We start from the raw sequence: 57,671 nt of genomic DNA, 5'->3' as shown, positions 1-57,671 counted from the left end.
TCACAAAGTGCTGCAACGTTTGCTGGTACTGGTGATCACCCTGGTGCTGTACGCCTGGGGATTTGAGTGGCTCGGCTTCCCGCTGGCAACGGCCCTGCTGACGTTCAGCATCGGCCTGTTGTTCCAGGCCAGTATCAAAGCCGCGTTGATCTCAGGCGTGGTAATGGGCGTGACGCTGTTCTACGCCTTTGATTATTTACTCGATGTCACACTGCCACTTGGCGTTTGGCTGAGCTAACGGGAGCGATAATGGAAACCTGGATGTATTTATCACAAGGGTTCGAAGTGGCACTGCTGCCCCAGAACCTGATGATTGCCCTGATCGGCTGCTTTGTGGGTACCATCGTCGGGCTGCTGCCGGGCCTTGGCCCAATCAACGGCGTGGCAATCCTGTTACCACTGGCTTTTGCCCTGAAATTACCCCCAGAGTCGGCCCTGATCCTGCTGGCCACGGTGTATATCGGCTGTGAATACGGCGGAAGGATCTCCTCGATCCTGCTCAACGTACCGGGAGATGCGGCCGCGATCATGACCGCACTAGATGGCTACCCTATGGCCCAACAGGGTCGCGCAGGTGTTGCATTGTCGATCTCCGCAGTCAGTTCCTTTATTGGTTCACTGATTGCCATTGTCGGTATTATCCTGTTTGCTCCGATACTGGCCCACTGGTCATTGGCATTTGGTCCAGCAGAATATTTTGCCCTGATGGTGTTTGCCATTGCCTGCCTTGGCAGCATGATGAGCCAGAACCCGCTGAAATCCCTGCTGGCAGCCCTGATCGGCCTGGGGCTGGCCACAGTAGGAGTGGACGCGAATACCGGCGTTTATCGCTTCACCTTTGACAGCGTGCACCTCTCCGACGGCATTCAGTTTATCGTGGTGGTGATCGGGCTGTTCTCGGTCAGTGAGATCCTGCTGATGCTGGAGAGTACCAGCACGGGCCAGAAACTGATCCGCAAAACCGGTCGTATGCTGTTTAACCACAAAGAAGCTGCCGAGTGCGTAGGCCCCACCCTGCGTTCCTCCTTTGTCGGTTTCTTCGTCGGTATTCTGCCCGGTGCCGGGGCGACCATTGCCAGTGCGCTCACCTATATGACGGAGAAGCGTATCAGTGGCAACAGCGAATCATTCGGCAAGGGAGACATCCGTGGCGTCGCCGCGCCGGAGGCCGCCAATAACGCTTCCGCCTGCGGTTCATTTATCCCGATGCTGACCCTTGGTGTACCAGGTTCAGGGACCACTGCGGTGATGATGGGCGCATTGACGCTATATAACATCACCCCTGGCCCGGCAATGTTCACCGAACAGCCGGATATCGTTTGGGGATTGATCGCCGCACTGCTGATCGCCAACGTCATGCTGTTGATCATGAACATTCCACTGATCGGCCTGTTCACCCGTATGCTGACTGTACCGCTGTGGTTCCTGGTACCGGCGATTGCCGCCGTTTCCGCCGTTGGGGTCTATGCGGTGCACAGCACCACCTTCGATCTGCTGTTAATGGTGGGGCTTGGGGTGTTTGGCTACATCCTGCGCAAGATGCACTTTCCGATGTCGCCGTTGATCCTGGGGTTTGTGCTGGGAGAAATGCTGGAACAGAACCTGCGTCGGGCGTTGTCTATCAGTAACGGGGAATATGGCATCCTGTGGAGCAGCACCATTGCCCAATGCCTGTTGGTGCTGGCCGTTGCCGTACTGGTGCTACCACCGTTGCTGCGCAAACTCCGCAAGCAGCGCCGTATCAGCGGTGAAGCAACGGAGATCGAGTAACTAAATCGGGCGGGGTTAACCCGCCCGGCTTATTATTTATTTACCCCCTCAAGCGCCCGCTCCAGGGCCGTAATATCATCGCTGGCCAACCGTGGCTGGATGCTGGCGAACGCCTCAGCGGGCAAATCGTATAGATGCAACGCGAGTAAACGCGCGATGGTCTCCGGGGAGAATCGCCGCTTAATCATCCGGGCAGGATTGCCGCCCACGATCGTATAGGGTTCGACATCCGCAGTTACCACACTACCGGCGGCAACCACAGCACCTTCACCAATCGTGACTCCCGGCATCAGCATGGCGCGCATCCCGATCCAACAGCCATCGCCAAGGCGAGTATCACCTTTCGGCAAGTAAGCAGCCTGAATGGTTTCCATAAAGGGATAGAGGCTCAACCAGTCGATACGATGGGTATGATTGCCGCCCATCAGGATCACCGCCTCGGCAGCAATGCAGACATAATCGCCAATATGCAATTGATCTAGCGGCCCCAGCGGTTCCCACTGTTGACTGACCGCATCGCCATGCAAATAACGCACAACAGAACGTTCAAAACCGTTATCCCAGCAATGGCTGTAATAACTGTGGGTTCCTTTAACCAGAATATTGGGGTTGGTTACCGTCTGGTGGAGTAATTCGATTTGTGACCAGTGTTTTTCAGACATGGCATCTTCTCTTGATAAGTAATAAGAGCCACGGAACATGATGTCGGTGGCAGTGTCTTCTGTTCAAAAAACACTGCCTGATTAAGCGATAAGCGCTCGTTTTAACCTGGGATTGAGAGTCATTTTCTGCACCTTTCTGTTGCGCTGCCAATGATAGCAAACCGGTGCAGAAAACCAAGCTTAAGCCGACTTTCTCAGCATCAATACCCCGCCCATCACCAGTGCGCTGCCCAACAGCTGCAATTGGTTCATGTTTTCCCCCAACAGGAAATAGGCAATCACTGCGGTGAACACCAACTCCAGCGACAGGATCAGGTTGGCCACCGCCAACGGCATGGTTTTCAGGCTGATATTGTACAGGCCAAAGCCCAGCAGCGTTGGCCCGGCGGCCAGCGTAACCAACAGCAGCCAACCACTCCACTGAATGCCCTGTGCCCCCTGCGAAAGGAACCACAAATCGCCGGCCATCCCCTGAAAAGCGGCCATTGGGAACAACGTCAGTAAAGTGTTGAACAACCACTGATAGGCGGCGGAAAAGCCAAACACGTAGAGGATCGTGTTCCACACCGGGTAACGCCGCTCGCTGGCGATGCGTCCGCCGAGGGTATACAAGGTGTAGCCGATACCGGACAACATACCGACCATCAGCCCCAACAGATCAAAACGCGTGTTGCCCATGCTGTCGCCATTACTGACCAGGAAGCAGCCACCCAGGCTGACTAGGATCACCAGCAGCTCACGCAGGCTGAGGCGTTCGTTGTACAGCATCCACCCCAGAAATACGGTAAAACCGACCGAGCAGTAGGTCAGAATGGTGGCCACTGAGGCACCATTGAGCGCCACCGAGAGCGTCCATAAGCTGTTAAACAGCGCCAATAGCAAACCATAGCCCGCGTAGAACGGCACTTGCTCAAGCCGTAGCTGTGCCCATTGCGGTTTGAACAACAGTAACAGCGGCAATAGCACCAGAGCTACCAAGGCTGCACGCCAAAAGGCCAATACAAAAGTTGGCAGATGGTAATACTCGGTCAACGCACGGATGATGATGGCGGTGAAAGCCAGCAGCATGGCGCTGATAATGGCGATGACATAACCCTGGTTTGCTCCCCGTAGGAGCCCACCACTGACCACAACCGGTTCTGCTACAACACCCGACGGTAACGACATAACACCCTCTAAAATTCCAGCGCTTGATTATCTGGCGAAGAGTTTAACGCGGCCAGATTTTGCCACCATAGCCACTTCACTGCGATGTTATGCAGGCCACTTTTCTCTTTGTTAAGCCTTGTTACACTGGGATATAGTGAAAATTAAGCTTACCGACCGGGCCAATTTATGCACATTCCACTGGATCGTCAGCAGGACATCCCACTGTATCTACAAATCGAAGAAGCGCTGCGCCGCGCCATTCTTGGCGGCACCTTTGCCGATGGCGATAAATTGCCATCAACGCGCAGTCTGGCTGCCGAGCTTTCGGTCAGCCGCCTGACGGTGGAAAGTGCCTACGCCGAGCTGACGGCCAAGGGGTTGTTGCAACAGCGGCGTGGCAGCGGTGCTTATGTCCGACACCTGCAACCTGCCCCACTGCGGCAGCGGCCAGCATCCAGCGAGCTATTTCCAGCCGATCGCTTCACCACCACCACTTCCCGGCTGGACGGCTATCCCGATATTCCCTTGCCGGAGCACATCATCAACTTTGCCGCGGGCGTCGGCAGCCCCAAAGTGTTCCCACTGGAGGCATTTCGCAAGATCCTGCTGTCCATCCTCAGTCGTCATGCGGAAGAGGCCTTCAGCTACGGCGACTACTGTGGTTACTATCCGCTGCGCGACACGCTGGGCCGGATCCTGACGGCACAAGGTATTCCCACCCGTGCCGAGCAGGTGCTGATCACCAACGGTTCACAGCATGCCATCAGCCTGATTTTCCAGACGTTATTACGTCCGGGGGATACGGTGATTGTCGAAGAGCCTACCTATGCCGAAGCTCTAGGGTTGCTGCGCCTGCACCAGATCAACATTGTTGCGGTACCCAGCGATCGCCACGGCATGTGCGTTGAGCAACTGCCGGAGCTGATCGCCCGGCACCAGCCGAAAATGATCTATACCATCCCCAATTTCAATAACCCTACCGGGCGCTGTATGAGCGAAGCCCGCCGTCGCCGTTTGCTGGCGTTGGCTCAGCAGGCCGGGATCGTGATCCTGGAAGACGATTTTGTCGGCGATCTGCGTTACAACGGCAAAAGCCTGCCGTCACTGCGCTCCATGGCCCCCGCGGGCACGGTGATCTACGTCAGTACCTTTTCCAAAATGCTGCTGCCCAGCATGCGCATTGGTTATCTGGTGGCGGACAGTGAGCACTATCTGCAATTTTCCCGGCTCAAGCACGTCGACAGCTTTACCAGCTCCAACCTGATCCAGCGCGCACTGGACGCGTTTGTTACCGTCGGGAGCTACGACAAGCAGCTGCGCCGAGCGGGAAGAATGTACCGCCAGCATCGTGATGCCATGGTGACGGCGTTAAACGAGCATCTGCCACCGGGCTGTCGGTTTGAAATCCCTGAGGGGGGATTGTTCATCTGGCTGCAATTACCGCCAACCGTTAGCACCGCCCAGTTGATGCCAATCTCCTGGCAACAGGGCGTCACCTTTGCCCGTGGCGAATGTTTCTATGTCGAGGAACAGCATGGTGCACATGGACTGCGGTTGAATTTTGCCGCCAATACGCCGGAACTGATTACGGAAGGGATCGCCCGGCTGTGCCAGGCGATCGTTGCGGTGACAGAGAATTAAATGCTGGCCAGCCAGCGCCCCTCACCCCAGCCCTCTCCCACGGTAAAACCGAGGATCCCATAAATACCGTGTTGGGGAGAGGGAGCAAGTCCAGAGCTGCGGTCAGATGCGGGAGTTAAACTGTAGCAAATTCGGTCCCCTCTCCCTGTGGGAGAGGGTTAGGGTGAGGGACTTAACTGATATGCCTCACCCACCAGAGCCGCAGTTTCATGCCCCAATAGCTGGTCCAGCCGGTGGTGCTCTGCACCACTTGGCCTTGAGAAATGACGACGATGGTCGGCGTTACGCCAATCTGCCACTGCGCCGACAGCTTACCTTGTTCGTCATTCACCACCGGCAGTTGCAGCTTCTTGGCCGCCAGCCACTGCTCCACCTGCTGGTCATTGCCCGAACGCAGCGCCACGGTCATCACGTTACCGCCGTTCGCCACCAGTTTGGCCACGTAAGGCGTGGTAAAGCGGCAAACCCCGCACCAACTGGCCCAGAAATAAACCAGCAAGGGTTGATCCTGGCTGAGCTGTGCCAACGATACCGGCTCTCCGTCCAGTGTTTCCAGCATTTGCTGGTCAAAGGCTAGCGGTGCCTGTGGGGCTCGCCACCAGTCCATGGCGAACATCACGCCCAGTACCAGCAACAGCAAGATCAGCAGTTCGCGCGTCCAGCGCCGCAACCTAGCCATGGTTGACCCTCGCCAACTGCTCCTTCACTACCGCTTCCAGATCTTCATAAGACACCGCACCAGGCAACATCTGATCGCCAATCAGGGTTGCCGGTGTTCCCTGTACGCCAAACTGTTCCGCCAGTTGCATATTGGTGCGCAGCGTAGTCATGCTCTGCTCGGTGGGCGCAACCTGCTTGACCCCGGCTTTATCCTGGGCAGCAGCGATGCTGGCATTGTCGTGGGTACCTTTTTTAGCCATCAGGCGTTGATGCAACGGCCAGAACTGCTCAGGGTGCTGTTCCCAGGCGGTGAGGGCCACACGGGCCGACGCAATCGAGCTTTCCCCTTTGAACGGCAACAACTTCACTACCAGTGCCACGTCAGGGTATTGCTTGACGATCTTCTCCAACTGCGGATCAAACTGCTTACAGTACGGGCAGTTGTAATCGGTGAATGCCACCAGCGTCAGCTTGGCATTCTTGGCGCCTAACCTTGGGCTGGCCGGATCGTCGAACAGGATCTTGCTGTTTTGTTTAATCGCCTGACCGATTTGCTGCTCGCGGGTTTGTTGCTGCCAGGCGTTGGCCGCCTCCGCCAGAATATCTGGGTTAGAGACTAGGGTTTCACGGATCAGTTGTTTAATCCGCACTTCCTGCTCCGGAGTGAAAGGGGCCGCAGCCCAGGCCGGGGCGATAATCAACAGCAATAACAGCAGTAGTTTGTTCATTTTTATTTTCCTTTGGCGTTAGACAGGGCATGCAGTACGGCTTCGCGAGTGAGTAGCGGTGACAACACTTCGCCGTCTGGCGTGCCAGGGCCATAAATTTGGTTAAAGGGTACGGCAACGCTGCCGCGCTGTTGCAGGAAGGTCGAGATGGTTTCCGACGGGCGGCTCCAGTCGCCGCGCAACGCCACCACATCCTCGGCACTGAGGGCTTTTTGCACCTCATCACGCAGCAATACGTTGTATTTATTGGCCTTGCAGGTCACGCACCAGTCGGCAGTGACATCAACAAAAACGCGTTTGTTGGCGGCCAGCGCCTGCACAATCGCCTGCTCAGAAAGCGGTTGCCAGGCAATATTGTCGTGCAGCGGCTGTCGCCACTGATTGGCCGTCAGCGAGCCCACCAGCAACACCAAACCACCGATCACCAGCACGCTGGCCGTTGCGATCCCCGCTGAACGAGCACCCAACTGCTGCCACACCGCCAGTAACAAGCCAACCAGCAAGACGGCTCCGGCGATCAGCGTCGGCGTCAAGCCGATATGGTTGGTCATCAGGCTAAGCAGCCAGAGTGAAGACACCAGCATCAGCAGGCCCAGTGCCAGCCGCATCCCATTCATCCAACGGCCCGGGCGCGGCAGACGCAACGCCAATGCTGGCCAGGCGGCAATCAGCAGCCAAGGCAAACTCATGCCAATCCCCAGCGCGACAAACATACCCCAAAGCACCGGCAATGGGGCCGCCAACGCAAAGGCCACCGCCGTCCCCAGGAAAGGGGCCGAGCAAGGCGTAGCCAGCAGCGTGGCGAACGCTCCCTGCCAGAAATGGCCACTCAATCCGCGCCCACCTTGGGTAGCCAGTTTGGTATTCAACGAGGAAGAGAGTTGCAGATGGAACAGGCCGAACAGGTTGGCGCTAAACAACAGCGTCACCAGCACCATAAAACCGATAAACCACGGGTTTTGGAATTGGATCCCCCAACCCAGCGCGTGATTGCTCAGACGCAACAACGTCATCAGCAGGGCCAGCGCCATGAAGGACACCACGATCCCGAGGGAAGAAGCCAGGAATTGCCAGCGCACGCTGCGCCGATCGCGCTGTTCGACCTGCAAGATAGAACCCAGCTTCATTCCCAGCACCGGTAGCACACAAGGCATCAGGTTAAGAATGAAACCGCCGGCCAATGCCATCAGCACCGCCTGCCACAAGGGGAAGGCAGCCGTGCAGGACAGCGCAAGCGGCCCGCCAATGGTCGCGGTAACCTCTTGAGCAATACCTCCGTCGCTGGTAACCAGCCGCAGTTGTTTACCGCGCAGATCTGGAGCTGCATCCCCCCAACCATCGCTTACTGGAACTCGCGCTTGCAGGCTCTCTCCATCACTGCTGACCGTTGGCTTGCCAAGATCGGCTCCCGTCAACGTATCAAAGAACAGCTCCGGCTGTTGCCAGCCTGCTTTACGTTGCGCGCTAATCTGCAACTCACCGTTGCGATAACCGGCTTGCAGGCTGTCCACCAGCCCGCTGGCAATCGGCACCTGCCCCATCGCCTGAGCGAAGTCGTGATTGAACTGCGGATCATGCGGCGTGGTGAGATCCAGTTTGAACGGATAGTCGGTCAGGATGCAGACGTTGCTACAGGTGGATAAGGTCAGCGTCCCCGCCAATTGTTGCGGTGCAGTCCCCTTTAACACGATGGGCAGCGTGACCCGCTGCTGATAGCCCTGCGTAGAGATCCCCGCTACGTCAAAGCGCTGCGGCGTTGGCCAAAACCAGGTTGCCGGTGGCGGGTTGCCCTGCCAGGTGATAGCAGGCGCAATGCCCCCTTCCCCTGGTGAGCGCCAGTAGGTTTTCCACCCTTTTTCCAGCTCAACGGCGAGCAGCACCCGGGTTTCATCCCCTTTGCTGGTGTCGGCACGCAGCCTGATTTTCGCATGATCGTTTTGCAGGCTTTGCAGCCAGCCACTATCCGCCGCCTGTGACGCGGGTAGCCATAGCACTAACAGGCAAGTCAACGCCAGCCTGATGAAATTCAACATAGTTGTTCTCCAAAAATAAAGTAGTCACTCGGTTTGACGAGGGATTAACTCATTCTCGGAACACGCATAATCGTAGATGTACCCTGAGGGTGGTGGGAGAAATAACGCGTAAAGGCGGCAGCGGTAAGCGTGGGGCGACGATCGGTGCCAGCAGGATCAGCAACATCCCCAGGCCAAACAGCACGTTTTCGAACATCACCGGCGGAGAGGCCAGCAGCGATTTGGCACTCAGTTCACAGGGGGTAGAAGTCGTCGCTTCTTCATCGACTCCGGCCGAGGATTGGCTAATGCTGACAGCAGGTAAACCAAGAGCCAACTGCAAGGTATGCAGACCCGCCATGCGCTGGGTGAGGCACGTCAGCACCACCAGGCAAGCCAGGTATAGAAACCATTTTGCAATCCGCTGTCGATTAATCATCACACCCTCAATGCCGTATCTGCGCCTATCTTAGCGGCGCAAATAGGATAAGCAACGATTGGCCTGTAAAGAAATGTCTGGCGGGCGGTATTGATGGCACCAAATTACAGGTATCATAAGCGATTAAGCCTGCGCTTTTCGCCGGGTATGCCGACTTTATACACTGCGAAGGACTGGTGATATGCAACCGTTAAGTGGACCTGGCGCTCCTGGCGCAGCCGATCACCCTCCGACTGCAGGTAAACCACCTGCCGACGATCAACCGCTCTCCCCGGCCCAACGTACCCAGTTGGAAAAACTGATCGTCAAGATTATGGCCCTTAGCCCGGCCAAATCCGCCGAGATCTGGGTCACGCTGCGCCATGAATTAGGTGCGGATAACCACAGTGAACTGTTGGCGCGCCATTTCCAACCGGCTGAGCAGTTGCTGCAAAACCGCCTTGGCGTGGCCCAGCAGAGCCATGCCAGCCGCCAACTGTTGCAACAGCTCACCGAACTGCTGCCACAGGGTAATAACCGCCAGGCGGTCAGCGATTTTATCCGTCAGCAATTTGGTCATACGGTGTTGAGCCAGTTGAGCCATCAGCAGTTGCAGCAAGTCTTGAACCTGTTGCAAACCGGCTCACTGACCATCCCTCATCCGCAGCAAACGGCCACCAGTGACCGTCCGCTGCTGCCTGCGGAACACCAGCACTTGCAGTTGCAGGTGACCAAGCTCAGCGCGGCTACCGGCGAGACACCGGCCAAGCTCTGGCAGGCACTGTTCGATCTGGTCGGGGTAAAAATCAACGATCCGCTGCCCGCACGCCACTTCCAACTGCTCAGCCAGTTTATGCAGGTGAAATTGGCGCTCAGCCCGCAAACGGCCCCAACCCTGCAAAACCTGCTGGCGGTATTGAAACAGCCAGCGGATCAGCAGGAACAACAACAGCTCAACGACTACTGCCAGAACCGCTTTAACGGCAGCTTTACTACGCCGTTGACCCATGCGCAGTTGAACGACGTGATCCAGCAGTTGTTTACCCGCCGTCTGGACAAGGCTGGCCACGCTCCTTCGTTGCAAAGCGACGTTCAACAGCCGCAGCCATTGCTTAATCCGCTCATCGCCGCCCTGCCGCAGCCTTTACAATCGATATTCAGCAAGCCTTTGGCGCTGGTCGTCGGCGTTATCGTATTGGCATTGATACTGTGGGCGCTGTTCTAACAGCCGCACTCCGGCGTTTTAGCCTGCCCTTGCATCGTTCCCTGCTCAGCACCGATGGCCACCGGATGGCCATCGCGTAGCCAGAAATCCAGCCCACCGATCAGCTCTTTGACCCGAAAGCCGAGCTTAGCCAACTTGTAGGCTCCCTGCGTGGAACCGTTACAGCCAATCCCATCGCAATAGGTGACATAGACTTTGTCACGATCGAGGGTTGAGGTACTGCTTTCATCCATCAAACGATGGGGGAAACTCACTGCACCGGGAATATGCCCGGCGGCGTATACCGCACTTGCGCGGGTATCGATCACCACAATCTCGCTGACGCCGTTGCGTAAATCCTCTGCCACGTCCGCCGAGTCGGTGTAAAAGCTGAGCTTGGCCGCCAGATAATCCTGGCTCAGTGCCGACGCTGCCGGGGGAAAGGCCAATACCAATGAAGAAACGCTCATAGTTCAATTCCAGTGCATGAAGGATGATGACAATAGTGCCCGATTTTGGTCTTATCATTGATACCCATTTTATCTGGTTGGTAAGACCGATTATGTCTCAGGTACTGTTGACGCTGTTTCAACAAGCGGAGAACGTGACGGGCACGCTGCGTGAGCGAGTGTGCAATACGTTACGTAAGGCGATCCATGGAGGCACCTTAAGCGCGGGCCAACGGCTGCCTTCCTCACGGGTTCTGGCGGCCGATCTGAGCGTTTCGCGGGTTACCGCCGAGGCCGCCTACTCACAACTGGAAGCCGAGGGCTATCTGCAACGCCGAGTGGGCCAAGGCACCTATGTCGCCATTCAGATAAGCAAGCCTGCGGCAATACGCAAATCCAGCGGCCAGCTACGGCTCTCGCAGCGCGGTTTGGCGATTGTACAAACCGGGGGCTGCCGCGATCCACAGCAGCCACTGCCGTTTGCCGCCGGTTCGCCGGATCTGCGCGCCTTCCCGCTGAAGCTCTGGCAACAGCTCACCGCCCAACGGCTGCGGCTACAAGGGGAGAAACTGCTGCGTTATGGCGATCCCCAAGGCTACCTGCCACTGCGTGAAGCCATTGCCGGTTACGTTGGCCAGACCCGTGGCGTGAACTGCGATGCGGAGCAGGTGATCGTACTGACCAGCTCCCAGCAGGCATTACAGCTGATCGCGACCTTGCTGATCGATAATGGGGATGCGGTGTGGGTTGAGGAGCCGGGTTACAATGGGGCCAGGAACGCCTTTACCAGCGCGGGAGCTAAGCTGGTACCTGTGACGGTGGATGAGCACGGGCTGCGGCCAGACGACTCATTGCCGACCCCTCGCCTGGTCTATCTGACACCTTCGCATCAATATCCCACTGGCGTGGCGCTCAGCCTGGAACGACGGTTGGCTCTGTTGGAACAGGCGCGGCGGTCGCACAGCTGGATTATTGAAGATGACTACGACAGCGAGTTTCACTATGACGGCCAACCGATGCCCGCCGTGCAGGGTCTGGATCGCCACGGTACGGTGCTGTATGTCGGCACCTTCTCCAAAGCGTTATTCCCTTCGCTACGGTTGGCCTATCTGATCGTGCCCCCTGCTTTGATCGCGGCGTTTACCACCGCACGTTCGGTGTATGACGGCCATTGCGCTCAGTTGGCACAGGCCGTAACGGCAGAGTTTATGCTGCAAGGGCATTTTGCCGCCCACATCCGCTACATGCGCCAACTCTATCGCAGCCGCCGCAATTGGCTGCTGACGGAGTTAGCACAGCACCTGCAGCATTTGGTTACGCCATTGCACTCGGACGGCGGTCTACAGCTCGGCGTCTGGCTGCCAGTGGGGCAAGAGGCGGAGCTTACCCGACAGGCACAGCAGTTGGGCGTGGTGACTCCTGGGCTCTCTGCTCTATATCAGAACGCCAACGCCAGACGCGACGGCTGGTTATTGGGGTTCTCCGCCTTAACGCCACGGGAGATAACCCTGGCGGTGGAACGGTTGCGCCGAATTAACGCAGTAGCAGCCAGCCGACCAGCGTAGCCCAGGCCAGGAACGGTATCGAATAGTAATGGAACCGCAGCCAGATCTGGCGTTCCCCCGCCATCCGCAGGGCGATCAGGTTCGCCATCGAACCGATTGCCAGACCAAAGCCCCCAGCGTTCACCGCATAGGCCACCAGGGCGCTGGAAGGAACATAGTTCAGCAACAGGATCGTCGCGGGTACGTTACTGATAACCTGAGATAAAGCGATACCCAACACGTACACACTGCCGTCCGCCAGCGAGGCGATCTGGTTAAACAACGGCTGCATCGCGGGCAGTTGGGTCAGCAGGCCGATATCGATAAACATGGCGATAAACACCAAAATCAGGCACCAGTCGATCTGCAACAGCACCTTGCGGGCCAGCAGCAGAAAACCGGCTAATACCAGCAACATGCCGTACAGCGGCACATCAAGATCCAGGCAAATCAGAAAGACCACATACAGCGCCACACAGCCTAGCAACAGACGCATTTGATAAGGATAGGGCTGGGTGTTTGGAGCCTTAAGGATTTTACGCGCCGGGAAGCAGAACCAGGTAACCACCAGCAAGCTCAGCATCATCGCTACGCCAAACGGCGCCATGCGGCCAATAAACTCCATAAAGGTCAGCGAAGACTTGCTCCACAGCAAAATATTTTGTGGGTTGCCGATCGGCGTGAGCAATGACCCAGCGTTCACCGCCAGCGCCTGGAAGATGATCAGGCGGCTTACCGGCAGTGAAGAGAGTTTTTTCAGCGTGATGGTAAGCGGGATAACGATAAACAACGCTACGTCGTTGGTAAGAAACGACGACAGCAAAGCGGCGGAAAAGACCAAAAACAGCGCCAGCGATCGTTCGCTGTGCAAGGTGTTGACGATATGGCGACCAATAAAATCGAAATAGCCGCTGACTTCGACCCCCTTGGTCAGCAGCATTAACCCCAGCAGGGTCATAATGGTGCGCCAATCGATAAAGCCAGATAGCGCCGTTAGCGACTGCGGACCAATGGCATACAGTAGCATCCCCATCAGCAGCAACGCGTGCAGAAAACGATCGTGCAAAAATGGCCGCAACAAACTGGTCACCGCATTTGAACTCATGGTGTTACTCTTATTTTCCAAGCGAGGACTGGAAAGTGACGTTAGCCGAACCTCTTGAATTACGCCAGTAAAAAAGCACGTTGCCCTTTTCATTTGGCCGATTTTGTTTTATACCCGTCGTCTTTCCCTGCTTTTAGGATTTTCTATGGCCAATTCCATTGCCAAAGGGCTGCTGCTGAGCGCGGCAATTATGTTGCTAGCCGCCTGTAACGATGCCAACACCCGCCCCCAGATCGATATCGAAGGCAAAACCATGGGGACGTTCTATAGCGTGAAGGTGAGCGGTACTATCACCGAGAGCAAACAGCAATTACAGCAAGAGATCGATGCGCTGTTGGAGCAGGCCAACGACGACATTTCGACCTACCGCCCAGATTCGGTGTTATCTCGCTTCAACCAGAACCCAAGCGCCGATCCGCAACCTATTCCCCGTGGGATGGCCGATATCATCCTCACCGCCCAGCGCATTGGCCGTGATACCGGGGGCGCGATGGATATTACCGTTGGCCCGTTGGTTAACCTGTGGGGTTTCGGCCCGGATAAACGAGTCGTCAAAGTCCCTAGCCAGCAGCAGATCGAAGCGGCACGCAGCCAGATTGGCTTACAACATCTGAAGCTGCTCAGCGACAACCGGGGTGAATGGTTGCAAAAAGATCTGCCGGGCATGTATGTCGATCTCTCCACGCTGGGTGAAGGCTACGGTGTGGATCAGTTGGTGCAGTTGATGGCGCGTAAAGGCATCACCAACTATCTGGTTTCGGTGGGCGGGGCCGTTTCGTCACGCGGTGTGAATGGCCAAAACCAGCCTTGGCGGGTCGCTATCCAAAAGCCAACCGATCGGGAAAATGCGGTGCAGGCGCTGGTGGATTTGCAAGGCTATGGCATCAGCACCGCGGGGAGTTATCGTAACTACTTCGAGCAGGACGGCCAGCGCTATTCCCATGTCATCGATCCCGTTACCGGGCGGCCAATTACCCATAAGCTGGTTTCCGCCACGGTGATCGCCCCTACGGCGCTGGAAGCCGATGGATGGGATACCGGATTGATGGTGCTGGGTACGGAGAAAGCACTCAAGCTCGCAGAAGAGAAAGGGTTGGCGGTGTATCTGATCACCAAAACCGATGATGGCTTCAGCGCGGTAATGACGCCGCAGTTTAAGGCGTTTTTGGTCAAGTAGGACGTTTTTCCCCCTTACCTTTCCCACAGGGAAAGGTGACCGAACGTGCCACAATTTAACACCCGCATCTGACCTTAACACGGGCGCAGCATGCAGCGCCCCTACGCGGATACCAACGACGCTGTACTAGCTCCCTCTCCCTTTGGGAGAGGGTTGGGATGAGGGGGATTTACTCCGCCTGCACACCTGGCTTTTCATCTTTGCGGTGCAGCAGCGAGTACACAGCCGGGATCACTAACATCGAAAGCAATGGCGCACTGACCATACCGCCAATCATCGGTGCGGCAATCCTCTGCATCACCTCCGAACCGGCACCACCGCCCCACATGATCGGCAGTAAACCGGCCATAATGGTCGCGACCGTCATCACCTTAGGCCTGACACGCAATACCGCCCCTTCGCTTATCGCCGCCATCAGTTGTTGATGGCTCAACGGCTGGCCCGGTTGACGATATTTCGCCAGCGCCTGATTCAGATACAGTACCATAATCACGCCAAACTCGGCCGCCACCCCAGCAAGGGCAATAAAGCCCACCGCCCCCGCCACCGACAGGTTGTAATCGAGCAGATACAGCAGCCAGACCCCGCCTATCAGCGCAAATGGCAGCGTCGCCATAATCAACAACGCATCACTCACGCTGTTGAAGGTGACGAACAGCAGCACGAAGATGATTGCCAACGTCACCGGCAGCACAATCTTCAGCTGGGCGCTGGCGCGTTCCAGATACTCAAACTGCCCTGACCAACTGACCGAAACGCCGGCAGGCAACTTCACCTGCTGTGCCACTACCTGCTGCATCTCCTCCACTGCCGATTTCAAATCGCGCCCGCGCAGATCGACGTAGATCCAGTCGGAGAGACGTGCGTTCTCGCTTTTCAGCATTGGCGGCCCTTCACTGATACGAATATCTGCCAGTTCTGCCAGCGGTACCTGTCCACCCGCGGCGGTCAGCACCGGTAGTTCACGCAGCTTTTGCAGCGAATCACGGAGCTCCCTTGGATAGCGAACGTTGATCGGGTAACGCGCGCGTCCCTCAATGGTTTCGGCAACGTTTTCCCCACCTACCAGCGTCGCAACGATGGATTGCAGCTCTTTCACCGATACGCCATAACGTGCCGCACGCTGGCGATCGATATCGATATCCACATAGCGCCCACCGGCAAGACGTTCCGCCAGCGCAGAAGTCACCCCCGGAACTCGCTTCACCACCTGCTCGATCTGGCTCGCCGCCAGCTCGATATCGGCAATATTGCTACCGTTAACCTTGATGCCCACCGGGCTTTTAATGCCGGTCGCCAGCATATCCAGGCGGTTGCGGATCGGCGGCACCCAGACGTTGGCAATGCCTGGCACTTTGACCACACTGTCCAGTTCCGCCACCAGCTTGTCCATCGTCATGCCGGGCCGCCACTGGTCACGCGGTTTAAAGCGAATGGTGGTTTCCAGCATGGTCAACGGTGCCGGATCGGTGGCCGTTTCCGCTCGCCCGGCCTTGCCAAATACCGTGTCCACTTCCGGCACGGTTTTTATCAATCGATCGGTCAACTGTAGCAGCCGTGCCGCTTCACGGGCCGAAATCCCCGGCAGGGTCGAAGGCATATACAGCAGATCCCCTTCGTCCAACGGCGGCATGAACTCGCTGCCCAAACGGCTGAGTGGGAACAGAGTCAGCACCAACAACAGGGCAGAAATCCCCAGGGTCGTTTTTGGGCGTGCCAGCACTGCGGCCAACAGCGGCTGATACATACGGATCAACCAGCGATTGATCGGGTTGGCATGCTCATCCGGAATACGGCCACGGATAAAGTAGCCCATCAACACCGGCACCAGCGTGATGCCCAGCCCGGCGGAGACCGCCATGGCATAGGTTTTGGTAAACGCCAGCGGCGCAAACATCCGCCCTTCCTGCGCCTGTAGCGAAAACACCGGGATAAACGACAAGGTAATGATTAATAGGCTACAGAACAGCGCCGGCCCAACCTCAACCGCCGCCTGCTCCGAAATATGCCAGTAATCTTTCGAGGTCGGCTGCTGGCCGGGATGACGTTGTCGCCACTGCTCTAACACCTTGTGCATGTTTTCGATCATTACGATCGCGGCATCCACCATCGCACCGATGGCAATGGCAATGCCCCCCAGCGACATGATATTGGCGTTAACCCCCTGGTAGTGCATTACCACAAAGGCACCGAGGATCCCCAGCGGCAGGGTTACCATCGCCACCAGCGCCGAACGGAAGTGGGACAGGAACAAGGCGCACACCACCGCGACCACCAGGAACTCTTCCTGCAGCTTGAATGACAGCGTATCGATCGCGTGTTCGATCAACTGCGATCGGTCGTAAACCGGCACGATCTCCACGCCCGGCGGCAGGGTGTGCTGGAGCTGTTGCAGTTTGGCCTTCAGCGCATTGATGGTTTCCAAGGCATTCTTGCCGTAGCGCATCACCACAATGCCCCCGGCTACTTCGCCTTCACCGTTGAGTTCCGCCACACCACGGCGGATTTCCGGTCCTTCACGCAGTTCTGCCACCTGTGAAAGCAGGATAGGCACCCCGTCACGCGCGGTGATCACCACGTTATTAAAGTCGGCGAGCTTTTTCAGGTAGCCGGAGGTGCGCACCATATACTCGGCCTCCCCCATCTCCAGCAGCGCACCGCCGCCTTCCTGGTTGGCATCCTGAATGGCGCTCACCACCTGCTGGTGGGTAATATTCAACGCTCGCATACTTTGCGGGTTTAATATCACCTGATATTGCCGCACCATGCCGCCAACGCTGGCCACCTCCGCCACGTTGGGGACGGTTTTCAGCTCAAACTTCAGCGTCCAGTCCTGCAAGGCGCGCAGATCGGCCAGGCTGTGTTTGCCGGTGCGATCCACCAACGCGTACTCATACACCCAGCCAAGGCCTGTCGCGTCCGGCCCCAGCGCCACCTTCACCTGAGGCGGTAGCGAGGACTGCACCTGACTGAGTGATTCCAGCACCCGCGAGCGAGCCCAGTAAGGATCGGTACCGTCTTCAAACAGAATGTAGACGTAGGCATCGCCGAACATCGAGAAGCCCCGTACCGTGCTGGCCCCTGGTACCGTCAGCATGGTGGTGGTCAGCGGGTAAGTAACCTGATCTTCGATCACCTGCGGTGCTTTGCCCGGATAGGTCGCCCGGACGATCACCTGAACGTCGGAGAGATCGGGCAGCGCATCCAGCGGCGCCTTCTGCAACGCCCAGACGCCCCACCCGGCCAGCAAGACCGAAGCCAGTAATACCAACAGGCGATTGCGTATCGACCAGCGGATCACGGAGGCGATCATTGGTGGCCCCCTTGCGGCATGATCTGGCTGATGTGCGAGCCATTTTCATCCACGCTAAAGTGGAACATCACCTTGCTGCCGATACCAATCCCGGCAGGCAACCCACCCGCTGGCAGAGTAAAGTCCATGGTCATCGCTGGCCATTGCAACTCTGCGACCGGCTCATGCGACAGCGTGACGGTTGCGCCATCCACCGCCTCGACCACGCCCATCGTCTGGTATTGCTTGACTCCCTCCTGTGCGGCCATCTGTGGCAAGGCGCTGCGCATGCTGGCTTCGGAATCAATCAGGAACTGGCCTGAAGTCACTACCTGTTGCCCGGCTTGCAGACCCTGTTTAATTTCTACCCAGCCGTCCTGTGCCAGACCGGCGACCACCTCAACTGGGGCAAAATGGCCGTTGCCTTCTGCCACCAGCACCCGGTTGCGATCGCCGTTGCCGATCAAGGCTTCCTGCGGGATAGCCAGCACCGGCTTGGCCCCGGCGTTTTGCGCCAGTTGTACCTGTAAATACATGCCTGGTTTCAGACGTTGTCGGGGATTCTTCAGCACGATACGCGCTTTAAAAGTGCGGGTCAGCGGATCGACGTTAGGCAACAGTTCACTGACCTCGCCGGTAAAACGTTCTCCTGGCCAACTGGCGGAGCTAGCGGCCACGGCATCGCCTACCTGCAATAGCCCGGCCTGTGCTTGTGGATAGTCAATGACCATCCACACCGGGTCAAGGCTGGCCAATTCAAACAGGCCCTGGGTTGCGGTGACCTGCATCCCCTCCCGCGCATCCAGCTTGTTGATAAAGCCGCTCTCCGGTGCACTAACGCTAATGCGGGTCTGTGGTTGACCGCTGCGTTCAACCTGCCGAATGATGGCTTCCGGCATAAACTGCAACGCCAGACGCTGGCGGGCTGCCGAAGTCAGTGCGCTATCCCCCAACTTGCGGATCGCCAGATATTCCTGCTGCGCAGCGCTCCAGTCCGGGATCCACAGCTGAGCCAGTGCCTCGCCTTTTTTTACCTGCTGCTGGCTGGCCCGTACATAGAGCTTCTCCACCAGCCCATTGGCCCGTGCGGCAATCACCTGCACGCTACGTTCATCGGTAGCGACGCTGCCATAAGCCTCCAACTGCAAATTCAACTCACGCAGTTGTGCTGCCGTTGTACGAACGCCCAGATTCTGCTGCTGGCGGGCGCTGATGGTGACTCCGCCATCTTCCTGCTGCTCATCGGCATAGCGTGGCACCAGTTCCATATCCATAAACGGGGATTTCCCCGGCTTATCAAAGCGCTGGCCGGGTACCATCGGATCGTACCAATACAGCACCTGCCGTTCAGCGCCGCCGCTGGCAGGCTGTGTTGCGGCCCTCTCCCCGGCAAACCAATAACCGCCCATGGCTCCGCCCAATAAGGCGGCTAACAACGTCAGGCTAAAACGCATTTTCATTACAGAGCCTCCTGCACGGTGAGATAACGGATGGCAGCCCACAGCTGCGCCAGTTCACGCGCAGCCTTACCGGCACTAAGACGGCTATCGAGCAAGGCCCGACGTGCTTCCAATACTGAGGAGAGATCGCTTTTGCCACTGCGGTATTGCGCTAGCTGCAAGGCCACACGTTGCTGCTGCAACGGGATCGCTTGTTGCTCCTGACGCTGCCATTGCGCCTGCGCGGCCTGATATTGCGCCAGCAGGGTATCCAACTGAGCCTGGTGATCGCGGATCAATAACGTCAGTTGATCGTTGGCTTCCATAGAGCGGGAAACGTCGGCGGCATAGTCTTTGTCCTGTCGCTGGGAGCGGAACAGGGGCAAATCGACGGTAAACATCACGCCCGCCATATCCTCATAGCCATCGGCCCGTTTGCCATACGACACTTCTATACCCACGTCTGGAATGGCTGCCACCTCTGACTGCGCCGATCGCGCCTTGGCCACATCGGCTTCACGGCTTGCCTGCACCACTTCCGGGTGCTGTTTGATCGCTTGCCGCAGCAGATCGCTCTCGGCAGGCAGGCGTTCGAAACGCGGCAACGGGCCACCGATCCCTTCGACCTGCTGCCCGGTCAACTGAGTCAAACGTGCCTGAGCGATGGTGACGTCCCGCTGCGCCTCGCTGAGCCGATCCTGCATCGCCAGCAGCGTTAAACGAGCATCGATGACGTTAGCGGCGGGCGAACTACCGCTGGCAACTCCAGCATGTTGGGCAGCGATTTGCCGCTCACTTTCTTTCAGTAACGCCGTGGCGTCTTTCAGCGTCTGCTGGCTAAGCGCCAGTTCCAACCAGGCCTGTGCCGTCTGCTGCTGCAAACGGGCGCGGATAGTTGCACTGCTGGCTTCGGTTTTATTGGCTTCGGCACGCAGAGTGTCCGCCTTGCGTTGGCGTTTGGTGCTGCTGACATAATCCTGCATGATGCCAACCCGCTCCATGGTCATCCCCTCACGGGTCAGACGACGGGCGTTACCGCCCTGTACCGGCACGTTTTCAATACCGAATTTCAGCTTGGGATCGGGTAATTCCATCGCCGAATCCGCCATGTTTTGCAATGCGTTGACCTGGTGTTGATTGGCCGAGAGTTCGGCTGAATAGCGCTCTGCCGCTAGCAACGACTGTTCCAACGTCAGGTCCGCCGCCTGCGCACTCGCCGTCCAACAGGCGAGCAGCAGCCAGCTCACCCGCAATGGGTGAGAAAGTAATCTGGACATGGTGCCCCCGTTAGTCTTGGCTGGCGCGGATGGCGGTCAGTTGATAACCACCGTCAACCTGACGGAAGCTGAACTCCACCGCCGTTCCGACAACCAAGGCAGGCAGTGGCGGCTGGGGCTGCAGGAAATTCATGGTCATTGGCGGCCAGTTCAAAGCCGGAATAGCGGGATGAGCGAGCGAAACTTTCTGTTCACCCCAGGCCTTAACGATTCCCTTGGAGTGATAGACGGCTGCGTCTTGGCTGGCATGTTGGTGATGCTGCATCTCCTCGGCGGAGACGAAAGAAGAGAACAACAGGGAAATGAAAATAGCAGTAATCAGGTTACGCATAACGATAGCTCCATAAATTAGACAAACAACAATTCAAGTCGCCGTGCTAGACGGCAAAGCGATGGGTTTGGCTATTCACGGAAGCGGCAGAAGACGATCTCTGCCGGTGGGCCTGCTATCGGAGGGGTTTGCCAATCGAGGCGTGAGAACTGTGCCTGGGGCTGAGGAGCGGCAACCAACAACTCACTGCTGGCAGGTAATACCGCCGCCAAGGCCAGGTTGCCGTGATCTTGCTGTGCCGAATCTGGCACGCAGTGTTTTTCACACAGGGGCCCTTCGGCCTGCATCATCTTATCGGCTTGCGGATCGGCGGCCTGCATATGCATCGTATGCTGCGTGGCAGGCGCGGCGCTGGTAAGTTGCAGATTGCAGTTATGGCTGGCGATCGCCAATTGGCTGTTGAGCAGTAACCAGCAGAAGGCCAATAGCCATACGCCGGCCCGCTTCTTGGCGAAGCGCAGACGATGCATAGATATTGAGATGGACGCCAAAGCCGACATGCAAAAAATCCACAGTGAGAAACTGCGTCGAGTATATCGGCAGAAAATCGCCACAGGAATAGAATTTACATCCGCTGACAAAGCGGACCAAGAACGATCCTGCAAACAGAAAATACTTTGATTTCAGTCAACTACTCACGCGAGAATTAACGAATTTGGGGCAATCGTTTTGATGGCAACGCAATGTCGGTTGCGGCTGGTTAGTCATCTCATCTAGGCAATATCCATTGCGCACTCGCCTACTTAATCGCATTTAGAGCTTCGAGACAATCCTCCCCAAAATCGGGATCATCTCGGCAGGCTTTAGGCATGGGGAAGGCCTTAATCACTATGGTTTCACCATTTCGTTGGCAATCGGCACGCATAGGATCTACATCTTCCTTAGCATATAGCGCCATTTGTGTAGTGATTTCTGCCAAAGGGACAATATTCTTATAGGATATGGAAGGTGATATCAGCATAGAACTAGCATCTGTTAAAATGTTATCCAATTCTAGGTCCTCCAACCACCAACTGATTAACAGTTTGCCCTCCTGCCAAAATATCGCCCCCTCACGATGTTTATTGGCCATTTGATAACCAATCGCACAAAAGTGATTATCGGTACTATTGGTTTTCAATAACATCATAAAATATCTCATTGGTAATACATAATGTTCTTTATAAGGGCTAGTTTGAGTGATCTTAAAACGCTCGGTGATTTTCTGATCATAGATATAATCTCTATCCCCCATACCAGCAGAACAAGAGAATGCCAATAACCAGCAGACCAATAAATATATACTTTTCATATCCCTAACGCCCTATTTTCGTTGATTCGGATCACGGATGAAATCAGGAGTTAACGAAAAGAATGTCTGGTTCTGTATGCTCAGCTCTGTTTGGAAATTAGAACCTGGAGAGCCTTTCCCTTCAGTGCGCCAGCTATAGAGAAGCGGTGTATGCTGGACACCAGGATTTTTCCCTGTGGCAACATCGAGTGCACTTTGATAAAGTTGGCGATAGAGTCGAATTTTTTTCCCTAGCCCAGTACTATTACAAGCCAGAATAAATTTATTGATCCGTCCAGTACTTTTCGCATCAATATTAGGGTAATCGCTAAACCCATCGATTTGCCCCTTAGCACCAATAACGCCAAACACGGTTAGATTACCACGAGCGATATTGAAATAGTGAGGATGTGTAAACGCCATACGGTTATAGACCACCTGGCGCATATACTGCATAGTCTTTACCGCATCATCCAACTTAAAGGCCTTGTTTTCAGGAGTGATGGTTTCAGACAGGAACATACGCAGCAGAGCCAACTCATCGGCAGAGATATTGGGGGGGAAATTGAGCTTGCGGTAGGCGACGATCTTTAGCGGATGGATACACCCCGTAGGCGAAGACATTCCAGCACTGCAAAAGAAATCTTCATCGACTTCTGCAACATAGGCCCGCAGTTCATTCTTACCGGCGAACACCACGCTAACTTCAAAATCCTGCTCAATCTGATTGTTCTCGGCCCGGATAACCCGAACGGCAACGCTGCCACTCACAGCCTTCACAACGAGATGTTGTTTATTGGGGCCCAATCCATGCACTTTAAGTGCCAGCGGCTGCCCCTGCACCACATACAGCTCATCATTCCAGCCAAGAGGCCGAATGTTACTGCGTGTCCTAAAATAAGCCGCCATTTCTCACTTCCTTGTTATATGTGCAACAGTGATGAACGCCTGCGGGTACTTTAACAGTTTTTATCATTGCTGCCAGTGGCGGTTATCGCACATTAACTTTATTTATTTGCAGGAAGGCATTACCAAACAAGGTTAAGCGCTATAAACTGGTTGCTGGCTTTATGCGATAAAATATTTTTATTTTATATAAAAGCGCCTCAACCCATAAGGAAATGATATGGCAAACCTTATTTATCTGACACTGACTGGTGAGAAACAAGGGCTGATCTCCGCTGGTTGCTCTACTCTGGATTCAATTGGTAACCGATTCCAGCAGGGTCATGAAGATCAAATCCAGGTACTCTCGTTAGATCACGTCATCAACAGAGAACAAAACGTCAACCATCAGCCGTTGGCTTTTACCAAACCAATTGATAAATCGTCTCCATTGCTGGGCGTAGCGATATCCAATAATGAATCAATGACCGCGATATTCTCCATGTACAGAACCAACTCCACGGGGGTTATCGAGGATTTCTACGGTATTAAACTCACGGGCGCAACCCTCGTCGACATAGCCAGCATGTTCCCTAACTCGATTGAAAACAATAACCTGATCCCCTGCGAGAAAGTTTTATTGAAATATAAATCGATTACCTGGGAACACAAGATTGCGGGCACATCCGGGTATAGCATTTGGGATGAACGCGTTTATTAAGTTTATGCGGCCAAGACAAAAGAATCGGGCACCTGTTACGGTGCCCGATTGATAACACTATACCGCTCTAACGCTTACTTCTGCAGTTTGCGCATCACCAGCGTGGCGTTGGTGCCGCCAAAGCCAAAGCTGTTGGACATGACCGTGGTCAGCTCACGTTTGGTTGGTTCGGTCACGATATTCATGCCTGCCGCCTTCTCATCGAGGTTCTCGATGTTGATGCTTGGCGCGATGAAACCGTGCTCGACCATCAGCAGGCTATAAATCGCTTCCTGCACGCCCGCGGCACCCAGTGAGTGGCCGGTCATGGCTTTGGTAGAGGAGATCGCAGGGGTGTTATCGCCAAACACTTCACGAATAGCGCCCAGTTCTTTCACGTCGCCCACTGGCGTAGAAGTGCCGTGTACGTTCATGTAGTCGATTGGGGTGTCTACGCCCTGCATCGCCATCTTCATGCAGCGCACCGCGCCTTCACCTGATGGAGCCACCATGTCGGCACCGTCGGAAGTCGCGCCGTAACCGATGATTTCCGCATAGATGTGTGCGCCACGAGCCAGAGCGTGCTCCAGTTCTTCAACCACCACCATGCCGCCGCCGCCTGCGATAACGAAACCGTCACGCGCTGCGTCATAGGTACGGGAGGCTTTTTCTGGCGTCTCGTTGTAGCTGGTAGACAATGCGCCCATGGCATCGAACTCACAGGCCATTTCCCAGCACAGCTCTTCGCCGCCGCCAGCAAATACCACGTCCTGCTTGCCCAGTTGGATCAGCTCAACCGCGTGGCCGATACAGTGTGCAGAAGTTGCGCAGGCAGAGCTGATGGAGTAGTTCACACCGCGAATTTTGAACGGGGTTGCCAGGCAGGCAGACACACCTGAAGCCATCGCCTTGGTCACCATGTAAGGGCCAACGCCGCGCAGGCCTTTGGCACGCATACCATCAGAGCCCGCAACCTGGTTACGCGGTGAACCGCCACCGGAACCGACCACCAGACCGGTGCGATCGTTGGAAACCTGATCGGCTGCCAGGCCGGAGTCTTGAATGGCTTGTTCCATGGAAAGATAGGCATAAACCGACGCGTCGCTCATAAAGCGCATCACTTTACGGTCAATCAGACCGGTCGTGTCCAGTTTAACATCGCCCCATACGTGACTACGCATGCCGGAATCTTTCAGCTCCTGAGAGAAGGTGATCCCAGAGCGGCCTTCCTGCAGACTTGCCAGGACCTCCTGCTGGTTGTTACCAATGCTGGAGACAATTCCCAGGCCAGTAATCACTGCACGTTTCATTCGGTACCTCTTCCACAATTTTACATTCGGGATTTTGCATCGCACTTTAGCGTACAGATGTACGCCGAACAAGTCCGATCAGAACAATTTTGCATTATCTTTATCCAGTTTGCACCTCGGGGCTGCCGCCGTTAAAATCGCTCTACCCCTTGAATTACGAGCAACCGACCGTGAGCAACGCCCCCATCCAAACCGCAGCGCTAAGCTGGAATGAACAGGGTACACCTGTTTCGAAACAGTTTGATGACGTCTATTTTTCCAACCAGGATGGGCTGGAGGAAACCCGCTATGTCTTTCTGGGGGGCAACCGGTTACCGCAACGTTTCAGCGATCACCCGCGTTCCCTGTTTATTGTGGCAGAAACCGGCTTCGGTACCGGACTGAATTTTCTGACCCTGTGGCAGGCCTTTGCCCATTTTCGGCAGGCGACAGCGACGGCCAGCTTGCAGCGCATGCATTTTATCAGCTTTGAGAAATACCCGTTGCAGTTGGCCGATCTGACGGCAGCCCATGCCCAATGGCCAGAACTGGCTCCCTTTGCCGAGGAGTTGCGCGCCCAGTGGCCTTTGCCGCTGCCGGGATGCCATCGCCTGCTGCTTGCCGAAGGGCAGATCACGCTCGATTTATGGTTCGGTGACGTCAATACCCTGCTGCCGCAGTTTGATGCCAGCATGAACGACCAAATTGACGCCTGGTTCCTGGATGGTTTTGCACCGTCCAAAAATCCCGATATGTGGAGTGAACCGCTGTTTGCCACCATGGCACGATTTGCCCGCCCAGGAGGCACTTTTGCCACCTTCACTGCCGCAGGCTTTGTTCGCCGTGGGTTACAGCAGGCCGGCTTTGAGGTCACCCGATGCAAAGGCTTTGGCCAGAAACGTGAGATGCTCACCGGCCAGCTCCCCACCGATACCCCGGCAAGCGTCAATCCAACCCCGTGGTTCCTGCGGCCCGCAGCAAAAAATACTGACGATATCGCCATCATTGGCGGTGGCGTTGCTAGCGCGCTCACCGCATTGGCCCTATTACGCCGTGGGGCCAAGGTCACGCTGTATTGCGCTGATGCACAACCTGCCGAGGGCGCATCGGGCAATCGCCAGGGGGCATTGTATCCCTTGCTGAATGGCCGGGGCGATGCGCTGGAAAACTTCTTTAGCGCCGCCTTCCCTTTTGCCCGCCGCCAGTACGATGCTCTGTTGCAACAGCAGGTTGAATTCGATCACCAATGGTGTGGCGTCAGCCAATTAGCCTACGATGAGAAAAGCGCTGGCAAGATCGCCAAGATCCTGGCCGTTACCTGGCCGGACACTCTGGCACAACCGGCCGATCGCGCTACGCTGACTGCCTTGTGCGGGATCGATACGGGGTTTGGTGGCATTCACTATTCACTCGGCGGCTGGCTGTGCCCCGCTGACCTGACGCGCTCCGCCATTGCCCTGGCCGAACGACACGGGTTGGTTTGTCACTATAACCATACGCTCTCGGATCTGAGCCACAACGCTGAAAACTGGCAGCTGCATTTTGTCGAAGCTGAAATCCGCCAACACGCGACGGTGATCCTGGCTAACGGGCACCAGCTTTCTGCTTTGGCACCTGGCGCTGCGCTGCCTGCTTATGCGGTGCGTGGTCAGGTTTCACATATTCCCACTACGCCAACGTTAAGTGAGTTAAAGCAGGTGCTGTGTTACGACGGCTATCTGACGCCGGTCAATCCCAACAACCAACAGCATTGCATTGGTGCCAGCTACCAGCGTGGCGAATCAGGCACGGAATATAGTCAGGCAGAGCAGGAGGAGAACCGCGAGCGTTTGCTGCGTTGCCTACCGGAACAGGACTGGCCGCAACAGGTGGATGTCAGTGGGCAACAGGCCCGCTGTGGCGTGCGTAGCGCTGCGCGAGACCATATGCCGATGGTTGGCTCGGTACCGGACTATCAGGCCACCTTGGCCCTGTACGGTGGCCTACAGCGGCAACGCCAGCGTGGTGAGGAGATCGCCGCAGCGCCGATGTATTCTGGGTTATTTATGATCGGAGCATTAGGTTCACGTGGCTTATGCTCGGCGCCGCTGGCCGCAGAAATTCTGGCAGCACAGTTGTTTGGCGAACCTCTACCGGGGGATAGCGAGATGCTGGCAGCGTTGAACCCTAACCGCATGTGGGTCAGGAAGCTGCTGAAAGGAGGCGCCCCATCCCCTCACCCCAACCCTCTCCCACAGGGCGAGGGAGCTGATCGGTGTCGTGGGTAAGTCTATGCGGCTTCGGAAAGTAAGGGGAATATCAGCTGATCGGTGTCGTGGGTAAGCCTATGCGGCTTCGGAAAGTAAGGGGAATATCAGCTGATCGGTGTCGTGGGTAAGCCTTTGCGGCTTCGGAAAGTAAGGGGAATATCAGCGAGCTCGATCGGTCCCCTCTCCTTGTGGGAGAGGGTTAGGGTGAGGGCCTGGTTTACTCGGTGGGCAATGCGGTCTGATACAGTTTTTCCCACATGCCCAGCACCAGCACCTGATCCGGCGGGGAAAGTTCCCCTGCCTTGATGGCCTTGTCCAGGCTGCTCTCAACCCTTACCTTGAGCTGCTCGGCGCTGTGTTCGTCGTGTTCTTCCGATTCGGCCACCGCCAGGGTCAGATGACCGCGCAGGTAGCCACCGGCAAACAGTTCATCATCGCTGGCGTGCTCTACCATGTCATCAATCAGCGCCAGAATGCGCGCTTCAAATTCTGCGATCATCAAATTTCCTCGTAAAAATACAGGTTCTGGCCTCAGAGATCTTCCGGATAGGGAAAATGCTCGGCCGCCAGCGGAGGCGTATTGTAAAACGATTGCAGCGCCTGAATAAAGCGCGCAGGTCGTGTGGGTATTCCGCGCTCCAGCAATTCCAACACCCGGGTGCGAACCTTACGCTGGAAGCCAACGCGATCCGGTTCGCAGTCCCCGCTGAGATTGTCACAGCTGACGTTGAACGGGAAACCGGCCGCGACGCAGAACATCCACTCCAGCGCCTGCGGATTGATCTCGACCACTTCAAATTCACTTTGCGTCTGGGCATCGCGCCCGTCCGGGCAATACCAATAACCGAAGTCCACCAGTTTACGGCGTTCGGCACCGGCGATGCACCAGTGGGAAATTTCATGCATACCGCTGGCATAGTAGCCGTGTGCAAAGACGATACGATGATAAGGCAACTCATCATCGGCGGGCAGATAGATGGGTTCATCGTCGCCTTTGACCAGGCGGGTATTGAATTCATCGCTAAAGCACTGATTAAAAATCTCAATCAGTTGCGCATACTGGTGTGTGTCTGACATAAAAAACTCGAATAACCACAAAATTAAGGTGGCAATTATACCCGATATCGTTAAGCTTGCCGCGCTTTTGAGATGTTAAAAATGCAACGCCAACCACTGCTGGATTTCCGCACCATGATTGTCGTACAGCAGTTTGCAGCTCATGATCAAGGAAACCACCACGATCATCGGCCGGATCAGCTTCTGGCCCTTGGTCAGCACCATATGTGCGCCAAGACGGGCCCCGAACACCTGCCCCACCAGCATCACCAACCCAAGGCTCCAGATCACCTTGCCGCCGATAATAAACAGCACCAGGCTGCCCAGATTGGAGGTAAAGTTCAGCACCTTGGCATGGGCGGTCGCCTTGGCCAGGTTAAAGCCGCACAGCGTCACGTAGGCCAGGGCATAAAACGAACCGGCACCCGGGCCGAAGAAACCGTCGTAGAACCCGACGCAGCCCCCGGCAACCAGGCCAAAGGGTAAGGCTGACAACCTGCGTTGGCGATCGCTTTCCCCCAGCCGTGGCGTAAGCAGGAAATAGACACCGATGCCAATCACCAACAGAGGCAGCATTTGGCGCAGGATATCGGCCCGCATATGCTGTACCAGGATCGCCCCGATCACCGAGCCCACCAGCGTCAGGAAGATGGTCAGCTTCTGGGTATTGAGATCGACGGCCCGACGGCGGACAAAATACAGGCTGGCGGAAAACGATCCGCCAACCGACTGCAATTTATTGGTCGCCAGCGCCTGCGTAGGGGGAACTCCCACGGCCAGCAGAGCCGGTACGGTCAACAACCCACCGCCGCCCGCGATCGAATCGATAAACCCGGCGAACATTGCTACCAAGAACAGTATCCCGAGCAATTCGGGACCTAATACCAGCCCATCCATAAGTCGTCTGCCTGCTTTTTTATTTGCGCACACACTACGCTTTATGACACCAAAAATAAACGCCTCATTAAGAGGCGCTAGAGTGTGATTGCCAAGCGGTGATGTTGCTGAATTTGTAGGGGCCGAACATCTTCGACCCTATCTAACCCATTGATTATTTAGACGGGCGCAGCATACAGCCCGCCTACGCTATCAGCGGTTGGCGAAGTGGCTATCCAACAGCGCCTGGCAGGTTGGCGGCAGCGGAGGCGGCTCTTTCTTCACCGGGTTGGCATTTGGCTGATGGGGTTTGAACCAGCTGGCCAACTCGGCACCACAACCGTCACCTACCGGCGGTGCGTCCTGATCCAGACACTCCAGACTGCCTGCCGGGCAACGCAAGCGTACGTGCATGTGCGCACGATGGCCGAACCAAGGGCGAACCTTGTGCAACCAGCCGCGATCGGCACCTGCATCCTGGCACAGGCGCTGTTTGATCGCCGGGTTAACAAAGATCCGCGTCACTTCGCTGTCCTGCGCCGCCATCTTGATCAAGGATTCGATCTGCGGTTGCCACTGGCGATCCACCACCTGTTTACCGTCGCCAGACACCAGATCGATTGGCTGCGGTTTCAGGAGTTGTTGTGCGCTCCAACGTTGACGCGGCAACTGCAACCAGATGTCCACGTCCAGGCCGGATTGGTGGCTGGCATGGCCGCTGCTGAAGCGTCCGCCGGCCGGCATCGCCATATCGCCGATCAACACCGTGCCCAGCGCTTTCTGGTTGGCCTGACTGCTCAGGCGTTGAATAAACGCCAGCAGATCGGGATGACCAAAGTAGCGCCGCTGGTCGGTGCGCATCACCTGATAGTCCGGTGAGTTAAGCGGCAGCGGGTGCGCCCCGATGATACAACCGTTGGCGAAACCGCCAACGGCCTGCGCAGTGCCGCTAACCGGGTGGTCGATCTTCTGCCACGGGGTTAACGCCAAGGCAGAACTGGAAGCGACCAACGCCACCAAGCCCAACATCCATTTATTCATCGTTTTCCCTTACCAGCGTGGCACGTCGGAAATCACATCACCGTTTTGCGCACGTTGGCGCAGCAGATGATCCATCAGCACGATCGCCATCATCGCTTCAGCGATCGGCACCGCGCGGATCCCGACACACGGATCGTGACGACCACGGGTGACCATTTCTACCGCTTCACCCTGACGGTTGATCGTACGGCCAGGCACCATGATGCTGGAAGTCGGCTTCAGCGCCAGATGAGCAATCACCGGCTGGCCGCTGCTGATACCACCCAAAATGCCGCCAGCGTGGTTGCTCTGGAAACCCTCTGGGGTAATTTCATCGCGGTTTTCACTGCCACGCTTGGTCACCACGGCAAAGCCATCGCCGATTTCCACGCCTTTTACCGCATTGATGCTCATCAGCGCATGCGCCAGATCGGCATCCAGACGGTCAAATACCGGTTCGCCCAGGCCCACCGGAACGTTTTCTGCCACCACGGTCACTTTGGCACCGATGGAGTCGCCCTCTTTCTTCAGCGCACGCATCAGTTCGTCCAGCGCTTCCAGCTTGTCCGGATCCGGGCAGAAGAACGGGTTCTGTTCCACCTGATCCCAATCTTTCAGCTCACAGCTCACATCACCGATCTGTGCCAGATAACCGCGTACCTGCACGCCAAACTTCTGCGCCAGATATTTTTTTGCAATGGCACCGGCAGCAACACGCATCGCGGTTTCACGCGCCGAAGAACGGCCACCGCCACGATAATCACGCACGCCGTATTTCTGTTCGTAGGTGTAATCTGCATGGCCTGGGCGGAACACGTCTTTGATCGCGCCGTAGTCTTGTGACCGCTGATCGGTGTTTTCGATCATCAGGCCGATGCTGGTGCCGGTAGTAACACCTTCAAACACCCCTGAAAGGATCCGCACCTGATCGGGTTCGCGGCGCTGGGTGGTATAGCGCGAAGTGCCGGGGCGGCGACGATCGAGATCGTGCTGCAAATCGGCTTCCGTCAGTGGGATGCCCGGTGGCACACCGTCTACGATACATCCCAGCGCCACACCGTGAGATTCACCAAATGTGGTGACGCGGAAAAACTGCCCAATACTGTTCCCTGCCATCACGGCTCCTTACCGTTGGTTGTCATCCCGTTCGGCATGCAAACGGGGCATACAGGCCCGCCAAGGCGGACCCAGGTTGTTGGTTAGCTGCGATAGAGGCTGAAGTGATCTTTGCAATCAATCAGCTGCTGTTTGGTCAGCATGAATACGCCGTCCCCGCCGTTATCAAACTCCAGCCAGGTGAACGGAATATCCGGATATTGTTCCATCAGATGTACCATGCTGTTGCCCACTTCACAAATCAGCACGCCGTCATCGCTCAGGAAATCTGGCGCGCAGGCCAGAATGCGGCGCACCAGTTTGAGGCCGTCGCTGCCTGCTGCCAGGCCCAGCTCCGGTTCGAAGCGGAACTCTTGTGGCAGGTCGGACATATCTTCTGCATCGACATAAGGCGGGTTGGTGACGATCAGATCGTATTGGATCGCCGGCACATCACGGAACAGATCGGAGCGGATCGGGATCACCTGATGCTCTACACCGTGCGCCTGAATATTGCGCTCGGTTACGGCCAGCACGTCGGTGGAGATATCTACCGCGTCCACTTCCGCTTCCGGGAAGGCATAGCCGCAGGCGATAGCGATACAACCGCTGCCGGTACACATATCCAGGATATGGCGTGGCGGATGTGGGATCAGCGCGCTGAAGCGATCGTTGATCAACTCACCAATCGGTGAACGTGGCACCAGCACGCGCTCATCGACATAGAATTCCATATCGCAGAACCAGGCTTTATTGGTCAGGTAGGCAACCGGGATACGCTCGTTAACACGGCGGATCACTCGCTCAACGATGCGGTGACGTTCGCTGGAGGTCAAACGCGCGGTGCGCATATCTTCAGGAATATCCAACGGCAGGAACAGGCTGGGCAAAACCAATTGCACGGCTTCGTCCCACGGATTATCGGTTCCGTGGCCATAGTAGATATCGGCGGCGTTAAAACGGCTTACGGCCCAGCGCAGCATATCCTGAATGGTGTGCAGCTCATTCACTGCTTCTTCGACGAAAATTTTGTCCAATTTGCCCTCCGGCAGGCACGATGATTCATGATTTAGCCCTGTAGTTTGCCATGAAGCCTGCGACAAATCAGCAGCTATACCATTCTCGTTGCCATTCAGTACCAGTTTTGCGTCGACAGACGCCTTCGAGCAGGTAAACTAGCGCGATAAATGACAGGCGATGAGAGAAGAATGAAGAATAAGCACCCTCTGAGCAAAGATGAGCTGTTGCTCTTTAGGGAGTCGGTAGCCGGTGCAAAGAAGCTACCGCAGGACACCATCGTCCATCCCAAACCTAAAATGAAAACCAGGCAGATTACGCCACAGCGTCTGCTGCAAGAACAGGTGGATGCCAGCTTTTACTTTTCCGACGAATTCCAGCCACAGTTGGATGATGAAGGCCCGACGCGCTATGTGCGCCCTGGCTACAGTCATTACGAGCTGAAGAAGCTGCGGCGCGGGGATTATGTGCCGGATCTGTTCCTGGATTTGCACGGTTTGACACAGATGCAGGCCAAGCAGGAGTTAGGGGCGATGATCGCCGCCTGCAAGCGTGAACACGTGCATTGTGCCTGCGTGATGCACGGCCACGGTAAACACATCCTCAAGCAGCAAACGCCGTTGTGGTTGGCTCAACATCCCGATGTGCTGGCGTTTCACCAGGCCCCTAAAGAATGGGGCGGCAGCGCGGCGGTTTTGCTGTTGGTGGAGTTACCGGAGTAGAAATGACAAAGGGCGATGATCAACATCGCCCTAAGATTGATGACAAACTGTCAACGTTGCTGCATTTGTAGGGGTCGAACATGTTCGACCCGATCAGACCTTGGCCATCACCTGTGATGGGCTGACCTGCCATGCAAACTTGCCGTTACTGCCATCTTCGGCCAGATCGACATTGGCGATGGCCGAGGTAGCAAACATCGGCGGGCATTCCCCAGGGCACAATTCGGCCACCAGGTAACCTACCAGCGGTAGATGGGAAACCACCAACACCGCACCGACACCCTCTTTCGCCAGCGCCTGCAGATAGCAGCTCACCAGCCCGGCATCGCCCCCCGGAGTCAACTCCGGCAGTACTTCTTCGCCTTCAGGTAGCGTTAACGCTTCGCGTACCGTTGCCAGCGTCTGTTCGGCCCGCAAATAAGGGCTGACCAGCACTCGTTCAATATCCACAGACTTGGTGTTTAACCAGGCCGCCATCTGACGTGACTCATCACGGCCACAAACAGTAAGGGGTCTTACCGAATCGCTGGCTGCATCGAGTGCCGCCTCTCCGTGACGCATAATCAAAACTTGCATATTGCACCGCTGTTGTTGACAAAATAACGCTATACAGAAACGCCGAGCGTGCTGTATCGCCGAGTTGTACTCAAGAGCACAGGCCAGCTTCAAACGATAACGCGCCGTCTCTCTATGGCGGCCGGGCATTTTGCCTGAAAGTTCGCGTAAAGAAAACGCTATTTTTTTACCACGTTTACGCCCTTACGCAAATTCATCGCTGACATAACAACCAATTCAACGGGTTAAAATTTAACCTGGTTGCTATGAAATTTTTGGTAGCGTTGAGTTGTCACTTGCCAAAACGCTACGTTACCCCTCCCCAATCTCCCTGTACAGCCTCCGGGATTGCCCTAATTGCAAGGAGTGATAGCGATCACAGTGCGGCCCTGATCAAACTGTAGCGCAAACCGGGCCGCCATGCTGGTTAACTGCCTTGCGGATAGAAGCGTTCGCCTTGTTCAGCCATGCGCTGCAAGCGTTCGCAAGGGGCAAAATATTCGCCGTACTGCTGTTGCAGATAGCGCAGGGTTTTCACCACCTTCTCCGCGCCCAGCTCGTCCATGTAGCGGAACGGGCCACCAAGGAACGGCGGGAAGCCAATGCCAAATACTGCGCCGATATCGCCATCGCGGGCGCTACGGATCACACCTTCATCCAGGCAGCGCGCCGCCTCGTTGAGCATCATCATGACACAGCGTTGGGCGATCACCGCATGTTGAATATGCGCCTTGGCGGTGATCCCCAGCAGCGGATAAATGCTGCTGTCTGCGCTCTTGCGTTTCTGGCGTGTCCTGCTGCCCTCGGCCGGATACAGATAAAAACCGCGGCCATTCTTGCGCCCTTTGCGACCGTCTTTCAGTACCGCGTCGAACGCCGCCGGAGCGGCGAAGCGTGGACCCAGTTCTGCCGTCAGGATCGGGATAATCTTGGTGCCAACGTCGATACCTACCTCATCCAACAGCATGATAGGCCCCACCGGGAAACCGAAATCAACCAAGGCTTGGTCCACCGATTCGATCGGCTCGCCTTCAAGCAGACAGCGCGCCGCCTCATTAATATAAGGCGCGAGAATGCGGTTGACGTAAAAACCAGCACGATCGGCGACCACGATCGCCGTTTTCCCCTGTTTGTGGGCCAACGCCACGGTGGTCGCGATGGTTTGTTGGCTAGTGGTGGCATGTGGGATCACCTCGACCAGCGGCATTTTATCCACCGGGCTGAAGTAATGCAGGCCAATCACCTGCTGCGGCCTGGCCGCTTTAGCCGCAATCTGGCCGATCGGCAATGACGAGGTATTGGAGGCAAACACGGTATGCGGCGCAGCATGGTGTTCAATATCGGCCACCATTTGCTGCTTGAGCGCGATATCTTCAAATACCGCTTCCACCACGATATCCACCCGTTCAAAACCGCTGTAATCGGTGCTGCCGGAAATCAACATCATCTGTTTCTGGCGTTCGGCCGGGCGCATGCGTTTGCTGCGTACCCGCTTGCCCAGCAGATCCCAAGTGTATTTCAACGCGTGGTTGATCCCCTGCTCGTTCACATCTTTAATGCGTACCGGTAGCCCGCCACGAGTGGCGGTGACGCAGGCAATACCGCCCCCCATCAAACCGCCGCCAAGCACACCAACACGGTGTAATTCGTTGGGCTGCGCATCCCCACCGCGCTCTTTTTTCAGCGCCGTGGAGGCAAAGAACAGGCTGCGTAATGCGGCAGACTGAGATGACATTGCCAGTTCACCGAAGGCGCGAGCCTCGGCTTCATAACCGCTGGCACTGCCCTGATCCAGACCGGTGCGTACCACCTGAATAATACGTTCCGCTGCCGGATAGTTTCCGTGGGTCTTCTCCAGGGTTTTCTTGCGCACGATGCTGAACAACAGGCTTCTGCCCAACGGGCCATTAAGCAAGCGTTCCTGCCACGGTAACGCACGGCGCGACTTCCAGCCCTGTTTTACCCGTTCAATCGCGGTTTGCAACAGAATGGATTGCGGCACAGCATCGTCCACCAGGCCCATACGGAGCGCCTGGCGAGCACGGATGTGCCTGCCCGTCAGCATCATATCCAGCGCTTTGCTGGCACCAATCAGGCGGGGTAAGCGTTGGGTACCACCAGAACCAGGCAACAAACCAAGCTGTACCTCCGGCAGACCGAGCGCCGTTTTATCATCCAGCGAACAGACGCGGCTATGGCAGGCCAAAGCCAACTCCAGCCCGCCGCCAAGGCAAGCGCCGTGGATAGCAGCCACCACCGGCACCGGGAACGCGGCAATCTGTGCCAAGGTACTCTGCCCTTTCTTCGCCAGCGCCTGTGCCTGTTGCGCGGTGTCACACGCGGCAATCATGGTGATATCTGCCCCGGCAATAAACGAGTCCGGCTTACCAGACAAGATCACCAGGCCTTCCAGAGTGGCGAGTTGCTGCGCCTTAAGCAGCACGTCATTAATCTGCTCAACAAACTCCGCCTTCAGCGTATTCACCTTCTCCCCCGGCACATCAATGGTGATCACACCAATATTGTCCGGGCGTAAGGTCAGATGAAAGGCCGAAGGCTTGGCACGCTGTTCGTGCAATGCGTTCTCGAAACTCATTGGTCTACCTCCACGATCATCGCTGCCCCTAAACCACCCGCCGCACAGGCGGTGGCCAGCCCCAGACCACCACCGCGCCGTTTAAGTTCGTGCAGCGTCTGGGTGATCATGCGCGCCCCGGTCGCGGCGAACGGATGACCATAGGCAATAGAGCCACCCAACACGTTGAATTTTTCCATATCGACCTCGCCAATCGCCTGCTCACGCCCCAGCTTCTGTTGGGCAAACTCGGTGCTGGCGAACATTTTCAGGTTGGCCAGCATTTGCGCGGCAAAGGCTTCGTGCATATCGATCAGCGTCAGATCGGCCAGGGTGATACCGGCACGATCCAGCGCCAACGGCGTGGCATAGGAAGGACCGAGCAACATATCTTCCCAGACGTCAATGGCGGCAAAAGCGAAGCTGCGCAGGTAGCCCAACGGTTTCAGACCCAGGTCTTTCGCGCGGGACTCGCTCATCATCAGCACCGCAGCGGCCCCATCGGTCAACGGCGTGCTGTTGGCGGCCGTGACGGTGCCGTGGCGGCGATCGAATGCCGGTTTCAGGCGGGCATAAGACTCCAGGCTGGAATCTTTGCGGACGTTGTTATCCTCGGCCAGCGGCGTTTTATACGGCGGTACGTAGGCGGTCATCACTTCATCACGCAACAGCCCCTGTTCCCAAGCCTTAGCAGCCAACTGATGGGAGCGATGCGCCAGGGCATCCTGCTGCTCGCGAGTAATGCCGTGGGTTTTCGCCATTTGCTCGGCGGTATCCCCCATGCGCAGGCCGGTAGAGTATTCCGCCACGGCAGGCGGCACTGGCATCAGATCGCGGAACTTGAGCTTGCTGAATAATTTCAGGCGTTGTGACAACGTGCGAGCCTTATTGACGTCCACCAGCGTACGAGCCAGCGCCTTGCTGACGCCGATCGGCAGCACGGAAGAAGAATCTGCCCCACCGGCAATACCGACGCTGATACTGCCAGCCATGATGCTTTCTGCCACGTTGGCAATCGCCTGGAAGCTGGTAGCACAGGCACGCGAAACGCTGTAAGCATCGGTATGCACGCTCATGCCAGTGCCAAGCACGATTTCCCGGGCAATGTTAGGTGCCTCAGGCATCTGCACCACCTGGCCAAACACCAGTTGCTCGATCAAGGCAGGATCGATGCCGCTACGCGCCAGCAGCTCGCTCACCGCAGACTTGCCAAGATCAACCGCAGGGATGCCATGATAAGCGGTAGCCTGCTTGGCGAAAGGGGTACGCAGCCCTTGAACAATGGCGATACGGTCGCCGAGACGGGTAACCAGCGGCAATGCCTTACTCATAAACGCTCCTGAAGAGAGGCCGTCAATACAACGGACGAAAAGAGGTCTGACCTGATGAGGTCATTGTTAACCAAATGTTTACATTTGGCAAACCAGCAGAAGTGAAAACTGAGAGCAGGAGCAACTTTTGATGAGGGGTAAAACGGGGCTGATACCAGCAGGGGCGTGTATCTTGCCCCTGATGGCGAAGGGCGCAGTAGATACGGCGCCCTTACACGGTCTGGCGGTGATTAACGCAGGCCGAGTTGGAAAATCATGGTTTCTGCCTGGCAGGAAAAGGTGAAATCCACATCCAGCTGCACACCGCCGTCAACCGGTTTAATGCTACTGCTGATGTCACAAGGATCGGACTCCACGCCGCGCGCCTTTTCAGTCAGTGCTGCCAGGGTTTGCTCTGCATCTTGCTGATTGGCAAACACTCGGCTGTAGGAAGCGGTGCAATCGGTGTTATCCATCACGGTTCCGACATCGACACAGCAGCAGGCCGCAGTTTCCTGAGCATTACACTTATTGATTGCATCTGACATAATTGAAATCTCCTCACGGGCCGCTGTTACGCTCGCCCAAATAGCCATTTATGATCTGGCGCAAATAAACAAAATTCTGTGTTTATTTTACTCCTCGGGCTTGCCAATCACTAGCCTTACTTTTTGTAAGCATTTTAAGTGACGGAAATCACATAAATAAATCGCCCATCGGTAAAAAAACATAAGAGTTTTGTTACTCACTGGTCAATTTTTGTTATGTGGATCTCTTTTCTGATATCAATTTGGAAATATTTCAAAAACAAACTTGCAACATCTTAACAGGTCGGACCTATAATTCAGCCACTGGTCTGATTTGTCAGATTGATAACGGACCCTACAATCGCGCGCTCCATGTTACCTTGTGTAACATTGTTTAAATAATAAACACATAAAATGAGGTTTTGGTCATGAGCCAGAAAAACCTATTCACTAAATCAGCTCTCGCAGCTGCAGTGGCAATTATTTCTTCAAACGTGTATGCCGCAGGATTCCAGCTGAACGAGTTTTCGGCAGTTGGTTTAGGGCGTGCCTATTCTGGCGAAGGCGCAATGGCGGATACCGCAGCCTCGGCAAGTCGTAACCCGGCAACCATGATGATGTTTGACCGCCCTTCTCTCTCTGCGGGCGCCGTTTTCATTGACCCAGACGTTAACATTACCGGCACCTCACCTTCAGGCCAGAGCCTGGATGCGAAGAATATTGCCCCGACCGCCTGGGTACCCAACCTGCACTACATTCAGCCGCTGAATGACCAATGGGCCGTCGGCGCTTCCGTGACCAGCAACTACGGCCTGGCCACCGAATACAACGAAGACTATTCCGCTGGCTCCGTCGGCGGGACTACCGACCTGACCACCGCCAATATCAACCTGAGCGCCGCTTACCGTCTGAACAAACAGTTCAGCTTTGGCCTGGGCTTTGATGCGGTGTATGCCAAAGCTAAAATCGATCGCTACGCCGGTGATTTACCGCTGCTGATCGCGGGTTCAGGACAGTTGCCTCCAGCGCTGGCTGGCCAGGTAGCGAAACTCCCTGCCGATACCCAGATTTCGCATCTGGAAGGCAATAAATGGGGTTATGGCTGGAATGCTGGCGTGCTGTATGAAGTCGATGAAAACAACCGCTACGGTTTTACCTACCGCTCCGAAGTGAAAATTGACTTTGACGGTGACTACCGCAGCAGCCTGCCTTCTGCCCTTAACCCTCTGCTCGGGAAACTCGGCCTGCCAATGGGCACCGACGGCAACAACGTCCCAGGTTCTCTGACCCTGAATCTGCCAGAAATGTGGGAAATCTCCGGGTATAACAAAGTGGCACCGCAGTGGGCGATCCACTACAGCATGGCCTACACCAGTTGGAGCCAGTTCCAGGAGCTGAAAGCGACTGACAGCAACGGCCAAACGCTGTTCCAGAAGCATGAAGGCTTCCGTGACGCTTACCGTATTGCGCTGGGTACCACCTACTTCTACGACGATAACTGGACCTTCCGTACCGGTATCGCCTTCGATGACAGCCCGGTCCCGGCAGAAAACCGCTCTATCTCCATCCCGGATCAGGATCGCACCTGGATCAGCGCCGGTACCACTTACGCGTTCAACAAAGATGCGTCTATCGACGTTGGTGTGTCCTACATGCACGGCCAGAAAGTCACTATCAACGAAGGCCCATACACCTTCGAATCGAAGGGCTCAGCCTGGTTGTACGGTGCTGGCTTCAACTACCGTTTCTAATCCACTCTCTTCTACAGAGACATAAAAACGGCGGGATAATCCCGCCGTTTTCTTTTTCTTAAGGGGGCGCAGCATGCAGCGCCCCTACGCTCAACATCGCTACCGATTCAGGACAAGCTTACCGTGGTGATCGTTGGCTCGTTTGACGGTTCATACGACGGCACTTTTGGTTCCACAATCTCTGGTACCGCCGGTGCGACAGGCTGCGCCTGCGGCAAGGCTGCGGTCAATGCCTGCAAAGAACCACCTGAGATACCGATTTCCTGTAACAGGGAGTCGATAACCGGGGCGTGCGTGCGGTACGCCAGAGCGGCAGACATCGCCTGCTCGGCCAGATTACCACCACCGACCGAAGCCGCCGAAGCACCAGTTGTACCGCCAGAACGGTTTAATCCATCCACCTGCATGATCTTGATGCCTTCGATGGCCTTCATTGGCTCAACAGACTTCTCGATAATCGCCGGCAGCGCCTGCAACAGCGCCAGTTTGAACTTCAGGCTGGTCTGATCGTTGGAGAGCATGTTGACCGCTTCGTTCAACGCGCGCTGGGCTTCCGCCTCGGCCAGGCCTTTCTTGCGTGCCGCTTCGGCCAGTTCGATGATGGCGGCGGCTTGCAACTCGGCGGCTTCTTTTTCCGCACGGGCTTTCAGCGTTAACTGCATCGCCTCGGTTTCCGCTCCCTGACGGGCTTCGATCAGAGCAACCTGCTTGGCACGGTCGGCTTCGGCAGTCTGGCGCGTGGTTTCCACGTTTTGCTCAGCCTTCACCGCTTCCGTCAAGGCGTCATTGGCGCGCGCCTGTGCCTGCGATTGCTGCTCAGACTTGGCGGCAATGGCAATAGCCTTATCCTGTTCGGCGATTTCCGTCACTTTGGTCTGCTCGATGGCGGCCATTTCAGTGACTTTGCTCTGCTCGATCTCTTTGACGCGGATTTCACGGTCCGCCTCTACCTTACGGGTACGTACCGCCTGCTCACGCTCGATTTCCGCTTCCTGGATCTGGCGCTCGGCGGAAATGCGGCTCTGCTCGGCTTCACGGCGACGTTCCGCTTCAAACGTGGCGATGCGGGAGCTTTGCTCGGCGGTGCGGGTTTTCACCTGCTGCTCCTGCTCCAGCGACATAAAGGATTCCTGCTGCTCGATCTCCAGCTTGCGTGACAACGCATCGCGGTTTTTCTCGCGCACGGCGACTTCCACGTCTTGCTCGACTTCGTTACGTTCGCGACGGCGACGTTCGGTTTCTTGCGTCAGCTTGGTCAGACCTTCGGCGTCGAAGGCGTTGTTAGGATCGAAATACTCTTTCGACGTCTGGTTAAAGTTGGTCAGCGACACGCTTTCCAGCTCCAGGCCGTTTTTCGCCAGATCTTCCGATACCGTACTCTGCACGCCCTGCACGAAGTTTTCGCGCGTGTCTTGCAGGTCTTGCATGGTCATCTGCGCCGCGGTGGAACGCAGGGCGTCAACGAACTTGTCTTCCACCAACTGACGCAGATCTTCCGGCGACTGGGTGCGCTGGCCCAAGGTCTGGGCTGCGGTGGAGATCCCTTCAATGGTCGGCTGCACGCGAACAAAAAATGCCACCACCACGTCCACACGCATTCTGTCCTTGGTGATCAGGCTGTCGTGCATCGCACGGCTGACTTCCAATTTCAGGGTCTTCATGTTGATGGCAATAATCTCATGAAACACCGGCAAGGAGATGGCCCCCCCGCTCAGCACGACCTTGAGACCACCCAAGCCGGTACGCACCAAAGATTGTTCCGCAGAAGCACGCCGATACAGGCGTGAGAAAATCAGCCCGATGATCAGCAGGACAACGAAAATGCCACCTGCAATCGAACCCCAAAACGTAAGACCATCATTAATCATCACAAAGGTTACCTCTCCATCAAGGTGGTTAAAATAATTCCGTTAAAAACCGCTTGCTACAACAGGTCCGGCCAAGGGTTGGCACTGCCGCTGAACCGGGAGCCAGAGATACGCGCCGTAACCAGCACTTTAGCTCCACGAGCAAAGGCAACGTCGGCCTCATCCGGCTCGATCAAAATATAATGTGTGCGTCCATGCTGATCGGTCAGCCGGGCTTCTGCCGGGGAACCCACAGTGGCCGTTGCGCCGGTCATCACCGCCAGGCGACCGACAAAGCTATCTGTGGAAACCGCACTGCTTTCGTCACGCGGCAAGTAATGGGCAATACCACGTCCGCACCAACGCATGCAGAATATCGCGGCGATAAAGGCAACCATTACCGCCAGCCACACCGGCAACTCACCGCCTGCCAGCCATTGCACTATCAGGCCACTCAGGGAGAAACCGCCGAGGAACAGCACGATGATGACTAACAGTGGCAAGCGCCCGATATGCAGCCAGCTCAAACCGTGGGCGAAAACGTTTTCACCCAGGGTAATATCCGGATGATTGTCTAAAGCAGCATCGAAATGGCTGGAAAGGGAAGCACCGAGAAACACCGCCAGCGTTTCCAGCACGCCGATAAACAGCAGCAGGAACAGAGCGATCAAGAAGGGGGCATTGCCTGAAGAAAGTAGATCCATATTGGCGTTCTCCTTGCGCATCACAGCGTAAATGTCGTGGCGGCAGAGAACGGGCAGGAAAAAGGGGGATAAACGCGGTAAAAGGTGATGCCGCAATCCGCTATAAACGCTCCCTGTTTCACACAAACTGGCCCTCTGGCCGCAGGCTCTCCCGTCAATGACACCGGGAGCTGTATCCTGGCGCAGATTTTAGCATTTACTGCCGCACCAGCCCAGACAATCCGTAGCTCTGAGCACTGATATCCCCGAACGATCCCCCTCACCCCAACCCTCTCCCCAAGGAGAGGGAGCTGGCACGGTGATGTCATCAAGTTCAGAGATCAGTTTGTTGGTGATGCGATGTCGCTGTAGGGAGCCAGTGTCAAATCGTGGCACAAACGATCCCCTCTCCCTGTGGGAGAGGGTTAGGGTGAGGGGCAGAAGCTAATGGGAAACCGCTTCCCAAAGCAGGCCTTAGTTGGAGTCGATCTCATCCAGTTCACCCTGAATTGCTTTCGCATTCGGGTTTTCCTGCGGCTTGAGCACCCCGCCCTGCGCCAGGAAGTCATGGCGTTGGAAGTAAGCGTCACGCATCATCATGTAAGGATCGGAAGAGTTGCGCAGCAAGCCATCGGAATCCAACAGTTGCGCACGGGTTTCGATCCCTTCCACCACCCATTTACCCGCCGACATCCAGAAGGTGAGGTAACTCAGCACCGGATAAACGCTATCCGCCCAGTCACCGCCGTCTTCACGAATGGTGAAGCTACCGTAGACCGGTAAGTGAACATACGGGCCGTAGCCGACGCCGTAGTTGCCCAAGGTACCACCGAAGCGGCGTGGTTCTTCACGCGCCAGTTTCGGGTTGGCCATGCCGGCCACGTCGATCAAGCCGCCCATCCCCAACAGGGTGTTCAGGAAGAAGCGGTTGAAGTGGATCATACCCTGATAAGGGTTGCCGCGCAGGAATTCGTTCACCATGCTGGCTGGCTCTTCCAGGTTGGAAGTGAAGTTGCTTATGCCATTACGCGCAGGTGTCGGGACGTAATCGCGCCATGCTACCGCCACCGGGCGCAGCACGTAGGGATCCATCACGTTATAGTTGAAGTTAAACATCGCCCGGTTAAATCCTTCAAGAGGATCGGAACGCCCTTGCGGATCGTCACCAGGCGAGCTGGCACACCCCACCAATAATACCGTTGCGAAAGCCAGCCCAGTCAGGCGAAAGTTCATATGTTTCTCCATGAAAACCCTTGGATTCTTTTTATCAGGGAACCTGTTTATCTATCTGAACGCTGACCTGCTCCTTGCCGCTATAGGCCTGCAGCGTACTGTCGCCAAACCAGTCGCCCGCCTGCGGCGTTGCCAAGCCATCTTGTGACAGCCGGACATGTACCTTCACCTTCTGCTGAGCCGAAAGCAGACGCTCAGGCATCATGGCATTGCTGTCATCCAAAGTGAATGCCAGCGGGAAACGGCTAAGCGGCAATTGCTTGACCGCTACCGGTATCGGGTTGGTCCCATCGGTAACCGAAACGATCAGCGTTCCTTGTTGTGGTAATGCTTTTGCCGCCTCTGGCGACAGCGTGACATTGACGGAGAGTTTAACAGTTTCTGCTCCAACCTGAACTTTTGCTTGTTCAATGCTGCGCTTTATCACTTCAACACGCTGGTCGTCGGCTGGCAACAGTTTCAACATCACCTGCCAGGCACCGATCGCCTGTTGGTAATCGCCCTGTTCAAACGAGTTAAACGCCAACAGGCTCAACACCCGCATGTTGGTGTGATCTTCTGCCACCATGGTGCGCAGCATCGCGGTGGCCTGCTTGTTGTCCTCCGGATCGCCAGAGCGTGTCAGCACTTCGGCATAGCCCAAGCGTACTTCCATATTGCTCGGGTCCAGGCTGTAAGCATGGGCAAACGCCTGCGTCGCCGTCGTCGCGTTATTCAACGCCATACCGACACGACCAAGCATCATCCAGTCATTCAGATTGCGGTCATCTTGTTGCAATGAGGTACGTAGCCCCAGGCCAAGACGGGCGATCTCTTCCATGCTAAGCGGCTGGGCACGTTCATTGGCTACCCGCGCGCGTAGCTCCGGCATCTGGGATTCTACCTGATGCCAGGCCATAACCTGAGCCAAACCGCCAGTTTTCAGATAAAAGCCAACCGATACCACGATGAGCACCGCTACGCCGGGTACTAAAGCCCAACGATTGATCGGCCGTGCGGGCTGCTCATCCGCTTGCCCAGGGATATCGTTCAACAGGTTCTGTTGCAGCTCTTTGACCAGTTCGGGGCGTTCGGCAACCACACCTTGATCTTCATCCTGCGCCAGTTCGTCAAGGCGATCCTCGTAGAACGCCTTGTTGAGCGTATCGCGGCTGGCCGCCGTAGTTTCTTTGCCTTCGCGCATCGCTGGCACCACCAGTAATGCGGCAGCGCCGACCAACAGCACTATAATTATCAGCCAAAAAGCCATTAGGGTTTCTTCCTGTCAGTCTCTTTCAACAACGCCGCCAGACGCTGCTGCTCCTGCTCGGAGAATTCCTGGTTGACTGCACTCGTCCGACGTTGACGACTGCGTAATATCACCACCGCCCCACCAATCAGCACAAACAGCAACGGCCCGACCCACAAGATCAAGGTTGCTGGGGTCACTGGGGGTTCATAGGTCACGAAGTTGCCGTAGCGCGCCACCATATAGTCGATGACCTGCTGCTTGTCCTGCCCCTGCATCATCAACTCATACACCTTGGTGCGCATATCTGACGCGATGATGGCATTGGAATCGGCAATGCTGTTGTTCTGGCATTTCGGGCAGCGCAACTGTTCGGTCAGCTCACGGTATTGCTGTTCCTGCTCTACCGAATTGAACTTGTAGGTATCGATGGCTGCGGCAGCACTGAAGCTGAGTAATGCCGCCACCAGCAAGGTTATCAGCCTCATGCGTCGCCCCCATATTTACGGTATAGCGGCAACACTTCCTGCTGCCAGACACGCTCGTTCATGTCCCCGGCATGGCGGTAGCGGATAATGCCTTCACCGTCGATCAGGAAGGTCTCCGGTGCGCCGTAAACGCCCAGATCCAGCCCCAGCATGCCGTCGCCGTCATACAGGCTCAGCGCATAAGGGTTGCCCAACTGATTGAGCCACACCACTGCCTTCTGCCGATCGTCTTTATAGTTCAGCCCCACCACGCGTATGCCCTTGGCCGCCAACGTGTTGAGATACTCATGCTCCGCCCGGCAGGTTGGGCACCAGGTCGCCCAGACGTTGAGCAGGATCGGTTTGCCCGTGCGCAGCACCGCCTGATCGAAGGTTTTACCTGGCTGATCCAGGGATTCCAGCTTGAAGGTCGGCACCGGTTTACCGATCAGCGCAGACTCCAGCATGGTGGGATCTTCGCCACCGGCGTTACGCGTCAACTGCACCAACAAAGCCACCACCAACAGCAGGAACAGGATTAACGGAATAAATAACAGTTTGCGGTTCATGCCTGCTCCCCTCGTTTGGCTTCACGCTTGAGTTTTTTGCTCATGCGATAACGCGGGTCGAGAATACACAACACGCCGCCAATCGCCATAAACACCCCACCGAACCAAATCCAGCGGACAAAAGGTTTGTAATAAAGCCGCACGGCCCAGGAACCATCGTCCAGTTCTTCACCCAACGCGGCGTACAGATCGCGCGTCAGGCCGCCGTCGATGGCGGCTTCCGTCATCATGCTACGCGCCACGCTGTAATAGCGTTTTTCCGCATGCAATGTGGCTTCTGCCTTGCCGTTACGGGTGACATCGATAATCCCGACGCCGCCAGTGTAGTTTGGCCCGCGGATATCGTGAACGTCGCGGAAAACGAAGCGATAGTCATGAATTTCCACGCTATCACCAGCCTTCATGCGTACATCACGCTCTACGCTATAGTTTTGGCTGAACGCGATGCCGATCACCGTAACCGCGACACCCAGATGGCCCAAGACCATGCCCCAGTGGCTGCGGGAAAGGTGCTTCAGCCCCTGCCAGAAACCGTGGCGATAGGTCGCGCGCTCATGCAGTTCCATCAGGGTCAACAGGATCACCCAGATGGCCATAATCAGCCCGACCACCGTCATACCAGCGATGCTGTCTTGCAGCAGCCAAGGCAGCAGGATCGACAGCACCAGCGTGATCACCAGCGCTACGCCCAGGCGACGCCAGAGTTTGGTCGGCTCGTCACGACGCCAGCGCACCAACGGCCCGATGCCCAGCAACAGTGCCAGCGGTGCCATCAGCCAGGTAAACATGGTGTTGAAGAACGGCTCGCCGATGGAAATGCTGCCCAAGCCCAACTGTTTATGCACCAACGGCAACAAAGTCCCCAACAGCACTACCAGCATGGCGGCGATCAGCAAGACGTTATTGCCCAGCAGGAAGGTTTCCCGCGAGAAGGTTTCATGCTGCACCCGGCTACGCACCTGCCCGCCCTTCACGGCATACAGCAACAGCGAACCGCCAATCACGATCACCAGATAGGCGAGGATAAACATCCCGCGCGCCGGATCGGAGGCAAAGGAGTGGACGGAAACCAACACGCCGGAACGTACCAGGAAGGTACCCAACAGACATAAAGAGAAGGCGGTGATCGCCAGCAGCACCGTCCAGGCTTTGAAGGTGCCGCGCTTTTCAGTTACCGCCAGCGAGTGCATCAAGGCGGTACCGGCCAGCCACGGCATAAAGGAAGCGTTTTCTACCGGATCCCAGAACCACCAGCCGCCCCAGCCCAGCTCATAGTAAGCCCACGCCGACCCCAGCACGATGCCCATGGTCAGGAAGACCCAGGCCGCCGTGGTCCACGGACGCGACCAACGCGCCCAGGCGGTATCGAGCCGCCCGGCCATCAGTGAGGCGATGGCGAAGGCAAAAGCCACCGAGAAACCCACGTAGCCCATATACAGCAATGGCGGGTGGAAGATCAGCCCGATATCTTGCAACAGCGGGTTAAGATCGCCACCGTCGATCGGAAAACTCGGCAAGGTGCGGGTAAACGGGTTGGAGGTCATAATGATGAACAGCAAGAACCCGGCGGTTATCATCCCCATCACCGACAACACGCGCGCCACGGCATCCTGCGGCATCGCACGGCTACAGATGGCAACCGCCAGTGACCAGCAGCTCAACAGCAGCACCCACAGCAGCAGAGAACCTTCGTGTGCCCCCCACGTCGCCGCAATGCGGTAATACACCGGTAGCTTGGTATTGGAGTTGGCCGCCACGTAGGAGACCGTAAAGTCATTGGTAATAAACGCGTACACCAGGCAGGCAAATGCCAGGGCGATCGCAGCAAACATGCCATAGGTCAACGGGCGGGCTACCGCCATCATGCGCGTATCCTGACGCGCCGCACCCCATTGTGGATAAAGGCTCAGCAGCAACGAAATGGCCAACGCCAGACACAGCAGAAAACTTCCAAGTTCCGGCATCATGACTTGTTGCCCCCGTCCGGCGAATTGTTATAGGTAGCGGCCGGATTTTTATGATTTTCTTTCATGGCATCCGCGACTTCTGGTGGCGTATATTTTTCATCGTGTTTGGCCAGTACTTCACGCGCATTGACCACGTTACCTTCACCCAGCACGCCCTGAGCCACTACGCCCTGCCCCTCACGGAACAGATCCGGCAAGATGCCGTTGTAGGTGACTTCGATGGCTCCGTGGGCGTCATAAACCTTGAAGCTCACCTGCAGGCTTTGCTGATCGCGTTTGACCGAGCCCGGCATGACCATGCCGCCGATGCGCAAGCGCTGCCCCACCTCCGGCTTCTCATGCTTTTCGCCCTTGCCTTGCAGGATCTCGCTCGGGGTATAGAACAGGTCAATATTGGAGCGCAGGGCATACAACATCAGCGTAGCGGTCAGTGCGACACCAATCAGGACGACAATGGCCAGATAGAGGCGGCTTTTACGACGTGGATTCACTGTGATTTCTCCCGCGAGTTAACAGACTGCGGTATAGCCGCTGTTTTCTTTAACTGTTGTGACTGACGAATTCGCCGTTCACGCGACTCTTGGCGGCTGACTTCAGCCAGTAGCTGCTTGCGCTGCCACAGGGTGTGACCCAGCAGCCCGAGCAGGGAAAGCAGGGTTACTGCCACGGCCAACCAAACGTAAAACGCGTACCCACCCATGGCGAAGAACGCCTGCCAGGAACTGAATGCCGTATTCATGACTGACGCTCCTTGTTAACCAACTCGGCGACCCAAGGGCGCTGACGCTCCTGGATCAGGATCAGGTTGCGCAAGCGCATCAAGGTCAGCGTAATAAAGAACAGCAGGTAACCGAAGATGGCCCAGCGCAGCGGATAGCGCATACTTGGCGCAATGCTCTGCTGCATATTGGTTGAGCCCTGATGGAGGGTATTCCACCATTCGACCGAGAAATGGATAATAGGAATGTTGATCACCCCCACCAGCACCAGAATACCGGCGGCTCGCCCGGCCAGGCGGCGATCGTCAAAGGCGTTATACAGCGCAATAATGCCCATATAAAGGAACAGCAATACCAGCTCCGAGGTCAGGCGTGCGTCCCACACCCACCAGGTGCCCCACATCGGTTTGCCCCAGGCGGAGCCGGTGACCAGTGCAATAAAGGTGAACACCGCGCCGACCGGAGCCATGGCCGCCACCACGGTATCGGACATTTTCATCTGCCAGACCAGGCCGATAAACGCCGCGATCGCCATTGAGCCATAAATGCCCATTGACCAGATGGCCGCCGGCACATGAATGTACATGATTCGGAAGCTGTCACCCTGCTGATAATCCTTGGGCGCGAAACCAAAGCCCCAGATCCAGCCGACCAGCAGACAGATGGCGCCCGCTATCCCCAACCAGGGGACAAAGCGGCCACAGACATGGTACAGCCGTTCCGGCCTGGCAAATTGATGTAACCATTTCCACATTGTCATCATTGCTCACGGTAATAAATCATTCGGTTGTCGCTCCCTTCTGGCAGAGCGGCGAAAGTCTTGCGCGCGGAAAAGGCTCTTACAGGCATTCATCCGCGATTAAAAATCCAGCTAGTGTATGCTTACACGCAACGCAGCTGCGGTGGCAAACGGCGCCAGCGTAATGCTGCCCGCCAACATCGCGCCCAGGATGGCCAGATAACCGTCGATCGGCATCCCCATCGAGGCGGCATCGATCGCCGCAGTCGCAAATATCAGTACCGGGATATATAGCGGTAACACCAGCAAACTCAGCAGCACGCCGCCTTTGCGTAGCCCCACCGTCAATGCCACCCCGATAGCGCCAATCAGGCTCAGCGTTGGAGTGCCCAGCAGCAGGGTCAGCGCCATCGACAGCCAAGTATTCACATCCAGCGACAGCAACAACGCTACCAGCGGTGACAGGATCAATAACGGCAACCCGGTTACGACCCAGTGAGCACACACTTTGCCTAACACCGTCATCGGCAGCTGCGTTGGCAATAAGAGTAGCTGTTCCAGCGAACCATCGAGATAGTCATCACGGAACAACCGCTCCAGCGACAGCAACGAGGCCAGCAGCGCCGCAACCCAGATAATCCCCGGCGCAATCCGCGCCAGCAATTGCGGTTCTGGCCCTACGCCCAACGGAAACAGCGTGATCACAATCAGGAAGAACCACAGCGGGTTAACGATCTCGGAGCCTTTACGAAAGGCAATTTTCAGTTCCCGCCGCAGTATGATGAAGAACATCAGGCGATCTCCGCGCTAGTCTGTGTCAGGCGGATTTTCCTTACCGCCTGCTGGGTACCGGTTAAATCCTGATGCGTGGTCAGCAGCACCATACCGCCCTGTTGCGCATGATGGCCAAACAGTGCGGTCAATTCCATCACGCCCTGCTTGTCTATGGCCGTCAAGGGTTCATCCAGGATCCACAGCGGGCTGTTACTGAGCCAGAGCCTTGCCAGCGCCACCCGCCGCTGTTGCCCGGCGGAAAGCTGCGCCACCGGCAAATCCTCATAACCGACCAGCCCCACCTGCTCCAACGCCTGCCAGATGGCCTGACGATCGGATGAGTGGTGAACGGCCTGGTAAAACTGCAAATTTTCAAACGGGGTCAGCATGGATTTAATCCCTGGCTGATGCCCCAGAAACAGCAGATCCAGATGGTATTGCTCACGGCGCTGGCGCGTATTTTCGCCCTGCCACAGCACCTCACCCGCGTCTGGCTGCGCCAGCCCGGCCAAAATGCGTAGCAGACTGGTTTTGCCTGCCCCATTCGGGCCTTCTACCTGAATAATGTCCCCCGGGTTCACCAAAAAGCTCAACCTGTCAAACAGAGTACGTTCATCTCGTACACAACTAAGATTTCTGGCTTCCAGCATGGAGGACTCATATTTTTCTTTGGGATACCGAATCATAGCATAAGCCACTGTGTGCTCGAAGCCCGCAGCCTAGCTTGAATGTACTCCATTAGGGGTAATATTGCGCATCAGATCAAAATTGCGTAGAAAAAATCAGCAGCGTTAAAATTTGGTTACTTTTTAATGATTTTTCTGTCGCACTTTCTATCGCTCCAGCAGCAACTACGCTTAATTATCAGCCGATAGGAGAATGACCATTGAGCGCGAAACCCGATCACCCCACCCACAGCGATAAAAGCAACGTTAAGGTCGAAAGCGAAGAGCACGATCAGGGCAAAGCGACCATCGAAGTTGATGAGGAAAAACTGCCCTCACGCGCCGCTGCCGTGCATGAGCAAATCCGTATGGAAGGGGAAAAAGAGCTGGAACGTGATTGGCTGGCGCTGCTGTTGTCGGCCCTGGCGGCGGGTTTGTCGATGGGGGCGTCTCTGGCAGCAAAAGGGATATTCCATGCGCGATTGCCAGGCGACCCGAGCCGCTTTTTTATTGAGAATATCGGCTATACCTTCGGCTTTATCATCGTCATCATGGCTCGCCAGCAGCTGTTTACGGAAAACACCGTCACTGCGGTGTTACCCATCATGCACAAACCGACGCCGAAGAACTTCGTCATTCTATTCCGCCTGTGGGGGATCGTGCTGTCGGGAAATCTGCTAGGCACCGGTCTGGCCGCGCTGGCATTTATCTATATGCCCATTTTTGATGAAAATACCCGCGCCGCCTTCACCAGTCTGTCTGAAGAAATCATGCATAACTCACCCGGCGAGATGTTTGCCAACGGCATCCTTGCGGGCTGGATCATCGCCACGATGGTGTGGATGTTCCCGTCTGCCGGCGCTGCCAAGATCTGGGTGATCGTGCTGATGACCTACCTGGTTGCGATTTGCGATCTTACCCATATCGTGGTCGGCTCCGTCGAGATCCTGTATCTGGTGTTCAGCGGTGCTCTCCCCTGGCAGGAGTTTTTCTACCCGTTCGCTATCCCGACGTTGGCAGGCAACATCATCGGCGGCAGCTTTATTTTCGCTCTGATCAGCCATGCACAGATCCGCAACGATATGAGTGACAAGACCAAGGCCGAACGTCTGAAGGCACAGCGGAAGGAGAAGCCTGAGGATGAAACGGAACAATAGTATTACCGATCGTCACCGGTGATTCGCCGTTTGATAAGGTGGGTGCGAAATTGTATTATAAACAACGAATAACATTCTTACCCGGCGAAAGGTGTTAGATGTTCGACTTAAAGCTCAGAGAAGTTAGCAACGGCTTATCGACCAAAGAGCGTGGCGTAGCCGACTATATTATTGCGAACAAACCCTCGCTGAAAAACATGAGTATCCAGACGCTGGCAAAAGCCAACAACGTCAGTACCACCACCATTCTCCGTCTCTGCCATAAGCTGGGATATCAAGGATTCAGCGATCTAAAAATCGATTTGATCACCGCATCAGGCTCTTCCAGACCCGATAATGTGTTGCAGGAAGATATTAACCTGGATGACTCAATAGAAACGGTGAATGGCAAAATTCAGCAGATAGAAAAGTCTTCTATTGATGAAACGCACGCCATGATGAATACCGAGCAGTTGGCCAAAGCCAATAAGCTCATCAGAAAAAGCAACAAAGTAGTGATCTACGGCGCAGGCAGCAGCGGGTTGGTGGGCAAAGAGCTCGAATACCAGCTGATCAAGATAAAGAAAGACGTGAGCTGCCACCTGGACTACAGCATTCAATTCAGCATCGTCAATACGCTGGATAAGCACGATCTGCTGATCATTATCTCTCACTCCGGTGAAAATCAGGACGGCGTCAAGCTGCTGACCCTGGCACAACAATTGGGTGTCCCTTCTATCGCCATCACCAAGATGGGCCAAAGCCGTATCTCCGGCCTGGCCGACGTGCTGCTGCATACCATCTCCACGGAAAGCGTTTCCCGCCTGATCCCTATCCGCTCCAAGATGTCACAGCTTTCGGTGATCAACATGTTGGTGACCAACCTGTTCATCCAGCAATACGACGAACGCCTGCTAAAACAAATCCAAACCCGCGCAGAACGTTTTTACAACCAAAACAACAAGCCTTAAGCCGGCTGCGCCGTCGTTTCCCACCGAGTACCCCTCCCCTTTTAAAGCGACCATTGCCCCCTCACCCCAACCCTCTCCCAAAGTACATGCCGGGGATCTCATCAACATACGCTTGGGGAGAGGGAGCCTGTGCCGAGCTGCGGTCAGATGCAGATGTCAATTTGTGGCACATTTGGTCCCCTCTCCCTATGGCAGAGGGCTAGGGTGAGGGGCAGACAAAGGGTGATCGCCTTCTCAGAACGCAGAAAATCCCCTGTTCACGGTGTCCATTTCAGTTTAAAGGTAATAGTATTACTAAAAATTAAAATACAAAAAGTAACAATATTACTTAACGAGTTAACCAGGAGAGACGATGCAGACTGAAATCCCTGTCATATTAGTGAGTCATGGCCCCTTTGCCCAAGGCGCGCTGACCTGTGCCGAAATGCTGGTCGGTAAACAAGACAACGTCGCGGTGGTTTCTATTCAGGAAGATACCAACATCAATGATGCACGTGTCACGCTATTTGACACCTATCAATCGATTAACCAAGGCAACGGAGTGGTGATCCTGGTGGATATGATGGGTGGCTCACCGTGTAATTTATCCTGTGAGCTGTTACTGACCCACCAAGACGTATTGTTATTCTGCGGTTTTAATATTCCCACCCTGCTTGAGGTTTTCAGCAATCGCGATTTGCCATTAAGTGAGATTGGGAACGTTATTGAGGACGTTTTCCCACATAGCTGCTTTAACGTTGGTACGGCGTTACAGGCCGAACGGGAACAATCAACCGAACTTTAAGGAAAAATACTATGCCAATTAATTTAGCCAGAATTGATGACCGTCTGATCCACGGCCAGGTGATCACCACATGGGTTAAAAACCATGATATTGAACAGATCCTGATTATTAATGACAAGGTTGCCGGCGATAGCGTGCAGCAATCGGTGATCAGTATGTCGGCACCACCGGAATTAAAGGTTCAGGTTTTTGGCGTGCAGAAATTTATCGAGGTACTGAAAAAGGCAGAAATTAAAAGACGCACCATGCTGTTGTTCACCAACAGCGTCGATGTCAACACGCTGGTCGAGGGCGGGCTGAAAATCGACAAGCTGAACGTGGGTGGCATGAGAATGCAGGAAGGCCGAAAGAGCCTGTCACGGGCCGTGGCGGTCACACCAGAAGAAGAACAGGCATTCAGGTCACTGCTGGCGAGCAATATTGCGGTGGAAATACAAATGGTGCCGAAAGATCCCATTGTAGAGCTGAAAACATTAATCGATTGATTGGGTAACCTTTTACACAATCGCTGGGGGATACAACCATGTTAATTGAAGCAATCCTGGTGGCCATTTGGGCAGGTATCTGCTCAATGGATGACGTAGGGCCACAAATGCTGCGGCGGCCACTGTTAACCGGCACGGTAGCGGGCATTATTATGGGGGACATGGTTCAGGGGCTGGCGATCAGCGCCACGCTTGAACTGATGTGGATGGGCATCGGTAACGTAGGCGCTTACTCAGCCCCCGATATCATTGCGGGGTCGATCATCGGCGTCGCTTTAGGTATCGCCTCCAAAGGCGGGATTGCGGCAGGTATCGCACTTGCCGTTCCGGTCTCCATTCTTTGCCAACAGTTGCTGATCGTCTGGCGCTCTTTCGCCAGCTTCTTGAACGTATGGGCCGAAAAATCAATTCAATCGGGGGATTATAAGGCCCTGGTAAAGGTCCACTATTTCTCGACGCCGCTGTGGTTCCTGATCCGCGCCGTTCCCTGCTTCCTGGCCATCTATTTTGGCGGTGACCTGGTCAGCAAAGTTCTAGAAGCGATACCGGCCAGCATTTTAACCGGGATGGGCGTCGCGTCTAAAATGATCCCCGCCATCGGCGTGTGTATCTTGTTGCTGATGCTGTTAAAAGGCCGGATGTGGTTCTTCTTCCTGCTGGGCTTTATTCTGACCACCTATTTAAAACTACCGATTATCCCGATTACCTTTATTGCCCTGGCCTTTGCCGTGCTTTATGACATGGCATACACCAACGGCATGAATACTCCAGCCCCAGAGAAAAGCCAAGCCACCGCCACGGACACTGAAGAAGAGTATGACCTATGAACCAAACAATTTCATATAATGGTGTTAGCCCAACCACTCAGGATAAAAAGCTGACCAAGGCCGATTTAAATCGTATTTTCTGGAATATTCAGACCATGTCGTTCTCATATAACTATGAGAAGCTGCAAACCATTGGCTTTGCACACTGCATGATCCCGGTACTCGACAAACTCTACGCCGATGCCGATAAAGAAACACGCGTACGGGCTATGAAACGGCACCTGGAGTTTTACAACTCACAAATTAACACTGGCGCACTGATTTTAGGCGTCACCGCAGCGCTGGAAGAAAAAACCACCGAAGAAGAGAAAGAAGCGGTAGTTTCGGTGAAAGCAGGTTTGATGGGGCCCTTGGCTGGTTTGGGCGATAGCCTGTTAAAATTCACCTGGCTACCGATTTGCGGCAGCATCGGTGCCGCCTTTGCCCTACAGGGCAATATCATCGGCCCGATACTGATGTTTATCCTGTTTAACCTGGTCAATATCGGCTCGAAATATTTCTTCATCCATTACGGTTATAACAAGGGCGTTGATTTAATCGAGCAGTCCAAAAACTCCAACATCATCCAACGTATTTCGAACGTCGCCAACGTGGTCGGGGTGATGGTGCTAGGCTCGTTGATAGCCACCACCGTGAAGATATCGACCCCCTTGGTGATTGCCGTTGGCGAACAGTCAATAAAAGTGCAGGAGATGTTTGATAAGGTAGCGCCTAACCTGCTGACTTTGCTGTTTTCCCTGGGCATATTCTTCCTGGTCAAACGGTTTAAAGGAAAATATACGGTATCACTCATCATTGCCATGATGGTGTTTGGCGTCATTTGCTCAATGTTTGGCATTTTAAGTTAAAGGGAGTAGAAATGAATTCGCAGACTCAGTTATCCGTCAACAGAAAGAACAACAGCCAACTCGAGATAAGCTTTAATTTAACTGCACAGCCCGCATCGCTATATTGGACCAAAGAAAATGATGTTAACAGCAAGGAGCGCTACTTAATTACGGCCAATGCGACTAGTCCCTACCTGCTGGACGATCCGTTAAAAGCCAAACAGCGCGTTTATTTTATTATCGAGCAAGAAGGCCAATCTTATCTTGGTGCTGAAAGAACTCTACCTATTGAGGGTTTAAACAACTTCCGGGATTTTGGCGGCTACGTGGGTGCCGGTGGCAAACGGGTAAAATGGGGTATGCTGTACCGCTCGAACCACTTGCACCGCCTCAGCCCGCAGGCCGTGGCGTACATCGAATCGTTGCATATTCAAACCATCATTGATTACCGCAGTGCCAACGAGATAGCCAAAAGCCCCAACGATTTTGTGGGTGAGAAAAGAACCTGCCACCTGGATGCGGCGGCACAAACCGCAGAGCTGGCGGCACAGTTTTCCGCCGAACTCAGTAACGAAGATCGCATGCTGATCGAAAGCGTTATACGCGATATCCCCGCAGAGTTGATTAATGGGCAAGGCGAACAGGTTCTAGAGCAATATCGCAACTTCGTGACCAGCGAAAAATCCAAAACCGCGTTTAAAGCCATGATTGAGGTGTTGTTAGATAAAGACAACAGCCCGCATATTCAGCACTGCCGTGGTGGCAAGGACCGCACCGGCTATGGCGCTTTACTGGTTTTATCCATGCTGGGGGTCGCTGAGGAGGACATCATTGCCGATTACATGTTAACCCAGGCCAACCGGCTGGAGCGTAACGAGGTAAAAATGGCCGCCTATCGCCAAATAACCGACGACCAGAAGGTACTGGATTACCTGCATACGCTGATTGATACACGCGAGTCGTTTATTGTTGAGGTGTTCAACACCATGAAACAGCACTCTGGTAGCGTAGCGGATTACATCAAGCAGGAGTTAGGCTTTAGCGAGGCCGACTTTATCCGGATGCAGGAAAACTTTTTAATTTAATCCCTTAAAAACCGATAACGCCTTCCTACCACGCGGCAGCTGTGGGGCATTGCTACACGCTTCATTCCTGCCGCTCGCCCCTCGCCAATGGCTCAACGCTTACCTCCAATACAGGCTGATGGGCGTTCAGCTGGAAAAAATGGGCTAAAAACAGCGAAAACCGATGATATTTCAGACAATCAGGCCAATAACCCCTTAAACCCTGGCGCAAAAATAGGTATACTGCGCCCGCTGTGTCCCCTTAGTTAAATGGATATAACGAGCCCCTCCTAAGGGCTAGTTGCAGGTTCGATTCCTGCAGGGGACACCATATTGATGCGAACTGGCATTACCCCACACGAACAAACCCCCTCCACAGCAAGACCTCCAACAAAATCGACGCGAACCAACGCGAACCGACATGCATTGACTACAACAAACTTTTGCGGGCATATTGTGGGCATAATAAAAAATCACCCCGGAATTATGCCCACATGCTAACGGTCAAGCAGATAGACGCAGCAAAGCCAAAAGACAAAGCCTACCGCCTGGCCGATGCAGGTGGCCTATTTCTCTTTGTTCCGCCATCTGGCAAGAAAGTTTGGCGTATGCGCTACCGGTTTGACGGGAAAGAGAAAACGCTCGTCATTGGCCCGTATCCAGAGGTAAGCCTAACTGAAGCTCGTTCAAAGCAATCAGAAGCCAAAATGAAGCTGCTGGTTGATGTTGATCCAGGTGAGCAGAAGCAGGCAGTAAAGAAGCAAGAGAAGAAAGCCGCGGCAGACACGTTCTCAGATATTTTCACCGAATGGCATGCTCATAAATCAAAGGTGTGGTCTATTGGCTACGCTGACGAAATCAAAAGCATGTTTAATGATGATGTCCTACCACTGATCGGCCACCTCACCATGTATAGTGGCACACTGATACT

General features: G+C 55.5%; 56 protein-coding genes and 1 tRNA gene (1 of these 57 running past the window's edge). 19 read left to right on the top strand and 38 right to left on the bottom strand.

Features of this window, described 5'->3' with window-relative positions; all coding sequences use genetic code 11:
* Positions 1-238 carry the 3' portion of a tripartite tricarboxylate transporter TctB family protein gene (locus tag U869_RS0122750; RefSeq protein ID WP_025120708.1) on the top strand. Its footprint begins 194 nt before the window's first position, so the window shows 238 of its 432 coding nt (coding positions 195-432); the start codon falls outside the window, past its left edge; it ends in the stop codon at positions 236-238.
* Positions 239-249: 11 nt separating this feature from the next.
* On the top strand, positions 250-1,770 hold the full coding sequence (locus U869_RS0122745) for a tripartite tricarboxylate transporter permease (protein WP_025120709.1): 1,521 nt from the start codon (positions 250-252) through the stop codon (positions 1,768-1,770).
* A 32-nt stretch (positions 1,771-1,802) separates the two neighbouring features.
* Here U869_RS0122745 and U869_RS0122740 read toward each other — a convergent pair whose 3' ends face one another.
* Positions 1,803-2,432 carry a CatB-related O-acetyltransferase gene (locus U869_RS0122740; RefSeq protein WP_025120710.1) on the bottom strand — a complete coding sequence of 210 codons (630 nt, stop codon included), beginning with the start codon at positions 2,430-2,432 and terminating at the stop codon, positions 1,803-1,805.
* A gap of 180 nt (positions 2,433-2,612) precedes the next feature.
* Complete coding sequence (locus tag U869_RS0122735) at positions 2,613-3,599, bottom strand: DMT family transporter (protein WP_029987517.1); 987 nt, start codon at positions 3,597-3,599, stop codon at positions 2,613-2,615.
* A gap of 168 nt (positions 3,600-3,767) precedes the next feature.
* Here U869_RS0122735 and U869_RS0122730 point away from each other — a divergent pair, with 168 nt between their 5' ends.
* Positions 3,768-5,222, top strand: coding sequence for a PLP-dependent aminotransferase family protein (locus tag U869_RS0122730; protein WP_025120711.1), 1,455 nt, complete (start codon positions 3,768-3,770; stop codon positions 5,220-5,222).
* A gap of 172 nt (positions 5,223-5,394) precedes the next feature.
* Here the strand turns inward: U869_RS0122730 and U869_RS0122725 are convergent, their stop codons facing one another.
* From U869_RS0122725 to U869_RS0122710, 4 genes are read right to left on the bottom strand one after another with little or no spacing between them, the layout of a single operon-like run.
* The gene (locus U869_RS0122725) at positions 5,395-5,901 is read right to left on the bottom strand and encodes a protein disulfide oxidoreductase (RefSeq protein WP_025120712.1); all 507 of its coding nucleotides are present in this window, start codon (positions 5,899-5,901) and stop codon (positions 5,395-5,397) included.
* Complete coding sequence (locus U869_RS0122720) at positions 5,894-6,610, bottom strand: DsbA family protein (RefSeq protein ID WP_025120713.1); 717 nt, start codon at positions 6,608-6,610, stop codon at positions 5,894-5,896. The genes U869_RS0122725 and U869_RS0122720 overlap by 8 nt, the downstream gene beginning before the upstream one ends.
* Positions 6,611-6,612: 2 nt before the next feature.
* Positions 6,613-8,643 (bottom strand): protein-disulfide reductase DsbD, encoded by a 2,031-nt coding sequence (locus U869_RS0122715; protein WP_025120714.1) that lies wholly within the window; start codon positions 8,641-8,643, stop codon positions 6,613-6,615.
* A 49-nt stretch (positions 8,644-8,692) separates the two neighbouring features.
* On the bottom strand, positions 8,693-9,061 hold the full coding sequence (locus U869_RS0122710; RefSeq protein WP_025120715.1) for a hypothetical protein: 369 nt from the start codon (positions 9,059-9,061) through the stop codon (positions 8,693-8,695).
* A 181-nt stretch (positions 9,062-9,242) separates the two neighbouring features.
* Between U869_RS0122710 and flk the strand changes: the two genes are divergently transcribed.
* Positions 9,243-10,265, top strand: coding sequence for a flagella biosynthesis regulator Flk (flk, locus tag U869_RS0122705; protein WP_025120716.1), 1,023 nt, complete (start codon positions 9,243-9,245; stop codon positions 10,263-10,265).
* Here flk and U869_RS0122700 read toward each other — a convergent pair.
* On the bottom strand, positions 10,262-10,714 hold the full coding sequence (locus U869_RS0122700) for a rhodanese-like domain-containing protein (RefSeq protein WP_025120717.1): 453 nt from the start codon (positions 10,712-10,714) through the stop codon (positions 10,262-10,264). The two genes, flk and U869_RS0122700, sit on opposite strands and share 4 nt — an antisense overlap.
* 92 nt (positions 10,715-10,806) lie before the next feature.
* Here U869_RS0122700 and U869_RS0122695 point away from each other — a divergent pair, with 92 nt between their 5' ends.
* Positions 10,807-12,258, top strand: a complete 1,452-nt coding sequence (locus tag U869_RS0122695; RefSeq protein ID WP_025120718.1) for an aminotransferase class I/II-fold pyridoxal phosphate-dependent enzyme — start codon at positions 10,807-10,809, stop codon at positions 12,256-12,258.
* Here the strand turns inward: U869_RS0122695 and U869_RS0122690 are convergent.
* On the bottom strand, positions 12,227-13,342 hold the full coding sequence (locus tag U869_RS0122690) for an SLC13 family permease (protein ID WP_025120719.1): 1,116 nt from the start codon (positions 13,340-13,342) through the stop codon (positions 12,227-12,229). The two genes, U869_RS0122695 and U869_RS0122690, sit on opposite strands and share 32 nt — an antisense overlap.
* Positions 13,343-13,487: 145 nt before the next feature.
* Between U869_RS0122690 and apbE the strand changes: the two genes are divergently transcribed.
* Complete coding sequence (gene apbE, locus U869_RS0122685; protein WP_025120720.1) at positions 13,488-14,519, top strand: FAD:protein FMN transferase ApbE; 1,032 nt, start codon at positions 13,488-13,490, stop codon at positions 14,517-14,519.
* Between the two features lie 169 nt (positions 14,520-14,688).
* Here apbE and U869_RS0122680 read toward each other — a convergent pair whose 3' ends face one another.
* From U869_RS0122680 to U869_RS0122650, 7 genes are all read right to left on the bottom strand, one after another.
* Positions 14,689-17,832, bottom strand: a complete 3,144-nt coding sequence (locus tag U869_RS0122680) for an efflux RND transporter permease subunit (RefSeq protein WP_025120721.1) — start codon at positions 17,830-17,832, stop codon at positions 14,689-14,691.
* Positions 17,829-19,271 (bottom strand): efflux RND transporter periplasmic adaptor subunit, encoded by a 1,443-nt coding sequence (locus U869_RS0122675; RefSeq protein ID WP_025120722.1) that lies wholly within the window; start codon positions 19,269-19,271, stop codon positions 17,829-17,831. The genes U869_RS0122680 and U869_RS0122675 overlap by 4 nt, the downstream gene beginning before the upstream one ends.
* Positions 19,271-20,527 (bottom strand): TolC family protein, encoded by a 1,257-nt coding sequence (locus U869_RS0122670; protein WP_025120723.1) that lies wholly within the window; start codon positions 20,525-20,527, stop codon positions 19,271-19,273. The genes U869_RS0122675 and U869_RS0122670 overlap by 1 nt, the downstream gene beginning before the upstream one ends.
* 10 nt (positions 20,528-20,537) lie before the next feature.
* Entirely contained in the window at positions 20,538-20,858 is a 321-nt protein-coding gene (locus tag U869_RS0122665) for a copper-binding protein (RefSeq protein ID WP_025120724.1), read from the bottom strand.
* A 71-nt stretch (positions 20,859-20,929) separates the two neighbouring features.
* Positions 20,930-21,358 carry a hypothetical protein gene (locus U869_RS0122660; protein ID WP_025120725.1) on the bottom strand — a complete coding sequence of 143 codons (429 nt, stop codon included), beginning with the start codon at positions 21,356-21,358 and terminating at the stop codon, positions 20,930-20,932.
* Between the two features lie 239 nt (positions 21,359-21,597).
* Entirely contained in the window at positions 21,598-22,149 is a 552-nt protein-coding gene (locus U869_RS0122655; protein ID WP_025124002.1) for a hypothetical protein, read from the bottom strand.
* A 12-nt stretch (positions 22,150-22,161) separates the two neighbouring features.
* Positions 22,162-23,037, bottom strand: a complete 876-nt coding sequence (locus U869_RS0122650) for a hypothetical protein (protein WP_025120727.1) — start codon at positions 23,035-23,037, stop codon at positions 22,162-22,164.
* A 217-nt stretch (positions 23,038-23,254) separates the two neighbouring features.
* On the opposite strand from U869_RS0122650, the gene U869_RS0122645 reads away from it, so the two are divergent.
* A complete protein-coding gene (locus tag U869_RS0122645; RefSeq protein WP_025120728.1) occupies positions 23,255-23,734 on the top strand; it encodes an Hcp family type VI secretion system effector in 480 nt (159 codons plus the stop codon).
* A 74-nt stretch (positions 23,735-23,808) separates the two neighbouring features.
* Here the strand turns inward: U869_RS0122645 and fabB are convergent, their stop codons facing one another.
* Positions 23,809-25,023, bottom strand: coding sequence for a beta-ketoacyl-ACP synthase I (fabB, locus tag U869_RS0122640; protein WP_025120729.1), 1,215 nt, complete (start codon positions 25,021-25,023; stop codon positions 23,809-23,811).
* 170 nt (positions 25,024-25,193) lie between these two features.
* Here fabB and mnmC point away from each other — a divergent pair, with 170 nt between their 5' ends.
* Complete coding sequence (gene mnmC / locus U869_RS0122635; protein ID WP_025120730.1) at positions 25,194-27,269, top strand: bifunctional tRNA (5-methylaminomethyl-2-thiouridine)(34)-methyltransferase MnmD/FAD-dependent 5-carboxymethylaminomethyl-2-thiouridine(34) oxidoreductase MnmC; 2,076 nt, start codon at positions 25,194-25,196, stop codon at positions 27,267-27,269.
* Positions 27,270-27,468: 199 nt separating this feature from the next.
* Here the strand turns inward: mnmC and U869_RS0122630 are convergent, their stop codons facing one another.
* The 6 genes from U869_RS0122630 to prmB all read right to left on the bottom strand — a co-directional run bounded on the left by U869_RS0122630 (position 27,469) and on the right by prmB (position 32,335).
* Positions 27,469-27,750: a YfcL family protein gene (locus U869_RS0122630; RefSeq protein ID WP_025120731.1), complete on the bottom strand. Its 282-nt coding sequence runs from the start codon at positions 27,748-27,750 to the stop codon at positions 27,469-27,471.
* Between the two features lie 32 nt (positions 27,751-27,782).
* Complete coding sequence (locus U869_RS0122625; RefSeq protein ID WP_025120732.1) at positions 27,783-28,328, bottom strand: elongation factor P hydroxylase; 546 nt, start codon at positions 28,326-28,328, stop codon at positions 27,783-27,785.
* Positions 28,329-28,403: 75 nt separating this feature from the next.
* Complete coding sequence (locus U869_RS0122620) at positions 28,404-29,204, bottom strand: sulfite exporter TauE/SafE family protein (protein WP_025120733.1); 801 nt, start codon at positions 29,202-29,204, stop codon at positions 28,404-28,406.
* Positions 29,205-29,396: 192 nt separating this feature from the next.
* Entirely contained in the window at positions 29,397-30,224 is an 828-nt protein-coding gene (gene mepA / locus U869_RS0122615; RefSeq protein WP_025120734.1) for a penicillin-insensitive murein endopeptidase, read from the bottom strand.
* 9 nt (positions 30,225-30,233) lie between these two features.
* Complete coding sequence (gene aroC, locus U869_RS0122610; RefSeq protein ID WP_021806057.1) at positions 30,234-31,319, bottom strand: chorismate synthase; 1,086 nt, start codon at positions 31,317-31,319, stop codon at positions 30,234-30,236.
* 83 nt (positions 31,320-31,402) lie between these two features.
* Positions 31,403-32,335: a 50S ribosomal protein L3 N(5)-glutamine methyltransferase gene (gene prmB, locus U869_RS0122605; protein ID WP_025120735.1), complete on the bottom strand. Its 933-nt coding sequence runs from the start codon at positions 32,333-32,335 to the stop codon at positions 31,403-31,405.
* Positions 32,336-32,506: 171 nt separating this feature from the next.
* On the opposite strand from prmB, the gene smrB reads away from it, so the two are divergent.
* Positions 32,507-33,037, top strand: coding sequence for an endonuclease SmrB (smrB, locus tag U869_RS0122600; RefSeq protein ID WP_025120736.1), 531 nt, complete (start codon positions 32,507-32,509; stop codon positions 33,035-33,037).
* 93 nt (positions 33,038-33,130) lie between these two features.
* On the opposite strand, the gene sixA is transcribed toward smrB, so the two are convergent.
* The 4 genes from sixA to U869_RS0122580 all read right to left on the bottom strand — a co-directional run bounded on the left by sixA (position 33,131) and on the right by U869_RS0122580 (position 38,025).
* A complete protein-coding gene (sixA, locus tag U869_RS0122595) occupies positions 33,131-33,613 on the bottom strand; it encodes a phosphohistidine phosphatase SixA (RefSeq protein WP_025120737.1) in 483 nt (160 codons plus the stop codon).
* 406 nt (positions 33,614-34,019) lie between these two features.
* Positions 34,020-36,188: a fatty acid oxidation complex subunit alpha FadJ gene (gene fadJ / locus U869_RS0122590; RefSeq protein WP_025120738.1), complete on the bottom strand. Its 2,169-nt coding sequence runs from the start codon at positions 36,186-36,188 to the stop codon at positions 34,020-34,022.
* The gene (fadI, locus tag U869_RS0122585; RefSeq protein ID WP_025120739.1) at positions 36,185-37,498 is read right to left on the bottom strand and encodes an acetyl-CoA C-acyltransferase FadI; all 1,314 of its coding nucleotides are present in this window, start codon (positions 37,496-37,498) and stop codon (positions 36,185-36,187) included. Before fadI ends, fadJ begins: the two co-directional genes overlap by 4 nt.
* A 230-nt stretch (positions 37,499-37,728) precedes the next feature.
* Complete coding sequence (locus U869_RS0122580; RefSeq protein WP_021806065.1) at positions 37,729-38,025, bottom strand: YfcZ/YiiS family protein; 297 nt, start codon at positions 38,023-38,025, stop codon at positions 37,729-37,731.
* A gap of 407 nt (positions 38,026-38,432) precedes the next feature.
* On the opposite strand from U869_RS0122580, the gene fadL reads away from it, so the two are divergent.
* A complete protein-coding gene (fadL, locus tag U869_RS0122575; RefSeq protein WP_037408542.1) occupies positions 38,433-39,755 on the top strand; it encodes a long-chain fatty acid transporter FadL in 1,323 nt (440 codons plus the stop codon).
* A 107-nt stretch (positions 39,756-39,862) separates the two neighbouring features.
* On the opposite strand, the gene U869_RS0122570 is transcribed toward fadL, so the two are convergent.
* The 12 genes from U869_RS0122570 to ccmA form a co-directional block, all read right to left on the bottom strand.
* A complete protein-coding gene (locus tag U869_RS0122570) occupies positions 39,863-41,623 on the bottom strand; it encodes a flotillin family protein (protein WP_025120741.1) in 1,761 nt (586 codons plus the stop codon).
* A 56-nt stretch (positions 41,624-41,679) separates the two neighbouring features.
* The gene (locus U869_RS0122565; protein ID WP_025120742.1) at positions 41,680-42,306 is read right to left on the bottom strand and encodes an OB-fold-containig protein; all 627 of its coding nucleotides are present in this window, start codon (positions 42,304-42,306) and stop codon (positions 41,680-41,682) included.
* A gap of 453 nt (positions 42,307-42,759) precedes the next feature.
* Positions 42,760-43,518 (bottom strand): phospholipid-binding lipoprotein MlaA, encoded by a 759-nt coding sequence (mlaA, locus tag U869_RS0122560; RefSeq protein WP_025120743.1) that lies wholly within the window; start codon positions 43,516-43,518, stop codon positions 42,760-42,762.
* Positions 43,519-43,552: 34 nt separating this feature from the next.
* The gene (gene ccmI, locus U869_RS0122555; protein ID WP_025120744.1) at positions 43,553-44,767 is read right to left on the bottom strand and encodes a c-type cytochrome biogenesis protein CcmI; all 1,215 of its coding nucleotides are present in this window, start codon (positions 44,765-44,767) and stop codon (positions 43,553-43,555) included.
* Positions 44,767-45,234 carry a cytochrome c-type biogenesis protein gene (locus U869_RS0122550; protein WP_025120745.1) on the bottom strand — a complete coding sequence of 156 codons (468 nt, stop codon included), beginning with the start codon at positions 45,232-45,234 and terminating at the stop codon, positions 44,767-44,769. The genes ccmI and U869_RS0122550 overlap by 1 nt, the downstream gene beginning before the upstream one ends.
* Positions 45,231-45,782, bottom strand: a complete 552-nt coding sequence (locus U869_RS0122545; protein ID WP_025120746.1) for a DsbE family thiol:disulfide interchange protein — start codon at positions 45,780-45,782, stop codon at positions 45,231-45,233. The genes U869_RS0122550 and U869_RS0122545 overlap by 4 nt, the downstream gene beginning before the upstream one ends.
* Positions 45,779-47,749, bottom strand: coding sequence for a heme lyase CcmF/NrfE family subunit (locus U869_RS0122540; RefSeq protein ID WP_025120747.1), 1,971 nt, complete (start codon positions 47,747-47,749; stop codon positions 45,779-45,781). Before U869_RS0122540 ends, U869_RS0122545 begins: the two co-directional genes overlap by 4 nt.
* Positions 47,746-48,240, bottom strand: coding sequence for a cytochrome c maturation protein CcmE (gene ccmE, locus U869_RS0122535; RefSeq protein WP_025120748.1), 495 nt, complete (start codon positions 48,238-48,240; stop codon positions 47,746-47,748). Before ccmE ends, U869_RS0122540 begins: the two co-directional genes overlap by 4 nt.
* The gene (ccmD, locus tag U869_RS0122530; protein WP_025120749.1) at positions 48,237-48,488 is read right to left on the bottom strand and encodes a heme exporter protein CcmD; all 252 of its coding nucleotides are present in this window, start codon (positions 48,486-48,488) and stop codon (positions 48,237-48,239) included. Before ccmD ends, ccmE begins: the two co-directional genes overlap by 4 nt.
* On the bottom strand, positions 48,485-49,222 hold the full coding sequence (locus U869_RS0122525; RefSeq protein WP_025120750.1) for a heme ABC transporter permease: 738 nt from the start codon (positions 49,220-49,222) through the stop codon (positions 48,485-48,487). Before U869_RS0122525 ends, ccmD begins: the two co-directional genes overlap by 4 nt.
* A 117-nt stretch (positions 49,223-49,339) precedes the next feature.
* A complete protein-coding gene (ccmB, locus tag U869_RS0122520) occupies positions 49,340-49,999 on the bottom strand; it encodes a heme exporter protein CcmB (RefSeq protein WP_025120751.1) in 660 nt (219 codons plus the stop codon).
* Positions 49,999-50,631, bottom strand: coding sequence for a cytochrome c biogenesis heme-transporting ATPase CcmA (gene ccmA, locus U869_RS0122515; protein ID WP_025120752.1), 633 nt, complete (start codon positions 50,629-50,631; stop codon positions 49,999-50,001). The genes ccmB and ccmA overlap by 1 nt, the downstream gene beginning before the upstream one ends.
* A gap of 236 nt (positions 50,632-50,867) precedes the next feature.
* Between ccmA and U869_RS0122510 the strand changes: the two genes are divergently transcribed.
* From U869_RS0122510 to U869_RS0122470, 9 genes are all read left to right on the top strand, one after another.
* Positions 50,868-51,803: a formate/nitrite transporter family protein gene (locus U869_RS0122510; RefSeq protein WP_025120753.1), complete on the top strand. Its 936-nt coding sequence runs from the start codon at positions 50,868-50,870 to the stop codon at positions 51,801-51,803.
* A gap of 98 nt (positions 51,804-51,901) precedes the next feature.
* On the top strand, positions 51,902-52,753 hold the full coding sequence (locus U869_RS0122505; RefSeq protein ID WP_025120754.1) for a MurR/RpiR family transcriptional regulator: 852 nt from the start codon (positions 51,902-51,904) through the stop codon (positions 52,751-52,753).
* Positions 52,754-53,105: 352 nt separating this feature from the next.
* Complete coding sequence (locus U869_RS0122500; RefSeq protein WP_025120755.1) at positions 53,106-53,537, top strand: PTS sugar transporter subunit IIA; 432 nt, start codon at positions 53,106-53,108, stop codon at positions 53,535-53,537.
* Positions 53,538-53,548: 11 nt separating this feature from the next.
* On the top strand, positions 53,549-54,022 hold the full coding sequence (locus U869_RS0122495; RefSeq protein WP_025120756.1) for a PTS sugar transporter subunit IIB: 474 nt from the start codon (positions 53,549-53,551) through the stop codon (positions 54,020-54,022).
* Positions 54,023-54,060: 38 nt separating this feature from the next.
* Complete coding sequence (locus U869_RS0122490; RefSeq protein ID WP_025120757.1) at positions 54,061-54,849, top strand: PTS sugar transporter subunit IIC; 789 nt, start codon at positions 54,061-54,063, stop codon at positions 54,847-54,849.
* Positions 54,846-55,697: a PTS system mannose/fructose/sorbose family transporter subunit IID gene (locus tag U869_RS0122485; RefSeq protein ID WP_025120758.1), complete on the top strand. Its 852-nt coding sequence runs from the start codon at positions 54,846-54,848 to the stop codon at positions 55,695-55,697. The genes U869_RS0122490 and U869_RS0122485 overlap by 4 nt, the downstream gene beginning before the upstream one ends.
* Positions 55,698-55,708: 11 nt before the next feature.
* A complete protein-coding gene (locus U869_RS0122480) occupies positions 55,709-56,761 on the top strand; it encodes a tyrosine-protein phosphatase (RefSeq protein ID WP_025120759.1) in 1,053 nt (350 codons plus the stop codon).
* A 235-nt stretch (positions 56,762-56,996) separates the two neighbouring features.
* Positions 56,997-57,071 (top strand) — tRNA-Arg (locus U869_RS0122475).
* A 163-nt stretch (positions 57,072-57,234) separates the two neighbouring features.
* Positions 57,235-57,671, top strand: a 437-nt coding sequence (locus U869_RS0122470; protein WP_025120760.1) for an integrase arm-type DNA-binding domain-containing protein, incomplete at its 3' end; no start/stop codon positions are given.

It is taken from the genome of Serratia sp. H1w (assembly GCF_000633355.1).
GTDB lineage: Bacteria > Pseudomonadota > Gammaproteobacteria > Enterobacterales > Enterobacteriaceae > Chania.
This window is presented reverse-complemented; position numbering and strand designations above follow the sequence as displayed.

Coding starts and splice junctions, on each gene's coding strand:
- U869_RS0122740 (WP_025120710.1), bottom strand. CDS start 2,432: ATGTCTGAAAAACACTGGTCACAAATCGAATTACTCCACCAGACGGTA.
- U869_RS0122550 (WP_025120745.1), bottom strand. CDS start 45,234: ATGAGGCTGATAACCTTGCTGGTGGCGGCATTACTCAGCTTCAGTGCT.
- fadI (WP_025120739.1), bottom strand. CDS start 37,498: ATGAGTAAGGCATTGCCGCTGGTTACCCGTCTCGGCGACCGTATCGCC.
- U869_RS0122525 (WP_025120750.1), bottom strand. CDS start 49,222: ATGTGGAAATGGTTACATCAATTTGCCAGGCCGGAACGGCTGTACCAT.
- U869_RS0122645 (WP_025120728.1), top strand. CDS start 23,255: ATGGCAAACCTTATTTATCTGACACTGACTGGTGAGAAACAAGGGCTG.
- U869_RS0122735 (WP_029987517.1), bottom strand. CDS start 3,599: ATGTCGTTACCGTCGGGTGTTGTAGCAGAACCGGTTGTGGTCAGTGGT.
- U869_RS0122485 (WP_025120758.1), top strand. CDS start 54,846: ATGAACCAAACAATTTCATATAATGGTGTTAGCCCAACCACTCAGGAT.
- U869_RS0122625 (WP_025120732.1), bottom strand. CDS start 28,328: ATGTCAGACACACACCAGTATGCGCAACTGATTGAGATTTTTAATCAG.
- U869_RS0122580 (WP_021806065.1), bottom strand. CDS start 38,025: ATGTCAGATGCAATCAATAAGTGTAATGCTCAGGAAACTGCGGCCTGC.
- flk (WP_025120716.1), top strand. CDS start 9,243: ATGCAACCGTTAAGTGGACCTGGCGCTCCTGGCGCAGCCGATCACCCT.
- mlaA (WP_025120743.1), bottom strand. CDS start 43,518: ATGAACTTTCGCCTGACTGGGCTGGCTTTCGCAACGGTATTATTGGTG.
- U869_RS0122725 (WP_025120712.1), bottom strand. CDS start 5,901: ATGGCTAGGTTGCGGCGCTGGACGCGCGAACTGCTGATCTTGCTGTTG.
- aroC (WP_021806057.1), bottom strand. CDS start 31,319: ATGGCAGGGAACAGTATTGGGCAGTTTTTCCGCGTCACCACATTTGGT.
- U869_RS0122715 (WP_025120714.1), bottom strand. CDS start 8,643: ATGTTGAATTTCATCAGGCTGGCGTTGACTTGCCTGTTAGTGCTATGG.
- U869_RS0122540 (WP_025120747.1), bottom strand. CDS start 47,749: ATGATGCCGGAACTTGGAAGTTTTCTGCTGTGTCTGGCGTTGGCCATT.
- ccmD (WP_025120749.1), bottom strand. CDS start 48,488: ATGAATACGGCATTCAGTTCCTGGCAGGCGTTCTTCGCCATGGGTGGG.
- U869_RS0122545 (WP_025120746.1), bottom strand. CDS start 45,782: ATGAACCGCAAACTGTTATTTATTCCGTTAATCCTGTTCCTGCTGTTG.
- fadJ (WP_025120738.1), bottom strand. CDS start 36,188: ATGAGTTTCGAGAACGCATTGCACGAACAGCGTGCCAAGCCTTCGGCC.
- U869_RS0122670 (WP_025120723.1), bottom strand. CDS start 20,527: ATGTCCAGATTACTTTCTCACCCATTGCGGGTGAGCTGGCTGCTGCTC.
- U869_RS0122675 (WP_025120722.1), bottom strand. CDS start 19,271: ATGAAAATGCGTTTTAGCCTGACGTTGTTAGCCGCCTTATTGGGCGGA.
- U869_RS0122720 (WP_025120713.1), bottom strand. CDS start 6,610: ATGAACAAACTACTGCTGTTATTGCTGTTGATTATCGCCCCGGCCTGG.
- U869_RS0122650 (WP_025120727.1), bottom strand. CDS start 23,037: ATGGCGGCTTATTTTAGGACACGCAGTAACATTCGGCCTCTTGGCTGG.
- U869_RS0122690 (WP_025120719.1), bottom strand. CDS start 13,342: ATGAGTTCAAATGCGGTGACCAGTTTGTTGCGGCCATTTTTGCACGAT.
- U869_RS0122565 (WP_025120742.1), bottom strand. CDS start 42,306: ATGGATCTACTTTCTTCAGGCAATGCCCCCTTCTTGATCGCTCTGTTC.
- U869_RS0122505 (WP_025120754.1), top strand. CDS start 51,902: ATGTTCGACTTAAAGCTCAGAGAAGTTAGCAACGGCTTATCGACCAAA.
- apbE (WP_025120720.1), top strand. CDS start 13,488: ATGGCCAATTCCATTGCCAAAGGGCTGCTGCTGAGCGCGGCAATTATG.
- U869_RS0122490 (WP_025120757.1), top strand. CDS start 54,061: ATGTTAATTGAAGCAATCCTGGTGGCCATTTGGGCAGGTATCTGCTCA.
- U869_RS0122495 (WP_025120756.1), top strand. CDS start 53,549: ATGCCAATTAATTTAGCCAGAATTGATGACCGTCTGATCCACGGCCAG.
- U869_RS0122665 (WP_025120724.1), bottom strand. CDS start 20,858: ATGCGTAACCTGATTACTGCTATTTTCATTTCCCTGTTGTTCTCTTCT.
- fadL (WP_037408542.1), top strand. CDS start 38,433: ATGAGCCAGAAAAACCTATTCACTAAATCAGCTCTCGCAGCTGCAGTG.
- smrB (WP_025120736.1), top strand. CDS start 32,507: ATGAAGAATAAGCACCCTCTGAGCAAAGATGAGCTGTTGCTCTTTAGG.
- U869_RS0122630 (WP_025120731.1), bottom strand. CDS start 27,750: ATGATCGCAGAATTTGAAGCGCGCATTCTGGCGCTGATTGATGACATG.
- fabB (WP_025120729.1), bottom strand. CDS start 25,023: ATGAAACGTGCAGTGATTACTGGCCTGGGAATTGTCTCCAGCATTGGT.
- U869_RS0122570 (WP_025120741.1), bottom strand. CDS start 41,623: ATGATTAATGATGGTCTTACGTTTTGGGGTTCGATTGCAGGTGGCATT.
- mepA (WP_025120734.1), bottom strand. CDS start 30,224: ATGAATAAATGGATGTTGGGCTTGGTGGCGTTGGTCGCTTCCAGTTCT.
- ccmB (WP_025120751.1), bottom strand. CDS start 49,999: ATGTTCTTCATCATACTGCGGCGGGAACTGAAAATTGCCTTTCGTAAA.
- sixA (WP_025120737.1), bottom strand. CDS start 33,613: ATGCAAGTTTTGATTATGCGTCACGGAGAGGCGGCACTCGATGCAGCC.
- U869_RS0122660 (WP_025120725.1), bottom strand. CDS start 21,358: ATGTCGGCTTTGGCGTCCATCTCAATATCTATGCATCGTCTGCGCTTC.
- U869_RS0122745 (WP_025120709.1), top strand. CDS start 250: ATGGAAACCTGGATGTATTTATCACAAGGGTTCGAAGTGGCACTGCTG.
- ccmA (WP_025120752.1), bottom strand. CDS start 50,631: ATGCTGGAAGCCAGAAATCTTAGTTGTGTACGAGATGAACGTACTCTG.
- U869_RS0122680 (WP_025120721.1), bottom strand. CDS start 17,832: ATGATCGCCTCCGTGATCCGCTGGTCGATACGCAATCGCCTGTTGGTA.
- U869_RS0122620 (WP_025120733.1), bottom strand. CDS start 29,204: ATGGATGGGCTGGTATTAGGTCCCGAATTGCTCGGGATACTGTTCTTG.
- U869_RS0122500 (WP_025120755.1), top strand. CDS start 53,106: ATGCAGACTGAAATCCCTGTCATATTAGTGAGTCATGGCCCCTTTGCC.
- U869_RS0122700 (WP_025120717.1), bottom strand. CDS start 10,714: ATGAGCGTTTCTTCATTGGTATTGGCCTTTCCCCCGGCAGCGTCGGCA.
- U869_RS0122695 (WP_025120718.1), top strand. CDS start 10,807: ATGTCTCAGGTACTGTTGACGCTGTTTCAACAAGCGGAGAACGTGACG.
- U869_RS0122655 (WP_025124002.1), bottom strand. CDS start 22,149: ATGAAAAGTATATATTTATTGGTCTGCTGGTTATTGGCATTCTCTTGT.
- U869_RS0122710 (WP_025120715.1), bottom strand. CDS start 9,061: ATGATTAATCGACAGCGGATTGCAAAATGGTTTCTATACCTGGCTTGC.
- U869_RS0122480 (WP_025120759.1), top strand. CDS start 55,709: ATGAATTCGCAGACTCAGTTATCCGTCAACAGAAAGAACAACAGCCAA.
- ccmI (WP_025120744.1), bottom strand. CDS start 44,767: ATGGCTTTTTGGCTGATAATTATAGTGCTGTTGGTCGGCGCTGCCGCA.
- U869_RS0122730 (WP_025120711.1), top strand. CDS start 3,768: ATGCACATTCCACTGGATCGTCAGCAGGACATCCCACTGTATCTACAA.